General features: G+C 69.0%; 57 protein-coding genes, 1 tRNA gene and 1 riboswitch (2 of these 59 only partly in view). Of the genes, 34 read left to right on the top strand and 24 right to left on the bottom strand.

The features are described from left to right. The 8 genes in view from flgH to DDE23_RS11065 are tightly spaced (at most 12 nt apart) and all read right to left on the bottom strand, a layout consistent with a single transcriptional unit that may run on beyond the window. Positions 1 to 221, bottom strand: the beginning of a protein-coding gene (flgH, locus tag DDE23_RS11100) for a flagellar basal body L-ring protein FlgH (protein WP_420330162.1). It extends 511 nt beyond the left edge of the window; the window shows 221 of its 732 coding nt (coding positions 1-221); the start codon lies at positions 219 to 221; the stop codon falls past the left edge of the window. Beyond that, positions 218 to 631, bottom strand: a complete 414-nt coding sequence (flgA, locus tag DDE23_RS11095; RefSeq protein ID WP_107753700.1) for a flagellar basal body P-ring formation chaperone FlgA — start codon at positions 629 to 631, stop codon at positions 218 to 220. The genes flgH and flgA overlap by 4 nt, the downstream gene beginning before the upstream one ends. Continuing rightward, entirely contained in the window at positions 631 to 1,416 is a 786-nt protein-coding gene (gene flgG, locus DDE23_RS11090; RefSeq protein ID WP_107753698.1) for a flagellar basal-body rod protein FlgG, read from the bottom strand. The genes flgA and flgG overlap by 1 nt, the downstream gene beginning before the upstream one ends. Before the next feature lie 9 nt (positions 1,417 to 1,425). Next, positions 1,426 to 2,142, bottom strand: coding sequence for a flagellar hook-basal body complex protein (locus tag DDE23_RS11085; protein ID WP_107753695.1), 717 nt, complete (start codon positions 2,140 to 2,142; stop codon positions 1,426 to 1,428). 2 nt (positions 2,143 to 2,144) lie between these two features. Beyond that, positions 2,145 to 2,411: a flagellar biosynthetic protein FliQ gene (locus DDE23_RS11080; RefSeq protein WP_107753693.1), complete on the bottom strand. Its 267-nt coding sequence runs from the start codon at positions 2,409 to 2,411 to the stop codon at positions 2,145 to 2,147. A gap of 8 nt (positions 2,412 to 2,419) precedes the next feature. Next, positions 2,420 to 2,713, bottom strand: a complete 294-nt coding sequence (fliE, locus tag DDE23_RS11075) for a flagellar hook-basal body complex protein FliE (protein ID WP_107753691.1) — start codon at positions 2,711 to 2,713, stop codon at positions 2,420 to 2,422. 12 nt (positions 2,714 to 2,725) lie between these two features. After that, a complete protein-coding gene (flgC, locus tag DDE23_RS11070; protein ID WP_107753689.1) occupies positions 2,726 to 3,127 on the bottom strand; it encodes a flagellar basal body rod protein FlgC in 402 nt (133 codons plus the stop codon). A 3-nt stretch (positions 3,128 to 3,130) separates the two neighbouring features. Further along, positions 3,131 to 3,478 (bottom strand): FlgB family protein, encoded by a 348-nt coding sequence (locus tag DDE23_RS11065; RefSeq protein ID WP_107753687.1) that lies wholly within the window; start codon positions 3,476 to 3,478, stop codon positions 3,131 to 3,133. Positions 3,479 to 3,580: 102 nt separating this feature from the next. On the opposite strand from DDE23_RS11065, the gene DDE23_RS11060 reads away from it, so the two are divergent. The 3 genes from DDE23_RS11060 to DDE23_RS11050 all read left to right on the top strand — a co-directional run bounded on the left by DDE23_RS11060 (position 3,581) and on the right by DDE23_RS11050 (position 7,460). Next, complete coding sequence (locus DDE23_RS11060; RefSeq protein ID WP_107753686.1) at positions 3,581 to 4,891, top strand: FliI/YscN family ATPase; 1,311 nt, start codon at positions 3,581 to 3,583, stop codon at positions 4,889 to 4,891. Between the two features lie 204 nt (positions 4,892 to 5,095). Continuing rightward, a complete protein-coding gene (locus DDE23_RS11055) occupies positions 5,096 to 6,190 on the top strand; it encodes a carboxynorspermidine decarboxylase (RefSeq protein WP_107753812.1) in 1,095 nt (364 codons plus the stop codon). Between the two features lie 31 nt (positions 6,191 to 6,221). Further along, on the top strand, positions 6,222 to 7,460 hold the full coding sequence (locus tag DDE23_RS11050) for a saccharopine dehydrogenase family protein (RefSeq protein ID WP_107753684.1): 1,239 nt from the start codon (positions 6,222 to 6,224) through the stop codon (positions 7,458 to 7,460). A 383-nt stretch (positions 7,461 to 7,843) separates the two neighbouring features. On the opposite strand, the gene DDE23_RS11045 is transcribed toward DDE23_RS11050, so the two are convergent. Next, the gene (locus tag DDE23_RS11045; protein ID WP_107753682.1) at positions 7,844 to 8,164 is read right to left on the bottom strand and encodes an antibiotic biosynthesis monooxygenase family protein; all 321 of its coding nucleotides are present in this window, start codon (positions 8,162 to 8,164) and stop codon (positions 7,844 to 7,846) included. A 64-nt stretch (positions 8,165 to 8,228) separates the two neighbouring features. Next, a riboswitch (TPP riboswitch) is annotated at positions 8,229 to 8,336 on the top strand. A gap of 37 nt (positions 8,337 to 8,373) precedes the next feature. Here DDE23_RS11045 and thiB point away from each other — a divergent pair. From thiB to DDE23_RS11030, 3 genes are read left to right on the top strand one after another with little or no spacing between them, the layout of a single operon-like run. After that, positions 8,374 to 9,357 (top strand): thiamine ABC transporter substrate binding subunit, encoded by a 984-nt coding sequence (gene thiB / locus DDE23_RS11040; protein ID WP_107753680.1) that lies wholly within the window; start codon positions 8,374 to 8,376, stop codon positions 9,355 to 9,357. After that, positions 9,357 to 10,904 (top strand): ABC transporter permease family protein, encoded by a 1,548-nt coding sequence (locus DDE23_RS11035; RefSeq protein ID WP_107753678.1) that lies wholly within the window; start codon positions 9,357 to 9,359, stop codon positions 10,902 to 10,904. Before thiB ends, DDE23_RS11035 begins: the two co-directional genes overlap by 1 nt. Continuing rightward, positions 10,891 to 11,586: a thiamine ABC transporter ATP-binding protein gene (locus tag DDE23_RS11030; protein WP_107753677.1), complete on the top strand. Its 696-nt coding sequence runs from the start codon at positions 10,891 to 10,893 to the stop codon at positions 11,584 to 11,586. The genes DDE23_RS11035 and DDE23_RS11030 overlap by 14 nt, the downstream gene beginning before the upstream one ends. 10 nt (positions 11,587 to 11,596) lie before the next feature. On the opposite strand, the gene DDE23_RS11025 is transcribed toward DDE23_RS11030, so the two are convergent. The 6 genes from DDE23_RS11025 to DDE23_RS11000 all read right to left on the bottom strand — a co-directional run bounded on the left by DDE23_RS11025 (position 11,597) and on the right by DDE23_RS11000 (position 16,513). Next, positions 11,597 to 12,133: a hypothetical protein gene (locus tag DDE23_RS11025; protein ID WP_107753675.1), complete on the bottom strand. Its 537-nt coding sequence runs from the start codon at positions 12,131 to 12,133 to the stop codon at positions 11,597 to 11,599. A 127-nt stretch (positions 12,134 to 12,260) separates the two neighbouring features. Next, positions 12,261 to 13,049 carry a cytochrome c1 gene (locus DDE23_RS11020; protein ID WP_107753810.1) on the bottom strand — a complete coding sequence of 263 codons (789 nt, stop codon included), beginning with the start codon at positions 13,047 to 13,049 and terminating at the stop codon, positions 12,261 to 12,263. 23 nt (positions 13,050 to 13,072) lie between these two features. After that, a complete protein-coding gene (gene petB, locus DDE23_RS11015; RefSeq protein ID WP_107753673.1) occupies positions 13,073 to 14,422 on the bottom strand; it encodes a cytochrome b in 1,350 nt (449 codons plus the stop codon). Between the two features lie 14 nt (positions 14,423 to 14,436). Continuing rightward, positions 14,437 to 15,000, bottom strand: coding sequence for a ubiquinol-cytochrome c reductase iron-sulfur subunit (petA, locus tag DDE23_RS11010; RefSeq protein WP_107753808.1), 564 nt, complete (start codon positions 14,998 to 15,000; stop codon positions 14,437 to 14,439). Between the two features lie 201 nt (positions 15,001 to 15,201). After that, entirely contained in the window at positions 15,202 to 15,867 is a 666-nt protein-coding gene (locus DDE23_RS11005; RefSeq protein WP_107753672.1) for a LysE family translocator, read from the bottom strand. Positions 15,868 to 15,901: 34 nt separating this feature from the next. After that, positions 15,902 to 16,513: a glutathione S-transferase gene (locus DDE23_RS11000; protein WP_107753807.1), complete on the bottom strand. Its 612-nt coding sequence runs from the start codon at positions 16,511 to 16,513 to the stop codon at positions 15,902 to 15,904. A 140-nt stretch (positions 16,514 to 16,653) separates the two neighbouring features. Here DDE23_RS11000 and mtgA point away from each other — a divergent pair, with 140 nt between their 5' ends. The 3 genes from mtgA (at position 16,654) to queG (ending at position 19,274) form a co-directional block, all read left to right on the top strand. Next, complete coding sequence (gene mtgA / locus DDE23_RS10995; protein WP_107753670.1) at positions 16,654 to 17,391, top strand: monofunctional biosynthetic peptidoglycan transglycosylase; 738 nt, start codon at positions 16,654 to 16,656, stop codon at positions 17,389 to 17,391. Between the two features lie 50 nt (positions 17,392 to 17,441). After that, on the top strand, positions 17,442 to 18,119 hold the full coding sequence (fzlA, locus tag DDE23_RS10990) for an FtsZ-binding protein FzlA (protein WP_107753805.1): 678 nt from the start codon (positions 17,442 to 17,444) through the stop codon (positions 18,117 to 18,119). Positions 18,120 to 18,230: 111 nt separating this feature from the next. Next, positions 18,231 to 19,274 (top strand): tRNA epoxyqueuosine(34) reductase QueG, encoded by a 1,044-nt coding sequence (gene queG, locus DDE23_RS10985; protein WP_107753668.1) that lies wholly within the window; start codon positions 18,231 to 18,233, stop codon positions 19,272 to 19,274. On the opposite strand, the gene DDE23_RS10980 is transcribed toward queG, so the two are convergent. Beyond that, complete coding sequence (locus DDE23_RS10980; RefSeq protein WP_107753666.1) at positions 19,264 to 19,956, bottom strand: glutathione S-transferase; 693 nt, start codon at positions 19,954 to 19,956, stop codon at positions 19,264 to 19,266. The genes queG and DDE23_RS10980 overlap by 11 nt on opposite strands. Before the next feature lie 170 nt (positions 19,957 to 20,126). Between DDE23_RS10980 and DDE23_RS10975 the strand changes: the two genes are divergently transcribed. Both DDE23_RS10975 and DDE23_RS10970 read left to right on the top strand, forming a co-directional pair. Next, complete coding sequence (locus tag DDE23_RS10975; RefSeq protein WP_107753664.1) at positions 20,127 to 21,008, top strand: RNA polymerase factor sigma-32; 882 nt, start codon at positions 20,127 to 20,129, stop codon at positions 21,006 to 21,008. Then, entirely contained in the window at positions 21,005 to 21,808 is an 804-nt protein-coding gene (locus DDE23_RS10970) for a ChaN family lipoprotein (protein ID WP_107753662.1), read from the top strand. The genes DDE23_RS10975 and DDE23_RS10970 overlap by 4 nt, the downstream gene beginning before the upstream one ends. A gap of 161 nt (positions 21,809 to 21,969) precedes the next feature. Here the strand turns inward: DDE23_RS10970 and DDE23_RS10965 are convergent, their stop codons facing one another. Beyond that, positions 21,970 to 22,464, bottom strand: a complete 495-nt coding sequence (locus DDE23_RS10965) for a DUF3421 domain-containing protein (protein ID WP_157958009.1) — start codon at positions 22,462 to 22,464, stop codon at positions 21,970 to 21,972. A gap of 240 nt (positions 22,465 to 22,704) precedes the next feature. On the opposite strand from DDE23_RS10965, the gene DDE23_RS10960 reads away from it, so the two are divergent. From DDE23_RS10960 to DDE23_RS10925, 8 genes are all read left to right on the top strand, one after another. Beyond that, positions 22,705 to 25,137 carry a HAMP domain-containing sensor histidine kinase gene (locus tag DDE23_RS10960; RefSeq protein ID WP_107753658.1) on the top strand — a complete coding sequence of 811 codons (2,433 nt, stop codon included), beginning with the start codon at positions 22,705 to 22,707 and terminating at the stop codon, positions 25,135 to 25,137. Continuing rightward, entirely contained in the window at positions 25,127 to 25,753 is a 627-nt protein-coding gene (locus DDE23_RS10955) for a response regulator (RefSeq protein WP_170121883.1), read from the top strand. Before DDE23_RS10960 ends, DDE23_RS10955 begins: the two co-directional genes overlap by 11 nt. A 104-nt stretch (positions 25,754 to 25,857) precedes the next feature. Beyond that, a complete protein-coding gene (locus tag DDE23_RS10950) occupies positions 25,858 to 26,715 on the top strand; it encodes a TIGR00282 family metallophosphoesterase (protein WP_107753654.1) in 858 nt (285 codons plus the stop codon). A gap of 198 nt (positions 26,716 to 26,913) precedes the next feature. Further along, entirely contained in the window at positions 26,914 to 28,692 is a 1,779-nt protein-coding gene (locus DDE23_RS10945; protein ID WP_107753653.1) for an SLC13 family permease, read from the top strand. 46 nt (positions 28,693 to 28,738) lie between these two features. Further along, entirely contained in the window at positions 28,739 to 29,695 is a 957-nt protein-coding gene (locus tag DDE23_RS10940) for a DMT family transporter (protein ID WP_272947876.1), read from the top strand. Then, positions 29,692 to 30,159: a CAP domain-containing protein gene (locus tag DDE23_RS10935; RefSeq protein WP_107753649.1), complete on the top strand. Its 468-nt coding sequence runs from the start codon at positions 29,692 to 29,694 to the stop codon at positions 30,157 to 30,159. The genes DDE23_RS10940 and DDE23_RS10935 overlap by 4 nt, the downstream gene beginning before the upstream one ends. A gap of 239 nt (positions 30,160 to 30,398) precedes the next feature. Continuing rightward, complete coding sequence (locus DDE23_RS10930) at positions 30,399 to 31,370, top strand: TAXI family TRAP transporter solute-binding subunit (RefSeq protein WP_107753647.1); 972 nt, start codon at positions 30,399 to 30,401, stop codon at positions 31,368 to 31,370. A gap of 79 nt (positions 31,371 to 31,449) precedes the next feature. Continuing rightward, the gene (locus DDE23_RS10925) at positions 31,450 to 33,621 is read left to right on the top strand and encodes a TRAP transporter permease (RefSeq protein WP_107753645.1); all 2,172 of its coding nucleotides are present in this window, start codon (positions 31,450 to 31,452) and stop codon (positions 33,619 to 33,621) included. A 67-nt stretch (positions 33,622 to 33,688) separates the two neighbouring features. On the opposite strand, the gene DDE23_RS10920 is transcribed toward DDE23_RS10925, so the two are convergent. The 3 genes from DDE23_RS10920 to DDE23_RS10910 form a co-directional block, all read right to left on the bottom strand. Continuing rightward, complete coding sequence (locus DDE23_RS10920; protein WP_107753643.1) at positions 33,689 to 33,925, bottom strand: GlsB/YeaQ/YmgE family stress response membrane protein; 237 nt, start codon at positions 33,923 to 33,925, stop codon at positions 33,689 to 33,691. 4 nt (positions 33,926 to 33,929) lie between these two features. Then, positions 33,930 to 35,120 (bottom strand): dual-specificity RNA methyltransferase RlmN, encoded by a 1,191-nt coding sequence (rlmN, locus tag DDE23_RS10915; protein ID WP_107753641.1) that lies wholly within the window; start codon positions 35,118 to 35,120, stop codon positions 33,930 to 33,932. Between the two features lie 111 nt (positions 35,121 to 35,231). After that, entirely contained in the window at positions 35,232 to 35,762 is a 531-nt protein-coding gene (locus tag DDE23_RS10910; protein ID WP_420330161.1) for an invasion associated locus B family protein, read from the bottom strand. Between the two features lie 172 nt (positions 35,763 to 35,934). Here DDE23_RS10910 and DDE23_RS10905 point away from each other — a divergent pair, with 172 nt between their 5' ends. Then, a complete protein-coding gene (locus DDE23_RS10905; protein WP_107753639.1) occupies positions 35,935 to 36,927 on the top strand; it encodes an asparaginase in 993 nt (330 codons plus the stop codon). A 309-nt stretch (positions 36,928 to 37,236) separates the two neighbouring features. Here DDE23_RS10905 and DDE23_RS10900 read toward each other — a convergent pair whose 3' ends face one another. Continuing rightward, positions 37,237 to 37,731: a DUF2948 family protein gene (locus tag DDE23_RS10900; RefSeq protein ID WP_107753637.1), complete on the bottom strand. Its 495-nt coding sequence runs from the start codon at positions 37,729 to 37,731 to the stop codon at positions 37,237 to 37,239. After that, complete coding sequence (locus DDE23_RS10895) at positions 37,724 to 37,915, bottom strand: hypothetical protein (protein ID WP_107753635.1); 192 nt, start codon at positions 37,913 to 37,915, stop codon at positions 37,724 to 37,726. Before DDE23_RS10895 ends, DDE23_RS10900 begins: the two co-directional genes overlap by 8 nt. 86 nt (positions 37,916 to 38,001) lie before the next feature. Here DDE23_RS10895 and DDE23_RS10890 point away from each other — a divergent pair. Further along, a tRNA-Thr gene (locus DDE23_RS10890) sits at positions 38,002 to 38,076 on the top strand. A 104-nt stretch (positions 38,077 to 38,180) separates the two neighbouring features. Here the strand turns inward: DDE23_RS10890 and DDE23_RS10885 are convergent. Continuing rightward, a complete protein-coding gene (locus tag DDE23_RS10885; protein ID WP_192883723.1) occupies positions 38,181 to 38,747 on the bottom strand; it encodes a TetR/AcrR family transcriptional regulator in 567 nt (188 codons plus the stop codon). 45 nt (positions 38,748 to 38,792) lie between these two features. Here DDE23_RS10885 and DDE23_RS10880 point away from each other — a divergent pair, with 45 nt between their 5' ends. Further along, positions 38,793 to 39,347: a dihydrofolate reductase family protein gene (locus DDE23_RS10880; RefSeq protein WP_107753633.1), complete on the top strand. Its 555-nt coding sequence runs from the start codon at positions 38,793 to 38,795 to the stop codon at positions 39,345 to 39,347. 9 nt (positions 39,348 to 39,356) lie between these two features. Here the strand turns inward: DDE23_RS10880 and DDE23_RS10875 are convergent, their stop codons facing one another. Further along, positions 39,357 to 39,899: a helix-turn-helix domain-containing protein gene (locus tag DDE23_RS10875; RefSeq protein WP_107753632.1), complete on the bottom strand. Its 543-nt coding sequence runs from the start codon at positions 39,897 to 39,899 to the stop codon at positions 39,357 to 39,359. Positions 39,900 to 39,993: 94 nt separating this feature from the next. Between DDE23_RS10875 and DDE23_RS10870 the strand changes: the two genes are divergently transcribed. The 12 genes from DDE23_RS10870 to DDE23_RS10815 form a co-directional block, all read left to right on the top strand. After that, the gene (locus DDE23_RS10870) at positions 39,994 to 41,280 is read left to right on the top strand and encodes an acetylornithine deacetylase/succinyl-diaminopimelate desuccinylase family protein (protein ID WP_420330164.1); all 1,287 of its coding nucleotides are present in this window, start codon (positions 39,994 to 39,996) and stop codon (positions 41,278 to 41,280) included. After that, entirely contained in the window at positions 41,277 to 42,752 is a 1,476-nt protein-coding gene (locus DDE23_RS10865) for an ABC transporter substrate-binding protein (RefSeq protein ID WP_107753628.1), read from the top strand. The genes DDE23_RS10870 and DDE23_RS10865 overlap by 4 nt, the downstream gene beginning before the upstream one ends. A 71-nt stretch (positions 42,753 to 42,823) precedes the next feature. Continuing rightward, positions 42,824 to 43,771, top strand: a complete 948-nt coding sequence (locus tag DDE23_RS10860) for an ABC transporter permease (RefSeq protein ID WP_107753626.1) — start codon at positions 42,824 to 42,826, stop codon at positions 43,769 to 43,771. A gap of 2 nt (positions 43,772 to 43,773) precedes the next feature. After that, positions 43,774 to 44,589: an ABC transporter permease gene (locus DDE23_RS10855; protein ID WP_107753802.1), complete on the top strand. Its 816-nt coding sequence runs from the start codon at positions 43,774 to 43,776 to the stop codon at positions 44,587 to 44,589. Then, positions 44,586 to 46,187, top strand: coding sequence for an ABC transporter ATP-binding protein (locus DDE23_RS10850; RefSeq protein WP_107753624.1), 1,602 nt, complete (start codon positions 44,586 to 44,588; stop codon positions 46,185 to 46,187). Before DDE23_RS10855 ends, DDE23_RS10850 begins: the two co-directional genes overlap by 4 nt. Beyond that, positions 46,177 to 47,625: an aldehyde dehydrogenase family protein gene (locus DDE23_RS10845; protein ID WP_107753622.1), complete on the top strand. Its 1,449-nt coding sequence runs from the start codon at positions 46,177 to 46,179 to the stop codon at positions 47,623 to 47,625. The genes DDE23_RS10850 and DDE23_RS10845 overlap by 11 nt, the downstream gene beginning before the upstream one ends. Then, positions 47,622 to 48,791, top strand: coding sequence for a winged helix-turn-helix domain-containing protein (locus tag DDE23_RS10840; protein WP_107753620.1), 1,170 nt, complete (start codon positions 47,622 to 47,624; stop codon positions 48,789 to 48,791). The genes DDE23_RS10845 and DDE23_RS10840 overlap by 4 nt, the downstream gene beginning before the upstream one ends. Positions 48,792 to 48,805: 14 nt before the next feature. Then, entirely contained in the window at positions 48,806 to 49,534 is a 729-nt protein-coding gene (locus DDE23_RS10835; protein WP_107753618.1) for a glucose 1-dehydrogenase, read from the top strand. Then, positions 49,518 to 50,519 carry a P1 family peptidase gene (locus DDE23_RS10830; RefSeq protein WP_107753616.1) on the top strand — a complete coding sequence of 334 codons (1,002 nt, stop codon included), beginning with the start codon at positions 49,518 to 49,520 and terminating at the stop codon, positions 50,517 to 50,519. Before DDE23_RS10835 ends, DDE23_RS10830 begins: the two co-directional genes overlap by 17 nt. Next, the gene (locus tag DDE23_RS10825) at positions 50,519 to 51,322 is read left to right on the top strand and encodes an alpha/beta fold hydrolase (RefSeq protein WP_107753614.1); all 804 of its coding nucleotides are present in this window, start codon (positions 50,519 to 50,521) and stop codon (positions 51,320 to 51,322) included. Before DDE23_RS10830 ends, DDE23_RS10825 begins: the two co-directional genes overlap by 1 nt. Then, a complete protein-coding gene (locus DDE23_RS10820; RefSeq protein WP_107753611.1) occupies positions 51,319 to 52,674 on the top strand; it encodes a tetratricopeptide repeat protein in 1,356 nt (451 codons plus the stop codon). The genes DDE23_RS10825 and DDE23_RS10820 overlap by 4 nt, the downstream gene beginning before the upstream one ends. A gap of 60 nt (positions 52,675 to 52,734) precedes the next feature. Continuing rightward, positions 52,735 to 54,111 carry the 5' portion of a methyl-accepting chemotaxis protein gene (locus DDE23_RS10815; protein WP_107753609.1) on the top strand. It continues 693 nt past the right edge of the window, so the window shows 1,377 of its 2,070 coding nt (coding positions 1-1,377); it begins with the start codon at positions 52,735 to 52,737; the stop codon falls past the right edge of the window.

Genomic DNA, 54,111 nt, shown 5'->3' with positions numbered 1-54,111 from the left:
CGGTCGCCGAAGAGCGAGCGCTGGCTCGACGACCAGAGCGAGGCGGTATCGACCGCGCGCCGCCGTTCCGTCACCTCGGGCAGGGGCACGTTGTAGAGCGCGTGATGCTCCAGCGTCGGCCCGGTGTCGTTGAAATCGGGCGGGCGGCCGACCTGGGCCAGGTCCGAACAGGCGGCAAGGGGCAGGATCAGCAGCAGGTGGCGCATGGTGCGTCCTTTCATGGCACGCTCACCAGCCCCGGCCCGGCGATGGTGCCGGAAACCGTGCTGCGCGACGCCAGGTTCATGATGCGGACGGTCTCGCCCTCGGCCCCGCGGCCCAAAGCGCGCCCGTCGGCGCGGATTTCGAGCCCGCCGGCCTGGAAGATCAGGGTGACAAGCTGGTTGCGTTCCACCAGCGCCGGGGGCCCGAGGCTGGCCACGGGGATCGGCCGGCGGGCATAGAGCGTGACGCGGGCTTCAAGGCCCACGGCCTCGTCCGGGGATTGGGCGGCCCCCAGCGGCGCGGGGTCGCTGAGCAGGATGACATCGCCCGCCTCGACCAGGGTGCCCGCGCGCAGGGTGCGGGCGGCGACCAGCACATCGGCCGGGGCCGGGGTCGCAACCAGAAGGGCAAGGATCAGCGCCCGCATCACCGCACCTGCGTGGTGGCCGCCAGCATCTGGTCGGCGGCGGTGATGACCTTCGCGTTCAGTTCATAGCCGCGCTGGGCCTTTATCATCTCGGTCAGTTCGCGGACCGGATCGACCGAGCTTTCCTCCAGATAGCCTTGCCGCACCGTCCCCAGCCCGTCCGAGCCCGGCACCGATTGCACCGGCGGGCCCGAGGCCTCGGTCTCGACGAACAGGTTCGAGCCCAGCGCCTCCAGCCCGCGCTCGTTGGTGAAACCGGCCAGCACCAGCTGCCCCAGCCGCTGCGGCTGCACCTGATCGGTGAAATAGGCATAGACCTCGCCCTCGGCATTGATCGAGATCTGGCGGGCATCGGCCGGAATGGTGAGGCCGGGCGCGACCTCGTAGCCGTCCGAGGTGACGATCAGCCCCTCGCCGGTGCGCTTCAGCCCCCCGTCGCGGGTATAGGCCGAGCGCCCGTCGGGCAGCGTCACCTCGAACCAGCCGCGCCCCTCGATGGCAAGGTCGAGGTCGCCGCCGGTGGCGGTCGAAACCCCCTGCTGCACCATCATCGACACCGCCGCGGGCCGCGCGCCGAGGCCCAGCTGCACGCCGGTCGGCACGATGGTCCCGTCCGAGGCGCTGATCGTGCCCGCGCGGGTGTGCTGCTGGTAATGCAGATCGGCGAATTCGGCGCGGCGGGTGTTGTAGCCGGTGGTCGACATATTCGCCAGGTTGTTGGCCACGGTATCGACCCGCATCTGCTGGGCGCTCATGCCGGTGGCGGCGATCTGTAGGGCTCGCATGGCTGTCTCCTATCGGCCCAGGGTCTGGACCACGTTGCGGATGCGTTCGTCCTCGCGGTCGAGGAATTTCTGGCCGTTCTCATAGGCGCGCTGCACCGCGATCAGCCGGGCCATCTCGGAGATCGCGTTGACGTTCGATTCCTCGAGGAACCCCTGCAGGATCTGCGGCATCTCGACCGGCCGGACCTCGCCGTCGATGGAATGCAGCACGCCCGTTTCGCGCCTGAGATCCGCGGGATCGTCCGGCATCACCAGCGCGATCTGCGCCAGCGGCTGGCCGTCGGCCGAAACGGTGCCGTCGCGGGCGATGGCGATCTGGCCGGCGTCGGGCGGGATGAAGATGGCCGAGCCGCCGTCATCCAGCACCCGGTGGCCATCGGGCGTGACCAGCTCGCCGTCCTGATTGGGGGTGAAATGGCCGGCGCGGGTATAGCGCTCGCCCTCGGGCGTCTGGATGGTGAAGAAGCCCTCGCCCTCGACGGCCAGATCCAGCGGGCCGCCGGTCATCGTCAGCGTGCCCTGCGTCAGATAGGTCTGATGGGCCCGGCCGGTGGCCATCGACAGCGACGGTTCCTCGCCGCCCAGCCGCTCGACATATTCGCTGAACAGAAGCCCCTCGCGCCGGAAGCCGGTGGTCGAGAGATTGGCGATGTTATGCGCGATCATCTGGATCTCGCGCAGCAGGCCCGACTGGCGGGTCAACTGGGTATATCCGGCGTTGTCCATGACTAGCCCCCTGCGACGACCGGCAGCACCGATCCGTGGAAGAAATCGACGAGGAGCGCGGTCATCGCGCTCATCGAGACCCAGAAGACCACCAGCATCGCCAGGATCTTGGGCACGAAGGTCAGCGTCATCTCCTGCACCGAGGTCAGCGCCTGAAAGAGGCCGACGGTGAGGCCTGCGACCAGCGCCACGCCCAAGAGCGGCGCGGACATGACCACGGCGACCCACAGCCCCTGCCGCAGGATGTCGAAGAAGGCGATCTCGGTCATGGCTGACCTCAGACCGGCATCCGCAGGATTTCCAGATAGGCCTCGACCACCTTGTCGCGCACCGCGACCGCCGTCTCGACGGCGAGCTGCGCCTCACTGAGCGAGGCGACCAGCGCATGCGGATCGGCATCGCCGGTCATCGCCTGCTGGGCGGTGGTCTCGGCCCGTTGCAGGACCTGGGCGAAATCCCCGGCCAGGCGGGCACCGGCGGTAGCGGGACTGCCCGCGGCCTCGGCGTCGGGGGATGTGAGGGGACGCGCCGCGCCGTAGGAACGGGCGGCCAGACTGGCACTGACTTGCACTGACATGGCTCCTTATCTGCGGAGGAGTCCGATCAGGCTCTGCGACATTTGCCGGGCCTGATCGAACATTCTGAGGTTCGCCTCATAGGACCGCTGCGCTTCGCGCGCGTCGGCAATTTCGACCATCAGATCGACATTCGATCCATCGTAATGGCCGGTCTCGTCGGCCAGGATATGGCCGGGGTCGTAGATGCGGGGCAGCTCGCCGCGGTCCAGCCGCACGGGGCCGGGCATGACGCCGCTTTCCTGCCCGAAGGCATCGCCCGCGATGGCCGCCGGGCGGAAATCGATGAACTTGCGGTGGTAGCCGGGGGTATCGGCATTGGCGATATTCTCGGAGACATGGCGCAGCCGCTGGGCCTGGGCCTGCATCCCGGAAGCGGCGAGCGCCAGCGTATCGGTGAGGGTGCTCATGGCCTATTTCCCCAGCGAGGCGCGAAGCAGGTCGCGCGACATGGAATAGATGCCCAGCGCCATCTCATGCTGCTGGCGGGCCTCGACCGCGCGCATCATCTCGAATTCGACCGAGACGGTGTTGCCATCGGGCGAGACTGTGGCGGGTTCCTCATCGGGGCGCATGATATCGCCCTGGGCCAGGACCCGTTCCTCGCTGGCGCGCCAGTACTCGCCGAAGGGGATGGCATCGCGCGAGCGGTAGCCCGGCGTATTGGCATTGGCGACATTCTGCGACACCGCCTGCTGACGGCTCGCGGCATGGGCGGCGAAGGCCTGCGCCATGCGCATGATATCCAGGCTTTCGAACATGGGATTCTCCCTTTGCTGGCCTACACCAAGCATTAAGGGTGATTCGTTTAGAAAGCGTAATCGGGAGTCAGAAGGACGCCCGCCATCGCGAAGGAGCCCCCGATGAGTGTCTTCGACTCGCTTCTGGCCGAGATTTCGCATCTGCGCCCGGTGCGCCATTACGGGCAGGTTGGGACGATGCAGGCCGCGACGCTGCTGGTGCACGGGCTGTCGAAACGGGCGCGGCTGGGCGACCGGGTGCAGATCGAGGATGCGCAGGGCCGGATCATCGGCGGCGAGATCCTCGCGCTCAGCCGCGACGGGGCCGAGGTCCTGCCGGAGGAGGCGACCGAGGGCCTCGCCATCGGCGACCGGGTGGAGCATGTGGGCCGCAACACCATCGCCCCCGACGACAGCTGGATCGGCCGGGTCATCGACCCCTATGGCGAGCCGCTGGACGGCCGTCCGCTGGCCCGGGGGACCCTGCCCCGCGGCCTGCGCGCCGCCCCGCCCGCGCCCGCAAGGCGCAAGCGGCTGGGCGGGCGGCTGGGCACCGGGCTTGACGCCTTCAACACGCTGCTGCCGCTGGTCCGGGGCCAGCGGATCGGGCTCTTCGCGGGCTCGGGCGTCGGCAAGACCATGCTGCTGGGCCAGCTTGCGCGCGGGATCGAGGCCGATGTCGTGGTCCTGGCGCTGGTCGGCGAACGCGGCCGCGAACTGCGGGACTTCGTCGAGGATGTGCTGGGGCCGGAGGGGCTGGCACGCGCCGTGGTGGTCAGCGCCACCTCGGACATGTCGCCTCTGGCGCGGCGCCGCTCGGCCCTGACGGCGATGGCGGTGGCCGAGCATTTCCGCGACGCGGGCCAGCATGTGCTGCTGCTGTGCGATTCCGTGACCCGCTTTGCCGAGGCGCATCGCGAGATCGCGCTGGCGGCCGGCGAGGCGCCCTCGCTCAGGGGGTTCCCGCCCTCGACCGCGCATCAGATCATGTCGCTGGCCGAACGCGCGGGGCCGGGCGACCCCGGTCAGGGCGACATCACCGCGGTCTTCACCGTGCTGGTGGCGGGATCGGACATGGACGAGCCGGTGGCCGACATCCTGCGCGGCGTCCTGGACGGCCATGTCGTGCTGGAGCGCGCCATCGCCGAACGCGGCCGCTTCCCGGCGGTGGATCTGATGCGCTCGGTCTCGCGCTCGCTGCCCGCCGCGGCAAGCCCGGGTGAAAACGCCCTGATCGCCGAAGCGCGGCGCCTGATCGGCGCCTGGGAACGGGCCGAAATGATGGTGCAGGCGGGGCTCTACGCCCAGGGCTCGGACCCGCTGACCGACCGGGCGATCCGGCTCTTCCCCAAGCTCGACGCCTTCCTCGCCGGGCAGAACGCCCGGTCGAACGCCGAAAGCTTCGCCCGGCTGAAAAAGGCGCTGGAGGGCTGAGGTCACCCGCGCGCCGGACGGCGCGGCGACCCTTTCAGGGTGACAAGGCGCGCCGCCCCGGCCCGATCTCTGGCCGTCCGGTGCCCCGGGGTTTGCAATTTCGCCTGGAAAAACCATTTGTGTGGCAGGGGCGTTCCCTGTATCGAGCCCGCGCGCGCTGGATACCGCTCCCGTCCCCCCTGGCAGCCGTGAGGGCCCGAGATGTTGCAAACCCCCTATTACCTGATCGACAAGGCACGTCTTCTGCCCAACATGGAAAAGATCGCCTGGCTGCGCGAGCAGTCAGGGGCGAAATCCCTGCTGGCGCTGAAATGCTTCGCCACCTGGTCGGTCTTCGATTTCATGAGCCAGTACATGGACGGGACGACCAGCTCGTCGCTCTACGAGGTGCGGCTGGGGCGCGAGAAATTCGGCAAGGAAACCCACGCCTATTCCGTGGCTTACGCCGATCATGAGATTGACGAGGTCCTGTCCCATTCCGACAAGATCATCTTCAACACCATCGGTCAGCTGCACCGGTTCGAGGGGCAGAGCGCGGGACATACGCGCGGCCTCAGGGTCAACCCGGGCGTCTCGACCTCGGACTTCGACCTGGCGGACCCCGCCCGGCCGTTTTCCCGGCTGGGCGAACACGACCCCGAGCGCATCGCCGAGGTGGCCGACAAGATCACCGGCTTCATGTTCCACAACAATTGCGAGAACGCCGATTTCGAGCGCTTCGACGCGATGCTGTCGCTGATCGAACAGCGCTTCGGCTTCCTGATCCGCGGCATGGAATGGATCAGCCTCGGCGGCGGTATCCATTTCACCGGCGAGGGCTATCCGCTGGACCGCCTGGCCGACCGGCTGAAGCGCTTCGCGGATACGAACGGCGTGCAGGTCTATCTGGAACCGGGCGAGGCCGCGATCACCCAGGCGGCGACGCTGGAGGTCTCGGTGCTGGACACGCTTCACAACGGCAAGAACCTCGCCATCGTCGACAGCTCGATCGAGGCGCATATGCTGGACCTGCTGATCTACCGCCAACAGGCCAAGGTCAGCCCCGACGCGGGCCCGCATGAATGGATGGTCTGCGGCAAGTCCTGCCTCGCGGGCGACATCTTCGGCGAATTCCGCTTTGCCGAACCCCTGAAAGCCGGCGACCGCCTGTCGATCCAGGACGCGGCCGGTTACACAATGGTCAAGAAAAACTGGTTCAACGGCGTGAAAATGCCGGCCATCGCCGTGCGCGAGCTGGACGGAAGCGTCCGGCAGGTGCGCGATTTCGGATACGAGGAGTTCGCGGCAGCCCTGTCGTGAACGGGTAAGCCCCAAGGAGGTGCATGGGTAAATGAAACGCAATGTCCTGATCATCGGAGCCGGGGGCGTCGCCCAGGTCGTGGCGCATAAATGCGCGCAGAACAACGATCTGCTGGGAGAGATCCATATCGCCAGCCGGACCCTTTCGAAATGCGAGGCGATCATCGCCTCGGTCGAAGAGAAAGGCGCGATGACGGTGGACGGCGTGTTGAAAGCCCATGCCGTCGATGCCCGCGACACGGCCCAGGTGGCCGCGCTGATCCGCGAGACGGGGTGCGAGATCGTCATCAACGTGGCGCAGGCCTTCGTCAACATGCCGGTGCTCGACGCCTGTATCGAGACGGGCGTGGCCTATATGGACACGGCGATCCACGAGGAACCCGACCAGATCTGCGAGACGCCGCCCTGGTACGGCAATTACGAATGGAAGCGGAAGGCCGCCTGCGCCGAGAAGGGCGTGACGGCGATCCTGGGCGTGGGCTTCGATCCGGGCGTGGTCAACGCCTATGCCCGCTTCGCCATCGACCGCTATGTGCCCGAGCCTGCCTCGATCGACATCATCGACATCAACGCCGGCTCGCACGGGCGCTGGTTCAGCACCAATTTCGACCCCGAGATCAATTTCCGCGAATTCACCGGGACGGTGTACAGCTGGCAGAACGGCGCCTGGCAGGAAAACACCATGTTCGAGGTGGGCCGGGAATGGGACCTGCCGGTGGTCGGCACCCAGAAGACCTATCTGACCGGCCATGACGAGGTGCATTCGCTGAGCGCCAACTACCCGCAGGCCGATGTCCGCTTCTGGATGGGCTTCGGCGATCATTACATCAACGTCTTCACCGTGCTGAAGAACCTCGGCCTGCTGTCGGAAAAGCCGGTGGTGACGGCCGAAGGGCTGGAAGTGGTGCCGCTGAAGGTGGTGAAGGCGGTGCTGCCCGACCCCGCGTCGCTCGCGCCCGATTACGTCGGCAAGACCTGCATCGGCACGCTGGTGAAGGGCACGAAGGACGGCCAGCCGGCCGAGGTGCTGGTCTACAACATCGCCGACCACAAGGAGGCCTATCTGGAAGTGGGCTCGCAGGGGATCTCCTACACCGCGGGGGTGCCGCCGGTGGCGGCGGCGATGCTGATCGCGCAAGGCACCTGGGATGTGGCGAGGATGGCCAATGTCGAGGAACTCGACCCCGCGCCGTTCTTCGAGATCCTGGACCGGATCGGGCTGCCGACCCGGGTCAAGGACGCGGGCGGCGACCGGGCCTGGAACGCCTGAGGAGGGGTTTCGCCCTCGGCCGCGACGCGTGCCGCGCGCCGAGCCCTCGGGCGACCAGCGGCGCCGCGTTCCGCGGCGCCGAAGCAGGGGGGCGCTGCCCCCCTCTGCGCGTGCCGCGCATTCACCCCCCGGGATATTTGAGGCGCAAAGAAGCGCGATTCACCAAAACTTAAGGTTAACGCGCTTGTCTGGTAATGCGGTACAGGCGGGGACGCCGATGACCGCGCGCGAAGAAGGCGGCGGTTCCCGGGTGGAGCCGCCGCTGCCTTCTTTGCGCTCCAAATATCCCGGGGGGTCCGGGGGGTTGGCCCCCCGGGGCCACAACAGGCGCCTCGCACCGGGCTGACGCGCCTTCGTAGGGTGGGCGATTCGCCCACCCCGGCTCAATAGACCGCCGCGACCTCGTACATCACCGGCTCGAACCGGGCGCACATGCCGGCGATCACCCGGTTTCTTTCCCGCATCTCGGGCGTGCGCAGCATGGCCTGGAAATCGCCCCGCTTCTGCCAGCGGGAATAGGTCGAGATCCGGGTCTGCGCGTCGTTCACATGGATCGCGCCGCCCAGGAACCCGGGCTGATGGCGGATCACCTGCTCATAGGCGTCGGTCAGATGCTCCAGCACGTCCGAGCAGGTGCCGGGCGTCATCTCGAAGGTCGTGACGACGGTCTGGCCGTCGAAATCCGGGGTGATGGCGATGGGCATGGTCTTCCTCCCTTGGCTGTCCCCATGGTGCCCCCTTGCGACACGGCTGCAAAGGGTTATGTTGCCCGGTACCTCGGGGGGCCGGCAGACACCGGCTGAGATGCGGTTGGACCGCGGACCCGTTGAACCTGAACCGGTTAGGACCGGCGGAGGGAAGGTGACAGGATGATCCTCCACCCCGACCCCGCCCGTCGCAATGGAGGATCGACATGCGATATCCCACCCTTGCCGCGGGACTGTTCATGGCCAGCGCCATGGCAGCCCAGGCCCAGGCACCCGTCTTGCACGTGCTCACCTATGACAGTTTCGTCGCCGAATGGGGCCCCGGCCCGCAGATCGAGGCCGCGTTCGAGGCCGACTGCGGCTGCGACCTGCAATTCGCCGCACCCGGCGATGCCGCGGCCATGCTCAGCCGCCTGTTGCTGGAGGGCGCGCGCACCGATGTGGACGTGGTCGTCGGCCTCGACACCAATCTCATCGCCCAGGCCGGGCCGCTGATGGCGCCGCATGGGGTCGAGACCGCGCTCGACCTGCCGATCGCCTGGGACGACCCGCTGTTCCTGCCCTATGACTGGAGCTGGTTCGCCTTCGTCTATGACACGACCCGCCTCGCCACGCCGCCCGCCAGCTTCCGCGAACTGATCGACAGCGACCTCAGCGTGGTCATCCAGGACCCGCGGTCCTCGACCCCGGGCCTCGGCCTCTTGATGTGGGTCAAGGCCGCCTATGGCGATGAGGCGGCCGCGATCTGGCAGGGTCTTGCGCCCCGCATCCTGACCGTGACGCCCGGCTGGTCCGAGGCCTATGGCCTGTTCCTGGAGGGCGAGGCGGACATGGTGCTGAGCTACACCACCTCGCCCGCCTATCACATCATCGCCGAGGGCGACGCCACCAAGGCCGCCGCGCGTTTCGACGAGGGGCATTACCTTCAGGTCGAGGTCGCGAGCATCGTCGCCTCGACCGACCAGCCGGAGCTCGCCCGGCAGTTCATGGCCTTCCTGGCCTCGGACGCGGCGCAGGCGATCCTGCCGGAAACAAACTGGATGTACCCGGCCGTACTGCCCGAAAGCGGGCTGGCCGAGGGGTTCCAGGGGCTGATCCGGCCCGAGCCGTCGCTCCTGCTGTCCGCCGACGAGGCGCTGACGCTGCGTGACCCGGCGCTGGCCGAATGGCGTGAGGCGCTCGCGCAGTAATGACGCGACCGGCGCCCGCGCTTCTGAAAGGGGCCGCTGCATTGGTGGCGGCGGCCCTCGTGCTGCTGAACCTCGGCGCGCTGGGGGCCGTGGCCTGGCGGGCCGAGGGCGGCGCGGGCTGGGGCGCGGCCGATTGGGCGGCGCTGCGCTTCACCCTGTGGCAGGCGTTCCTGTCGGCCGTCTTCTCGGTCGCGCTGGCGATCCCGGTGGCCCGGGCGCTGGCGCGGCGGCGCTTCCCGGGGCGCGGCGCGCTGATCGTGCTGATGGGCGCGCCCTTCATCCTGCCGGTGCTGGTGGCGGTGATCGGCCTTCTGGCGGTGATGGGCCGCAATGGCCTGCTGAACGACCTGCTGGCGCTGGCCGGGCTGCCGCGGCTGTCGATCTACGGGCTGCAGGGCGTGGTTCTGGCGCATGTCTTCTTCAACCTGCCCCTGGCCGTGCGGCTCTTGTTGCAGGGCTGGGCGCGGGTCCCGGGCGAGCATCTGCGGCTCTCGGCCGCACTGGGTTTCGGCGCCCGGGCCCGGTTCCGGCATGTCGAGGGGCCGATGCTGGCCCGCGTGGTCCCGGGCGCGCTGGCGGTGGTGTTCCTGATCTGCCTGACCTCGTTCGCCGTGGCGCTGACCCTGGGCGGCGGGCCGCGGGCGACGACGCTGGAGCTGGCGATCTATCAGGCCTTCCGCTTTGATTTCGACCTGGGCCGGGCGGCGATGCTGGCCGCGGTGCAGGCGGGGATCGGGCTGGCGGCGCTGCTGCTGCTGGCGCGGCTGACCCTGCCCGAGGGGCGGATCGCCGGGCTCGACCGCGATGCCCCGCCGCCGCCCGGCGGGTTGTCGAAGGTCACCGATGCGCTGGCGATCGGCGCCTCGGCGCTGTTCCTGCTGGTGCCGTTGGCCATGGTCCTGATCCGCGGCCTGCCCTGGCTGAGCGATCTGTCGGCCGGGGTCTGGTGGGCGGCGCTGCGTTCCGTCGCCACCGCCGCGCTGTCGACGGCGCTGCTGGGGGTCTTCGCCGGTGTCCTGACGCTGATGGCGCTGACCCGCCGCTGGCCCGAGGCGCTGGGGATGGCGGCCCTGACCGCCTCGCCGCTGGTCATCGGCACCGGGCTTTTCCTGATCGTCAACCCTTGGGTCGATCCCGCGCATCTGGCGCTGCCGGTCACCGCGCTGGTCAATGCCGCCATGGCCCTGCCCTTCGCGCTGCGCGCGCTCCTGCCCGCGGCGCGGCGGGCCGAGGCCGATTTCGCCCGCCTGTCCGCCTCGCTGGGGCTGAGCATGGCGGCGCATGCCCGGCTGGTGCTCTGGCCGCGGCTCAGGCGCCCGGCGGGCTTCGCGCTGGGGCTGGGGGCGGCGCTGTCGATGGGCGATCTGGGCGTCATCGTGCTGTTCGCCCAGACCGGGGGCGAGACGCTGCCGATGCAGATGCACCGCCTGATGGGGGCCTATCGCAGCGGGGAATCGGCCGGGGCGGCGGTGCTGCTGCTGGCCCTGTCGCTGGGCGCCTTCGTGGCGCTGGAACGGATCGTGGGAGGACGCCATGCTGACACTTGAGGGCGCCGAGATCGCGCAGGGCGGCTTTCGCCTGACCGCCGAACTGTCGGTCCCCGAGGGCGCGCGGGTCGCGGTCATGGGACCGTCCGGCGCCGGGAAATCCACCCTCCTTGGCGCCATCGCCGGTTTCCTGCCGCTGACCCGGGGCCGGATCCTGTGGCAGGGGCAGCGGATCGACACGCTGGCGCCTGCCGCGCGGCCGCTGAGCATCCTGTTTCAGGACCATAACCTTTTCCCGCATCTGAGCCTCTTCGACAATGTGGCGCTGGGGCTGGACCCGTCCCTGAGGCTCGACCCGGCGCAGCGGCAGGCGGTGCTGACGGCGCTGGACGAGACCGGGCTCTCGGGGCTGGAAGACCGCAAGCCCGCGCAGCTCTCGGGCGGGCAGATCGGGCGGGCGGGGCTGGCGCGCGTCCTGCTCAGGGCCCGGCCGCTGATCCTGCTGGACGAACCCTTCGCGGCGCTGGGCCCGGCGCTGAAACGGCAGATGCTGGCGCTGGTCGGGCGGATCGCCGGCGAGACGGGCGCCACGCTGCTGATGATTACCCATGACCCCGAGGATGCGCGGCTGCTGTCCGACCAGATCCTGGTCGTGGCCGAGGGTCAGGCCAGCCCCCCTGCCCCGACCGGGGCGCTGCTGGAAGACCCGCCGCCCGCGCTCGCGGCCTATCTGGGCACCTGAGGCGCCCGGCTCAGATCCCGCAGGCCCGCCGCACGGCCTCCCGCGCGGCGCCGCTGCCGCTGAGACCGACGGCCGCCACGCGCACCCCCTGCTTGTTCAGGATCTCGAGCCGCGAGCCGGTGGCCAGCGCATCGAGGAACTCGGGCCCCGGGGCCTCGACCACCAGCCAGTCATGCGTGGCGGGGCGGTAATCGACCATCAGCTCGAAGGCGCGCCCGTCCAGCACCAGCGACAGCGCCTGCTGGCGCGGCTCCTGCTGCGCCAGCGCGCTTTCGTCCAGCGCGTCGCCGCGATAGCCCGACAGGCGCAGCCGCCGGACCGGGCTGCCCGCGTCGCAGCTCAGCTCGATCCGGGCCTCGTGATGATCGCCCTCGGCGCTGATCGAGACGCCGCCCGCCTGCTGTTCGACCATCCAGGTACCCGGCCGGACATAGCGGAAATTCCCCTCGCTGCCCCAGCGCCCCACGGCCAGCCATTGCGCCGGGACGGGCAGCGTCGAGAGGCCGAGCACGACAAGGGCGAGGGCGGCGGCGGCGGGGCGAACCATGGAAACTCCGGCACATCGGATCGGACGAACGGGAAAAACCTAACGGCGCCCCTTGAGGGATGCCAGTCCCGCAAAATGCAAAACGCGCCCCTCGGGGCGCGTTTCACGGGTCTGTGATCGCGGCGGATCAGCTGTGCTTGGCCGCGTCCTTGATCGGCGCCCAGAGCCGCTTGTTCGTGAGGTACAGCAGCGAGGCCAGCAGCGTCAGGAAGATGACGCCGACAAAGCCCCACATCTTGCGCTGGGTCATGTGCGGCTCGGCCGACCACATCAGGAAGGCCGCGACGTCCTGCGCCATCTGCTCGGGCGTGGCTTCGGTGCCGTCGGAATAGGTCACCAGACCTTCCTCAAGCTGCGGCGGCATCGAGACATTGCCGCCGAAAGCGGTGTTCTCGTAGAAGATCGCGCCGCCCTGTTCGGTTTCCTCACCGGTGAAGCCCAGCAGGAACGAGGCGATGTATTCGGCGCCGCCCATGCCGTGGATCAGCTGGTTGATGCCCAGGCCATAGGGGCCGTGGAACCCGGCCCGCGCCTTGGCCATCAGGCTCAGGTCCGGGGCGGTTTCCATGGCCGAGGGCGGGAAGTGGTCCGGGCCGCCGGCCGCGCGGTATTCGCCGGTGGCGGCGTCCTCGACCTGCATCGTGCTGGCATAGGCACGCATCACGTCGGGATCGAGGCCGGGGCCCGTCTCGTCGGTCAGCGCGCGGAAGGTCACCAGATTCAGGCCGTGGCAGGCCGAGCAGACCTCGGTATAGACCTGCAGGCCGCGCTGCAGCTGCGCCCGGTCGTAGGTGCCGAAGGGCCCTTCGAACGAGAAGGCGAAGTCCTCGACATGGCCGCCTTCGCCCGCGGCGAGCGCCGGAGCGCTGCCGAGGGTAAGGGCCGTCAGGGCGGAAAGGGCAAGTTTGCGGATCATGATGGTCACTTTCTTCCTTGCGCTCACTCGGCCGGGATCTTTTCCGGGGCCGGGCCCGACTTCTTGCCATGGGCTTTCACCTTGGCCTTGAAGTCCTGCTCGATGGTGGCGGGCGGGGTCGTCGGACGCTCCAGCACGCCCAGAAGCGGCAGGATGACCAGGAAATAGCCGAACCAATAGGCCGCACCGATCAGGGCGATGTTGGTGTAGATGCCTTCGGCCGGCATGGCGCCCGCCCACATCAGGACCACGAAATCGACCACCAGCAGCCAGAAGAACGACTTGAACATCGGCCGGTAGCGACCCGAACGGACCGACGAGGTGTCGAGCCAGGGGGTCAGGACCATGACCGCGATCGCGCCGAACATCGCCAGCACGCCGAAGAACTTGGCGTCGATGATGCCGAAGGACAGCCAGTTGGCGGCGATCACCACCCAGACATCCGCGGTGAAGGCGCGCAGGATCGCGTAGAACGGCAGGAAGTACCATTCGGGCACGATATGCGCGGGCGTCGCCAGCGGGTTGGCGATGATGTAGTTGTCCGGGTGGCCCAGGAAGTTCGGCATGAAGGCGACGATGGCCCAGAACACCGCCAGCACCACGACCAGCGCGAACAGGTCCTTGATGACGAAATAGGGCCAGAACGGCAGGGTGTCCTTCTCGGCCTCTTCCTTCGAGCCGCGGCGGACCTCAACACCCGAGGGGTTGTTGTTGCCGGTGTGGTGGAAGGCCCAGATATGCAGGATCACCAGGCCCGCGATGACGAAGGGCAGCAGGTAATGCAGCGAGAAGAAGCGGTTCAGCGTGTAGTTGCCGACCGCCGGTCCGCCCAGCAGCCATTCCTGGATGATCGGGCCGATCCCCGGAATCGCGCCGAAAAGGCCAGTAATCACGGTGGCGCCCCAGAACGACATCTGACCCCAGGGCAGAACGTAGCCCATGAAACCCGTGGCCATCATGGCCAGGTAGATCAGCATGCCGATGATCCAGGTCACTTCGCGGGGCGTCTTGTACGATCCGTAATAGAGGCCGCGGAAGATGTGGATATAGACGGCGAAGAAGAACAGCGAGGCGCCGTTCGCGTGCAGGTAGCGCAGCATGTAGCCGCCGTTCACGTCGCGCATGATATGCTCGACCGAGGCGAAGGCCATCGTCGCTTCCGGCGTGTAATGCATCACCAGCACGATGCCGGTGACGATCTGCAGCACCAGGCAGAAGGCCAGCACGATACCCCAGATCCACCACCAGTTCAGGTTCTTGGGGGTGGGGATCATGAGCGTGTCATAGATCAGCCCGACGATCGGCAGGCGGCGGTGCAGCCACTTTTCCACGCCGGTCTTGGGCTCGTAATGGTCGTGGGGAATCCCGGACATGCCTCGTCTCTCCCTTAGCCGAGCTGGATGGTGGTGTCGTCGACGAAGCTGACGACCGGAATATGCAGGTTCTGCGGCGCCGGGCCGCGGCGGATGCGGCCCGCCGTGTCGTAGTGCGAGCCGTGGCAGGGGCAGAACCAGCCGCCGAAGTCACCCGCGCCGTTGCCCAGCGGCACGCAGCCGAGGTGGGTGCAGACGCCGGTCATGATCAGCCATTCTTCCTTGCCGGCCATGGCGCGGTTCTCGTCCGTAGCGGGCGAACCGGCGGGCAGGTTGGCGTTTTCGGCGCTCTGGTCGATCAGGGTGCTCAGGTCCACGGCTTTCGCCGCATCGATCTCTTCCTGGGTGCGGTGACGGATGAACACCGGCTTGCCGAGGAAGTTGACAGTCAGCTGGGTACCGACGGCGACACCGCTGATATCGACGAAGATCGAGGACAGGGCCTGCACGTCAGCCGAGGGATTCATCTGGTTCACCAGCGGCCAGACCGCGGCGCCCGTGGCAACGACACCGGCACCGGCCGTCGCGTAGTAGAGAAAATCCCGGCGAGTGCCTGCGTTGTCGTCTGCGTGGGACACGAGCATTCTCCATTTTCAGGTCATGGGTCCGGCGGATAGCCGAAACGAGCCGCAGTGTCCTGCAGCCTCCAAGGCGGCTGTTTAACGGCGATTTGAACGTCCGTCCAGCCGCGAAAGTGGGGAAAAACGCCGCACCCCGACCCTTTCGGGAGAGGGGTGCGCCGCAGCACGGGACCTGCCCGCGCCACTGTCGCCGATGCCTCAGATAAGGCGGAAAAGCGTTGCTGCAAGGGTCGCGGCGAAGCCCGCGAAGAAGAGGCCGACGCCCGCATTGATCCAGGGCGCGGCCTTCAGGAAGCCGCGCGCGGCGGCCTCGGTCGAAAAGGCGATGGCATAGACCGCGTGAATCACCCCGGCCACGACGCAGGCGCCAACGCAAAAGAGCGCGATATCCCAGGCACCGGCGCGGGCCACCGGAAAGACCGCGGTCATGGTCAGCCAGGTGGTCAGCGCCTTGGGGTTCATCATCATGATCGACAGCGCCCGGACCATGCCGTCGCGGGCCCGGGCGCCGCGCCGGGCCTCGGGCGCCTCGGGCTCGCCGCGGCGGCGGGCGGCGAAGCCCGTGACCGCCCGGCGCAGGTAGCGCGAGGCGAACCAGACCAGCAGCCCCACGGCGATCAGCGTCATGCCCACCCGCGCCAGCGGGAAGGCCGCAATCAGGGCCGAGGCGCCCAGCACCATGCCCAGGCACCAGCCGGTGATGGCAAGCCCCGTGCCCAGCGCCGCCCCCAGCGCCGCCCGGCGGCCCGAGCCGATGGCCAGCGCGATCGTGTTCAGCACATTCGGCCCGGGCGTGAGGACATTCATCGCCAGAAAGCCCCAGGCGGTCAGGAAATCCGCCGCGGGCAGGGTGATCGGAGACATGGGGGTTCCTGCGAAGACGTCAGGCGGGGCCAGATCAGGCGGGAATCGTCGCCTGCATCGAGGGACGCTTGGCAAACGCCTCGTACCATGCTGCCAGCTGCGGATGGCCGTTGCGCCAGCCGCGCGCGTCGTGGCGGAAATCGAGGTAGCCCAGCGCGCAGGCCACGGCGATGCTGCCCATGGTCAGGGGCCCCTGCAGATGCGCCATCCAGCGCGATTCCAGCGCGGTCAGGCTGCGGGCGATCTTCTGCCATTGTCCGTCGACCCAGGCCTCGGACTGGCCCTCGGCCGGGCGGATCACCGTCTCGTAGCGCATGAGCAGCGCCGCATCGAGGATGCCGTCGCCGGTCGCCTCCAGCGTCAGCGTCTCCCACAGCGCCGGACCCTCGGGATAGAGCGCGGCGGCTTTCGGCGTCGTCGTGGCCAGATAGCGGCAGATTACCCGGCTGTCATAGAGCGTGCAGCCGTCGTCACGCTCCAGCGCCGGGATCTTGCCCAGCGGATTGGCGCCGAGCGGGATCGAGCCGGGATCGACCGGCGAGCCGCTGGCAAAGGACAGCCGCACGCTGTCCAGCGCCCCCGCCTCGTGCAGAAGGACCATGACCTTGCGCACATAGGGCGAGGTCGGGCTTTGGTGCAGGGTCATCATCGGGGCGGCTCCTCAAGCTCGGTGATGCGGGCGGCGATATCGGGCGGGAACTTAACACGCGCAAGGAAAAGGTCCATTCCCCACCGGCGCGGAATCGGACGCTTGATAGGACGGCCGCGGGCACGTTAACTGCGGCCATGGCACGCGCGAGCAGCAAGAAGAAGACCAGGGCAAAGAAGCCGAAACTCATGGACCGGCTGGCGGGCATGGTCCGGCGCCTGATCCGCTGGGCGCTGCTTGGCGCGCTGGGGCTGGCGGTGTTCCTTGTGGCCTGGGTCGCGCTCTATCGCTTCGTGGACCCGCCGACCGGCTGGTATCTGTGGAGCGAATCGCGCCGCCTGGGCGGCGTGCAGCAGGAATGGGTCGATTTCGTCGATATCTCGCCGCATATGCCGCTGTCGGTGGTCGCCGCCGAGGACGTGAATTTCTGCCGCCACTGGGGCTTCGACATGGGCGCGATCCGCGCCGCGCTGGAGGATGGCGGGGCACGCGGCGCCTCGACCATCACCCAGCAGGTGGTGAAGAACACCTTTCTCTGGCATGGCCGCACCTGGCTCAGGAAGGTGCTGGAGGCGCTGATTACCCCGGTGGTCGAGATCCTCTGGCCCAAGGAACGCATCCTCGAGGTCTATCTGAACATGGCCGAATTCGACGCGGGCGTCTTTGGCGTCGAGGCCGCGGCCGAGCGGTATTTCAGCACCAATGCCGCGGGGCTGAACGCCCGGCAAGCGGCGCTGCTGGCCTCGGTCCTGCCCGCGCCGCAGGATCGCAACGCCGCAAGGCCCAGCGATTTCATGCGCCGCCGGGCCGCCGCCATCCAGGATGGCGCCGCCACCATCGCCCGCGACGACCGCTCGGCCTGTTTCGGCGGTTGAAACCTGCCCCCACCCGTGCAAAGGGTGGGAAACCCTACCAGACCATGCGCATGCAACCTGCCGTCCACGTCCTCCATCACGTCCCGCTCTCGCCCTTCTGCCGCAAGGTTCGCCTGACGCTGGCCGAAAAGCGCATCCCCTTCTCGCTGAAGGACGAACGCTATTGGGAGGGGGGGACCGAGTTCCTGCGGCTGAACCCGGCCGGCAAGGTGCCGATCCTGCGCTATGAGGGGCGGCTGCTGTCGGAAAGCCAGGCGATCTGCGAATTCCTGGACGAGGTTCACCCGACCCCGCCCCTGATGCCCGACGACCCGGCCGGCCGCTACGAGGTGCGCCGGATGTGCGCCTGGTTCGACGACAAGTTCCACCGCGAGGTGACGGCGAACCTGCTCTACGAGCGGGTGAACAAGAAGATCATGGGCCAGGGATATCCGGACAGCGAGAAGATCAAGACCGGCTCGGCGCGGATCAAGTATCACCTCGATTACATGGGCTGGCTGCTGGAGCACCGCCGCTGGATCGCCGGGAACGCGCTGTCGCTTGCCGATTTCACCGCCGCCGCGCATCTGAGTTGCCTCGATTACATCTCGGATGTGGATTGGGAGCGCGCGCCCTCGGTCAAGGCCTGGTACCAGACGATCAAGTCGCGCCCGGCGTTCCGGCCGCTTCTGACCGATCAGGTCCCCGGCTTCCCGCCGCCCCGGCGCTATGCCGACCTCGATTTCTGAGCCCCGCAAGGGCGCGGCTCGGGGGCATCGAGCCCCCTCGCCGCGCCGGGGGGCCTTCTGCCCCCCGCCGGCCCTGGCGGGCCGCCCCCCGAGGATATTTGGGGCGCAAAGATGGGGCTGAAAGCGGCGCTGGCCGCGCGGGCCCGGGCCGAGGGTTTCGCGGCGATGGGGGTGACGCGGCCCGATGCGGTGCCGGAGCTGGCCGGGCGGCTGGCGGCCTTTGTCGAGGCCGGGCGACACGGGCAGATGGGCTGGATGGCCGAGCGGATGCCTTGGCGGGGCGATCCCGCCGCGCTCTGGGCCGAGGCGCGCTCGGTCATCATGCTGGCCGAACTCTATACACCGGACGAGGATCCGATGGCGGCGGTCGCGCGGCGCGAGGCGGGGGCGATCAGCGTCTATGCAAGGGGGCGCGATTACCATGATGTGGTGAAGGCCCGGCTGAAGCGGCTGGGGCGATGGCTGATCGAGGAGGCAAGGCAGCGGGGCGAGACGCCGGAGATCAAGGTCTTCGTCGACACCGCTCCGGTGATGGAGAAGCCGCTGGCCGCGGCGGCGGGGCTGGGCTGGCAGGGCAAGCATACCAACCTGCTGGGCCGCGATCTGGGCAACTGGTTCTTCCTCGGCGCGATCTTCACCACGCTGGAGCTGGAACCGGACGCCCCCGCGCGGGAAAACTGCGGCAGTTGCACGGCCTGTCTGCAGGCCTGCCCGACCGCGGCCTTTCCGGCGCCCTTCCAGCTCGATGCGCGGCGCTGCATCTCGTATCTCACGATCGAGCATCACGGGCCGGTGGACCCGGAACTGCGGGCGCTGATCGGCAACCGGATCTATGGCTGCGACGATTGTCTGGCGGCCTGTCCCTGGAACAAATTCGCCGCCGCCGCCACGGAGGTGAAATACGCCGCCCGCGACGACCTCAGGGCGCCGCCGCTGGCGGAACTGGCGGCGCTGGACGATGCCGGGTTCAGGGCGCGCTTTTCCGGCTCGCCGATCAAGCGGATCGGGCGGGACCGCTTCGTGCGCAACGTGCTCTATGCCATCGGCAATTCCGGGGCGCCGGGGCTGGCCCCCGTGGCCGAGGCGCTGGTCGCGGACCCCGACGAGACGGTGGCCGAGGCGGCGCGCTGGGCGCTGACGCGGCTCAGACCATAGGCCAGGGGCGTTGCGGCCAGGGGCGGTCGTAGAAAGGCTGGTCGGGGCCGTCCGAGAGTCCGGCCTCGCGCCATTCGACGAAGGCGGGATGCGCCAGATGGGCGGCGACATAGGCCTGCGCCGCGGGGCCGACCGGCAGGTTGTAGCCGGCGATCCGGGCGGCGACCGGAGCGAAGAACACATCGGCCACGGAATAGGCGCCGCAGAGCCAGGGGCCGGTCGCGCCGGTCACTTCCCGCGCCCAGGCCCAGAGGGTTTCGAGCCGCGCCAGATCGGCCAGAACCTCGGGCGGCGGGGCGCAATCCTGATAGCTGACCCGCAGGTTCATCGGGCAATGGCCGCGCAATGCGGTGAAGCCTGCGTGCATCTCGGCGGTCAGATGCCGGGCCACGGCGCGGGCCTTCGGATCGCGGGGCCAATGCCCGGCCTCGGGGTGGCGGGAGGCCAGTTCCTCGGCAATGGCCAGCGAGTCGGCGATGACCACGCCCTCGGGCAGGCGCAGGGCGGGGACGGTGCGGGCCGGGGCATAGCGCGCGAGCGTCCGGGCAAAGCCGGGCTCGTAGAGCCGGGCCATGGTCACCCCGGTCTCGATCCCGAAGGCGCGGAACAGGAGCCAGCCGCGCAGGGACCAGCTGGAATAGGCGCGGTCGGCGAGGCAGAGGTCATAGGCGGCTTCGGTCATCGGGCGGGCTCCTTGGGGTTCGGGGCATCCTGCCCGGCGCCCCTTTCCCTTGCAAATCAGCAATTGTGCGCCAAGTGATGACCTTCGCCGATGAATCGCGATTTTTTCCGACGGGTCGGTGAACCAAAACGTCCGTCGCGCGTATTCCCTGTCAGACACGGGAGACGACGATGGCGCTGGACACCACCACCGGAACCGACCGCATGGCGCGCAAGGCGATGCGCGCCGAATTCCTCGATGCCGAAACCGAACAGGCCCTGGCCCGCGCCTGGCGCGACCGCCGCGACGAACAGGCGCTGCACCGGCTGGTCACCGCCTATATGCGGCTCGCCATCTCGATGGCGTCGCGCTATCGCCGCTATGGCGCGCCGATGAGCGACCTGATCCAGGAGGCGGGGCTGGGCCTGATGAAGGCCGCCGACCGCTTCGATCCCGACCGTGGCGTGCGCTTTTCCACCTATGCCGTCTGGTGGATCAAGGCCTCGGTCCAGGATTTCGTGATGCGCAACTGGTCGATGGTGCGCACCGGGTCGACCACCAGCCAGAAGGCCCTGTTCTTCAACCTGCGCCGCGTGCAGGCGGAACTGATGCGCGAGGCGCAGCAGGCGGGCGAGGTGCTGGAGCCGAACGTGCTGCTCGAACGCGCGGCCGAGCGGATCGGCGTGCCGTTGGCCGATGTGCTGATGATGGAGGGGCGGCTTTCGGGCGGCGATCTGTCGCTGAACGCCAAACCCTCGGGCGAGGATGACGGGATGGAGTGGATCGACCTGATCGAGGACGATGGCCCGGCCCCGGCCGAAGGGGTGGCGGCGCGTCAGGACGGATTGGTGCTGCGCGGCTGGCTCCTGGAGGCGATGGCGGCGCTGACGCCGCGCGAACGGGCGATCATCGCCGCGCGCAAGCTCGATGACGAACCGCGGACGCTGGAGGCCCTGGGCGTGGAACTGGGCCTGTCCAAGGAGCGGGTGCGCCAGATCGAGGCCAGCGCGCTGGGCAAGATGAAGCGCGATCTTGCCAGCCGCGCGCCGGGGGTCTATGCCCTTCTCGCATGAGAAGCGCGATCCTGTTGACGTTCCTCGCCGCCATGCCCGCCGGGGCAGAGCCGATTTCCGAAACCGACCTCGACCGACTGCCCGCCGCTCAGGTGGTGGTGCTGGGCGAGGTCCATGACAATCCGCTGCACCATCTGAACCAGGCCCGGGCGGTCGGGGCGATGCGTCCCGCGGCGGTGGTCTGGGAGATGCTGACGCCCGATCAGGCGGCGCGGATGCCCGAGGATCGGGCGGACCCGGCGCTGGTCGAGGCCGCGCTGGGCTGGGCGGGCACCGGCTGGCCCGATTTCGCCCTGTATTTCCCCATCGTTCAGGCCGCCGGTCCTGCCCGCCACTATGGCGCCGCCGTCCCCCGCCCGGAGGCGCAGCGCGCCTTTGCCGAGGGCGCGGCGGCGGTCTTCGGCGCGGATGCCGCGCGGTTCGGCCTCGACCGGGCCCTGGAGGCCGGCGATCAGGCAGCGCGCGAGGCCGAGCAGTTCGAGGCCCATTGCGAAGCGATGCCGATGGCGATGATGGGCGGCATGGTCGAGGCCCAGCGCCTGCGCGATGCGGCGCTGGCGCGGGCGGCCCTGCAGGCGCTGGAGGAAACCGGCGGCCCGGTGGCGGTGATCGCCGGGGCGGGTCATGCGAGGCGCGATCAGGGGATGCCGGACCTGATGACCGAGGCCGCGCCCGACGTCACGGTGCTGGCGCTGGGCCAGACCGAGGCAGACCCGGGCCCCGAGGCGCCCTGGGATCTCTGGCTGGTCACGGCGCCGGCCGAGCGTCCCGATCCCTGCGCCGCCTTCCGTCAGGAATGACGCGGCGGGGACCGGCGCGGCCGGGCCCTGACGCCGTCCGGTCCGGTCGGTAAAACGCGCGGGAGGGGGATCTGGCCCCCTGCCCGCGCAGCGATCGATAAGAACTTTCCCGGCCAGACTGGGCCGCTCGGGACAGAGCGGTATCCGGTCCGGCCGGGAAGTCACCATACCATGACTTCATACTCGTTAACGGTCACTTCGTTACCGCCGTAGCCGATGTTGCAGCCCCTGAACCCCGGGCGCACCTTGCCCGGATGGGTTCCGCCCGCATACCAGGCCCGACAGAAATACAGCGCCTCGCCCGAGGCTTCGGCCGCGGCGCTCAGGGCGTTGACGGGAACCATCCCGCCCCGCGCCCGAACCCAGTTGGCCTGCCCCATGGCGACATCATACTCGGCTACGGCAATCTCGCGGCCGCCGTAGCCAATGTTGCACCCGTTAAACCCGGGGCGCACCTTGCCCGGATGATACCCGCCCGCATAAGCCGCAACGCATACATAAAGCGCGGCCCCGTTGCTTTCGGCGCCTGCCACCATCGCCCCCCGCGGGACCGACCCGCCCGCGGCATGACGCCAGGCGATATCGGTCTGCGCCTGCACCGGCTGCGCCAGGACCAGAACGGCCGCGGCAACCACACCGGAAAGAACGGTCTGCATCGAGACACACCATCGGACGTGAACCTGCATTCAAGATGGCAGATTCGACCGGCTTGAGGAACTGGACAGGTGTACAGTCCCGCCCGGCCTGCGCGGCTGGTCAGCTGTCCAGTGTTCCCGGCCCGCCGAATGCGCTAGGACAGGGATCGAGGGGTCCGCAGACCCGCCCGCGGGCGGGGCCTCGCCCCTTTTCCGTGCCGCCGATACCGCCCCCGGCGGTTCTCTCGTGGGGTGAGAGCGATGCCGAGCCTGTACTGGGGTCCCCTGGCGATCAACGCCCTGCTCTTTTCGCTGCTGGGGACGGTGATCGCCGCCTATTTCGGGGTCCGGGTGATCGTCGCCCGGCGGCAGGGAACCCCGACCGACGGGCTGATGCCGCCGCTCTGGATCTTCGCCATGGCCGCCCTCTGCGCGGTGCTGGTGACGCTCAGCCATGTGCTGGACCGCGATGTCGCCGCCTGGATCCTGCCCTGGGCCGCCCCCTCGGGCAGCGCTGCCATGGCTGCCTCGATCCTCTTTGCCGAGCGGCTCTTCGGCGAGGGCATCCTGTCGCGCCGCGGCCGCAAGGTCCTGGCGCTGGCGCTGGCGCTCTTTGTCGCGGGCGAGGTCGCCATCGCCGTGGCGCGCACCATCTATCTGTCGCAGGGCACGGTCTATTTCCGTGACGCCTGGCTGCGGACCGCCTTCGTCACCGGCTTCGTCGTCGCGCCCGCCTTCTGCCTTGTGAACCTGCGGCGCGCGCTCGGCCCCGACGGCTGGCGGCGCGTCGGGCCGGTTCTGCTGAACCCGTTCCGCCCGCTGACCGATTGCCCCGGGGCCTCGGCCGCGCGCGGCATCTTCTATTTCTCGCTGATGCCGGTGGCGCTCGCGCTGGTGCTTTTGGCCCGCAGCACCGGCATCCTCGGCTGGAGCGTCGCCGAAACCATCCTCAGCTGGCTGGTGCTGCTGGTCTTCTCGGGCTTCGTCTGGACCTTCCTGAGCTATCTGCCCGAACGCTCCGGCACCACGACCAAGATCGCGGCGATGGTCCTTGTCGCCTTTCTGATGATCGTCTCGGCCCTGTCCTGGCTGGTGGCGCCCGCCATCCTCGACGGGTTCCGCGACCGCGGCGCCCCCTACGCCGGGCAGGCCTATCGCCTGGCCCCCGCCGCGGACGGCGGCTATGACATCACCACGATCGAGGCGCAGCGCGTGGTTCCCCTGCTGCACCGCCCGGGCCCCGAGACCGAGCCCGTCGCCCTGCCCTTCGAGCTGCCCTTCCTCGGCCAGCGCCACCGCAGCCTCTATGTCCGCGATACCGGGCTGGTCGGGCTGGGCGCCTTTCCCCGGCTCGAGGATATCCAGTACCGCTATGGCCCCGAAGCCGCGATCTTCGTGCTGGCCGCGCGCCTTACCCCGCCCCGGGCCCCCTCGGCCGACAGCGGCGTCTTCGTCGACGCCCTGCCCGGCCGCGTGGTGATAAGCTGGGCGCACATGACCATCGAGGGCGCCCCCGACCAGCGCTACGACGCGCAGCTGACGCTCTATCCCGACGGCACGCTCGACATCGCCTTCTTCGAGATCCCGCTGCATCCAAGGGCCAATCTCTATCGCCCCGACGATGTGGCGATGCTGGTCGGGCTGACCCCGGGCTCGCGCCATGGCACGGTCCTGGAGGGCGCGCTGGCCGGCCGCCACCTGCCGCCGGGCACCGGCGCGGTCGATGACCGGCGGCCCGCCTTCTACAAGGCGATGAACGCGGCGTTCGGGCCGATGGCCGCCTTCCTGCTGCTGGCGGTGCCGGGGCTTCTGGTGCTGTTCTCGCTTCTGGTGCAGCTGAGCGTCCAGCGCCCGCTGGCGGCGCTGGCCATGGGGGTCGAACGGTTCCGCAAGGGGCATCTGGGCACGCCGATCCCGGTCTATGCCCAGGACGAGATCGGCGCGCTGGCGCGGGCCTTCAACGAGGTCGCGGCCGAGCGCGAGCGCCTGTTGCAATCGCTGGAAGCCGAAGTCGAGCGGCGCTCGGCCGAGGCGGTCGAATTGTCGGCGCGCAACGCCCGGCTCGAGGAACGTGCCGACCTCGGGCGCGAATTGCACGACGCGGTGAGCCAGAGCCTCTTCGCCGCCTCGCTGATCGCCGACAGCCTGCCGCGGCTGCAGCAGAACGATCCCGCCAAGGCCGCGGAGGCCGGTCGCCAGGTGGCCGCGCTGAACCGCGCCGCGCTGGCCGAGACGCGCAACCTGCTGATGCATCTGCGCTCGCAGGAGATGCTGAGCCAGCCCTTCGGCACGCTCCTGCGCGGCGTGGCCGAGGAGATGGCGCGCAGCTACGGGCTGGAGGTCACGGTCAGCGTCGACAGCGACGCGCAATTGCCGGGCGAGGTGCAATACGCCTTCTTCCGAGTGGCCCATGCCGCCCTGACCAATGCCGCCCGCCACGCTGGCACCGACCGCGCCGAGGCCAGTTTCGACGCCGTCGACGGGCAGGCGATGCTGACCGTCACCGACGCCGGGGCCGGTTTCGACCCCGATGCGGTGCCGCCGGGTCATTTCGGCCTCGCGATCATGCGTGAAAGGCTGGACAAACTGGGCGGAATGCTGGAGGTCGAGACGGCACCCGGCAGAGGGTGCAGGATCACGGCGATCTGGTTTTCGGATGACAACGGCGACGGCGATTCGGGTGATGCTGGTTGACGACCATCTGGTCGTGCGCCGCGGCATCGAACACGTGCTGGCCGATGACCCGGGTTTCGAGATCGTGGCCGAACTGGGCGAGGGACAGGCCGCGGTCGCCGCCTATCGGGCCAGCCGGCCGGATGTGGTGCTGCTGGATGTGCGGATGCCGGGCATGAGCGGGATCGACACCGCCCGCGCCCTGCTGGCCGAGGATCCCGACGCGCGGATCGTGGCGCTGAGCTCCTTCACCACCGACGATCTGATCGACGCCATGATGGGTGCCGGGGTCCGCGGCTATCTGCCCAAGGAAGTTTCGGAACTGGCGCTGAAAGAGGCGCTGCGCCGCGTCGCCCGGGGCGAAGGCCTGGCCCGCCCCGCAGGCAGCGAGGCCGCGGCGCGCGGGGCGGATACCGGCGATCTGGCGCAGGTGCTGGGGGCGCAGCAGCTCAAGGTTCTGGCGCTGATGGTCAAGGGCCTGACCAACCCCGAGATCGCCGCGCTGCTCAGCATCACCCGGCCAACCGCGCGCTACCATGTCAGCGCGATCCTGAAGAAGCTCGATGTCTCGAACCGGGCCGAGGCCGTGGCGCTGGCGGTGCGCAGCGGGCTGGTGCGGGACGAAGACGGCTTCTGACCCCGCCGCCCCTGCCCCCCTGTCCGCGTGATACAGGCGCCGCCCAGCAGGGGCCTCACAGGATTTCGCTTTCCTCACGCCGACTTGGGGCGTAGGAAACGGGAATGCGGATTCTGTTTCTTGGCGATGTGATGGGCCGGGCCGGTCGCACCGCGGTAGCCGAGCGGCTGCCGGGGATGCGTCGGGACTGGGCCTTGGATTTCGTGGTGGTCAACGGCGAGAACGCGACCTCGGGCATGGGGCTGTCGCCCGATCATGCCGCGGGGCTGTTCGCTGCGGGCGCCGATGTGGTGACGCTGGGCGACCATGCCTTTGACCAGAAGGCGATGACCGGCCATATCGACGGCGAGCCGCGGCTGATCCGGGCGATCAACTTCTCCAAGGTGGCACCCGGGGTCGGCGCAAGGGTCTTCAACGCGCCCGACGGTCGGCAAGTGCTGGTGGCGCAGGTCATGGGGCAGGTCTTCATGAAACGCCCCTTCGACGACCCGTTCAGCGCCATCGAGCCGGTGCTGCGCGCCCATCCGCTGGGCGGGCGGGTGCAGGCGACCATCGTCGATGTCCATGCCGAGGCCACTTCCGAGAAGATGGCCATGGGCCATTGGTGCGACGGCCGGGCCTCGCTGGTCGTCGGCACGCATACCCATGTGCCGACCGGCGATGCGCAGATCCTGAACGGCGGCACCGCCTATCTGACGGATGCGGGCATGTGCGGCGATTACGACAGCGTCATCGGCATGCAGAAGGAAGAGCCGCTGCGGCGCTTCATCACCGGCATGCCGCGCGCCCGGTTCGAGCCGGCGCTGGGGCAGGCCACCGTCTCGGGCATCTTTGTCGAGACCGACGACCGCACCGGCAAGGCGCTGTCGGTGGCCATGGTCCGCCAAGGCGGGCGGCTGCAACCCAGCGGCCCCGCCCCCGTCACGCCCTCGGTTGCCGCGCCCGAGAAAGCCGCACCGTGACACGACCCCTGCCCGCGGGAGGCGCGCCCGCCCTCTGCGCGCGGGCGGCGCGCCGCCCCGCCGGTGTTGCCGCTTTGCAGACAGCGGCCCGCCCCGGCGACCGGGGCTGCGTTTTCGGGCTTGCCGGGCGCCCCGCGATGGCCGCCTATGCCGGAGATCCGTGGCGGGCCCCGCCCCCCCGGACAGGAGACAATACCGATGTTCGGACTTGAGCTGCCGCCCGAGTACCTGCCCGTTGCCGCGCTGGTGATCGTCGCCGGCATGCTGGCGACCTTCATCTCCGAGAAATACCCGGTCGAGGTGGTGGCGCTGACCGGGGCGGCGCTGATGCTGGTCCTCGGCATCGTGCCCGAGGGCCAGGCCCTCGCCGTCTTTGCCAACCCCGCCCCCTGGACCATCGCCGCGCTGTTCCTGATCGTCGGCGGGCTGGTGCGCACCGGGGCGCTCGATTTCCTGTCGCAGCGCGCGATCTCGCAGGTGACGGAACGGCCGCGGACCACGTTGATCGTCGTCACCATGACGGTGCTGGCCATGTCGGCCTTCGTCAACAACACGCCCATCGTCGTGGTGATGATGCCGATCTTCGTGCAGCTGGCCCGGGCGATGCAGCTTGCGCCATCGAAACTGCTGATCCCGCTCAGCTATTTCTCGATCCTCGGCGGCACGATCACCCTGGTCGGCACCTCGACCAACCTGCTGGTCGACGGCGTGGCCCAGGCGGCCGGCCTCGCCCCTTTCGGCGTTTTCGAGATCACGCTGCTAGGCCTGCCCCTGGCGCTGGTCGGCGTCACCTATCTGGCCTTCGCCGGGCGCTGGCTGCTGCCGGTGCGCGAATCGATGACCGCGCTGATGGGCGACCGGGCGCCGATGAAATTCTTCACCGAAGTGGCGCTGCCCGAGGGGTCCTCGCTGATCGGCAAGCGGCTCGAGGAGGTCGACCTTTTCCGCCGCGGCGGCGCCCGGGTGATCGACGTGCTCCGCGGCGATGCCTCGCTGCGCCGGGCGATGGGGGATGTGGTGCTGGAACAGGGCGACCGCGTGGTGCTGCGCACCCAGATGTCCGAGGTTCTGGGCCTGCAGGCCAATCCCGAGGTGCGGCTGGTCGACCAGCTGAGCTCGGTGCGAACCTCGACCGTCGAGGTGCTGATCACCCCGGGCTGCCGCATGGTCGGCCGCTCGCTGGGCCAGATGCGCCTGCGCCGCCGCTATGGGGTCTACCCGCTGGCGGTCCATCGCCGGAACCAGAACATCGGCCGCCAGCTGGACGATCTGGTGGTGCAGGTCGGCGACACGCTGTTGATCGAGGGCGCGCTGGAGGACATCCGGCGGCTGGCCAGCGACATGGACCTGATCCAGATCAGCCAGCCCTCGGAACGCGCCTTCCGCCGGGGCCACGCGCCCATCGTCATCGGCGTGCTGGCGGCGGTGGTCGGCCTGTCGGCGCTGAATGTCGCCTCGATCCAGGTGCTGGCGCTGATCGGCGTGGTCATCATCCTGCTGACCCGCTGCATCGACAGCGAAGAGGCCTTCGGCTTCATCGAGGGCCAGTTGCTGGCCATGATCTTCGGCATGCTGATCGTGGGCGCGGGCCTCGAGGCCTCGGGCGCGGCGCAATTGCTGGTCGATCTGGTCGAGCCCTATCTGCGCGACCTGCCCGGCTGGGCGCTGATCGCCGCGGTCTATCTGGTGTCGATGACCCTGACCGAGGTCGTCTCGAACAACGCCGTGGCGGTGATCGTGACGCCCGTCGCCATCGGCCTTGGCCAGACGCTGGGCGTGGATCCCCGGCCGCTGGTCGTGGCGGTGATGTTCGCGGCCTCGGCCTCGTTCGCGACGCCGATCGGCTACCAGACCAACACGCTGGTCTACGGGCCGGGCGGCTATCGCTTCACCGACTTCCTGCGCGTGGGCCTGCCGCTGAACGCGCTGGCGGCGCTGACCTCGACCCTGCTGATCCCGCTGATCTGGCCCTTGTGACCGGAGCGGCGGGGAATTGCCCTTGCGCTCGCGCCCGGGGCACGGCATGCCAGAGATCATGAACGCGTTAAATACCGAGCCGACTGTCCCGACCCCGCCCCCCGCCACACCGGAGGCCCAGGACCACAGGCCGCTGGCGGGCATCCTGTGGATGCTGGGATCGGGCCTGTGCTTCGTCGCCATGACCGCCGGGGTGAAATACCTCGGCCCCTCGATCCCCGCCGCGCAATCGGCCTTCCTGCGCTACGCGCTGGGGCTGGTCTTCGTGCTGCCGGTGCTGGGCGTGCTCAGGCGCACCCGGCTGGAACCGGCGACCTGGCGGGCCTTCGGCTGGCGGGGCGTGGCGCATACGCTGGCGGTGATGCTGTGGTTCTACGCCATGACCCGCATCCCCTTGGCCGAGGTTTCGGCCATGAGCTACCTCAACCCGATCTGGATCTCGATCGGGGCCGCACTGTTTCTGGGCGAGCGGCTGCGCCTGCGCCGGATCGTCGCCATCGTCGTGGCGATCCTCGGCGCGCTGGTGATCCTGCGGCCCGGCCTGCGCGAGCTGAACACCGGCCACGTCGCCATGCTGGGCACCTCGGTCCTGTTCGCGATTTCGTATCTGATGGCCAAGCAGCTCAGCGGCCGCGTCCCGGCCAGCGTCATCGTCGGCATGATGTCGCTGACCGTGACGGTCGGCCTCGCCCCCTTCGCCCTCGCCGTCTGGGAGCCGGTCACGCTGTGGCAGCTGTGGGTGCTGTTCCTGATCGCCACCGCCGCCACCGCCGCGCATTACATGATGACCTATGCCTTCGTCGCCGCGCCGATCACCGTGACGCAGCCGGTCACCGCGCTGCAACTGGTCTGGTCGGTGACGCTTGGCGCGGTGTTCTTTGCCGAGCCGGTGGACCTGTGGGTCGTGGCGGGCGGGGTGATGGTTGTCTCGGCGGTGATCTTCATCGCGCTGCGCGAGCACCAGTTGCGTCGTGGCGCGAAAGGTGGAACCGTGGCGCCATGATGCTGCGCCTCGCCCTGCTGCTTGCCCTCCTGACCGGCGCCCCGGCGCTGGCCTGCGAGGTGCCGCCGGGCCTGGCCGGTCTGCGGGTGGAGCTGCTGAATCTTACCAATGCCGAGCGCGCGGCGCAGGGCGTCGGCACGCTGCTGCCCGACCCGCGGCTGGACGAGGCGGCGCAGGTTCAGGCCTGCCGCATGGCCGACCGCGAGCGGCTCAGCCATCGCGGCAGCTGGTTCGCGGGCCTCGGCCGGCGGCTGCGGCGGGTCGATTATCCCTATGCCATGGCGGTCGAGAACATCGGCGAGGGCCAGACCAGCGCGCCCGAGATCATCCAGGGCTGGATGGACTCGCCCGACCACCGCCTGAACATGCTGGCCCGCGACGCGCGCGAGGCGGGCTTCGGCGTCGCAAGGGCCGCGAACGGCCGCCTGCACTGGTCGATGCTCGCCGCCGCCCCCCGGTTCTGACCGCCCCGCGACTCTGGCCCCGGTTCAGCCGCTAACGGGGGGAAATCCACCCACACGCCGCCGTGATGGGTGGATTTCCACCCAAAACCGGTGCTGCCCTCCGCAGAATCTGCATCCCCTCTCCTCAGCATCCTTGATTCGCGGGGGCCCCGGCCGCCCTATGCCCCAGCGTCCCGCGCCGCCCGAGGAGCGGCCGGGGTTTGCCAACAATACGCGCAAACGTCCAAGGGAGGACCCCAATGCGTCTGAATATCGCTGCGCTGGCTGCTGCCGCGCTGATCTCCACCACGCCCGCTTTCGCCCAGGACCGCGCCGGCTGGCCGGATTCCATCACCATCGGCACCGCCAGCCAGGGCGGCACCTATTTCGTCTATGGCAACGGCCTGGCCGGGTTCATCGGCGAAGAGCTGGGCGTCAACGCCTCGGGCGAAGTAACCGGCGGCCCGGTGCAGAACGCCACGCTGGTGCAGCTGGGCGACCACGCCATCGGCCTGGTGACCATGGGCCCGGCCTACGAGGCCTGGACCGGCCAGAGCGAACTCGCCCCCGGGCTTGAGCATCGCGATCTGCGCGCCCTGTTCCCGATGTACCAGACGCCGTTCCAGGTCATCACCCTGACCTCCTCGGGCCTGACCTCGGTCACCGACCTCTCGGGTCGCCGTGTCTCGGTCGGTCCGGCGGGCGGTACGCCCGGCACCTACTGGCCGCGCTTCCTCAACACGCTGGGCGTCAACGCCACCGTGTCGAACGCCGGAGCCTCGGATGCCGCGGGCCAGCTGACCGACGGGCTGATCGACGCCTTCGCCTTTGCCGCGGGCGTGCCGATCTCGGCCTTCTCGCAGCTCTCGGCCGAGGCCGATGTCCGCATGTTCGGCTTCAACGAGGCCGAACTGGCGCAGATCCTCGCCGCCCATCCCGAAGTCTCGCCGCTGACCATCCCCGCGGGCACCTATGCCGGGCATGACTACGACCAGACCACGGTCGCCATGTGGAACTTCGCGGTGTCCAACGCCTCGATGCCCGACAGCCTGGCCTACGAGATCGTCAAGCTGGTGATGGAAAACCCTGACCGCATGATGCAGATCCACGCCTCGGCGTCGGAAACCATCATGGACAACGTCCTCAACAACACCTTCCTGCCGTTCCACCCGGGCGCAGTCCGCTACTACGAAGAGCACGGGATCACCATTCCCGAAGAACTGCGCGGCTGAACCGCCGACGGGTGACGACTGACCGGGGTGCACGAAACCGCGCGCCCCGGTTTTTTCATAGAAAGGGGCAGAGGAAATCATGTCTTCAACCGATCTCGCGGCGACGCAGGCCGATTCCGAGACCATCGCCGAGGGCGTCGACGACGAGGTGATCGCCTCGAACCAGCGGGTGTTCGGCGGCAATCTGGGCCTGTTCGTGGCGGTGCTCTGCGTGCTCTACACGAGCTTCCACATCTTCGTCATGAACGTCTATCCGCTGGAGCCCTGGGTCTACCGGCTGATCCATGTCGGCGGCGGTCTGGCGCTGGGCTTCGTGCTCTATTCCGCGCGCCCGCTGCCCGACGCGAGCCAGGCCACGGCCCTGACCCCGTACGAGCGGGTGCTGGTCCCGGTCGCGGCGGTGCTGCTGGCAGTGGCTGGCGGGCAATTGGCGACCATGTGGGTGACGGGCGACCTGATCGCCACCGGCGCCCCCGCCACGAAATACGTCTATACCTTCGGCTATCCGCTCTTTGCCGGGACGCTGGCGGCGCTCTCCGCCTCGTGGCTGGCGCCGAAACGCGACCGCGCCTCGTTGTCCTGGGCCGATACGCTGCTGGCGGTCGCGGCGGTGATCGTGGCGCTCTATATCATCGCCCACGCCGATTTCCTGCGCATCCGCGCTCAGGTCTTCCCGCATCCCAATGACATGTGGGCCTCGATCTCGGGGATCGTGCTGATCCTTGAACTCACGCGGCGGCTGGCGGGTCTGGCGCTGGTCATCATCGTCGCCGTCTTCATCGCCTATGGCTTCGCCGGTCCCTGGCTGCCGGGGGTCCTGCACCACAACGGCTATGCCGCGGCGCGGTTCTTCGCCTTCATCTATACCGATAACGGCATCCTCGGCCCGACCACGGCCATCTCGTCGACCTATATCATCCTGTTCATCGCCTTCGCCGCCTTCCTGCAGGCGTCGCGTGTCGGCGAATACTTCGTCAACTTCGCCTTCGCCGTCGCTGGGTCGGCCCGCGGCGGCCCGGCCAAGGTCGCGGTCTTCGCCTCGGGGCTGATGGGGATGATAAACGGCACCTCGGCGGGCAATGTGGTGGCGACCGGCTCGCTCACCATCCCCCTGATGAAGCGCGTGGGCTACAAGCCGCAGACCGCGGCCTCGGTCGAGGCCGCAGCCTCGACCGGCGGGCAGCTGATGCCGCCGATCATGGGCGCCGGTGCCTTCATCATGTCGGAAATCACCGCCATCCCCTACCGCGACATTGCCATCGCGGCGATCATCCCGGCGGTCCTGTACTTCGTGTCGGTCTATTTCATGGTCGACAAGGAAGCGCTGAAGAACCACATGAAGGGCCTGCCCCGGCACGAACTGCCCTCGCTGCCGCTGATGATGCGCCGGGTCTTCCTGTTCATCCCGATCATCATCCTGATCGGCGCCCTCTTCATGGGCTATTCGGTGATCCGCGCGGGCACGCTGTCGATGGGCGCGGCGGCGGTGGTCAGCTGGCTGACCCCCACCAAGATGGGCATCAAGGAGATCTTCTGGGGCCTGGAGATCGCCGCCCGCATGGCGCTGCAGATGGTCGCCGTCTGCGCCGCCGCCGGGGTCATCGTCGGTGTCATCGCCCTGACCGGCATCGGCACGCGCTTTTCCTCGCTGCTCTTGGAAATCGCCGGGCAGAACCAGTTCGTCGGCATGATCTTCGCCATGTTCGTGGCGATCATCCTGGGCATGGGGATGCCGACCACCGCCGCCTATGCCGTGGCCGCGGCGGTCATCGCGCCCGGTCTGGTGCGGATGGGGATCGAGCCGCTGACGGCCCACTTCTTCATCTTCTACTACGCCGTCATCTCGGCCATCACCCCGCCCGTCGCGCTGGCCGCCTATGCGGGCGCCGCCATCGCCCAGTCGGACCCGATGAAGACCTCGGTCGAGAGCTTCAAGTTCGGCCTCGCCGCCTTCATCGTGCCCTTCATGTTCTTCTACGCGCCCGAGATGCTGATGCAGGGCGAATGGATCGACATCGCCCATGTGATGGTCACCGCCCTCTTCGGCATCTTCATGATGGCCTCGGCGGTGCAGGGATGGCTGTTCGGCAAGCTGAACCCGGTGCTGAGGATCGTCACGCTGGTCGCGGCGCTGATGATGATCAAAAGCGGCTGGATCACCGACCTTGCGGGCTTCGGCATCGCGCTCTTGGTGATCGCGCTGCAACGCGGGCTGATAAACCCGAGGAACGCGAGCCGCGGGATGGACTGAACGCCCCACCGCGACACGACAAAGGCGCCGGGAAACCGGCGCCTTTCTTCATTCCCTCAGGGCGTTGTCAGCGTTTCAGCCGCTGCCAGACCCAGATCAGCGCCATCGAGCCCAGCACCGCCAGCACGAAGGTGATGGCCCAGCCGCCCACCGTCACGATCAGCCGCAGGGCGAAACCGCCAACCAGCGCACCGATCACGCCCAGCCCCATGGCCGAGGGCACGTCCATCCTGACCCGCATCAGCCGCGTGGCGAGCAAGCCCGCCGCCGCGCCGATCACCGCCAGGAACAGGATCTGCGGCACAGGCTCAGCCTCCCGCCGCCTCGGCCGCGATCTGGGCCTTCGACTTGCGGCCCCGCTCGGTCGCCGATTTCAGCTGCCCGCAGGCGGCCATGATATCTTCGCCCCGGGGGGTGCGGATCGGGCTGGCGTAGCCCGCCTTGAAGATGACATCGGCGAAAGCCTCGATCCGCTCCCAATCCGAGCGCTCGTAGGGCGCGCCGGGCCATTCGTTGAAGGGGATCAGGTTGATCTTGGCCGGAATGCCGCGGATCAGCCGCACCAGCCGCTTCGCGTCCTCGTCCGAATCGTTCACGCCCTTCAGCATGACGTATTCGAAGGTGATCCGCTCGCTGTTCGACAGCCGCGGATAGTCGCGCAGCGCCTTCAGCAGCGTCTCGATGTTCCACTTCTTGTTGACCGGGACCAGACGGTCGCGGACCTCATCGGTAGTCGCATGGAAGCTGATCGCCAAGAGGCAGCCGATCTCCTCGGCCGTCCGCGCGATCTCGGGCACGATGCCCGAGGTCGACAGCGTGATGCGGCGGCGCGACAGGGAAATCCCCTCGCCATCCATGACGATCTTCATCGCGTCGCGCACATTGTCGAAGTTGTAAAGCGGCTCGCCCATGCCCATCAGCACGACGTTCGAGACCAGCCGCTCCTCGCGTTTGGCCTCGCCGGGCGTGTCCCAGTCGCCCAGATCATCGCGCGCGATCATCACCTGGCCGACGATTTCCGCCGCCGTCAGGTTGCGCACCAGCTTCTGCGTGCCGGTGTGGCAGAAGGAACAGGTCAGCGTGCAGCCGACCTGCGAGCTGATGCAGAGCGTGCCGCGCCCCTCCTCGGGGATATAGACCGTCTCGACCTCATGCCCGCCGTCGATGCGCAGCAGATATTTGCGCGTGCCATCGGCCGAGACCTGCTTGGTGACGATCTCGGGCAGCTTGATCTGGAAGGTCCGGTCGAGGAAGGCGCGGTAATCCTTCGACAGGTTGGTCATCAGGGTGAATTCGCGCACCCCCCAGTGATAGAGCCATTGCCAGATCTGCCCCTCGCGCATCTTCGCCTGTTTCTCGGGCGTGCCATGCTCGATCAGCGCCGCGCGCAGCTGCTCGCGGGTCATGCCGATCAGGTTCGGCGTCTCGCCCTCGGGGGCCTTGCGCGGGATCGTCAGCACGTCCTGCGTGATGGGGGCCTGGGGAACAGGAATCGTCATGCGCGTCTCCGTCTGGGCTGCACGAAGTGCAAGCGCAGCATATAGGAAAAAGCCGCCGGGCAGAACAGCCCGGCGGCCTTCAATTCTGTCGAACGCCGCGTTTTGCGACGCTTACGAGGCGCAGCGGCGCTGGGCTTCCTCGGTCGCGGCGGTGATGCCGAACAGCGAGAACGTGTCCTGCGTCTGCGTGCCCCGCGCCGAACGGGCGGTCAGCACCGCGTTCTGGCCGCGCCGCATCGAGGCGAGGATGCGTCCGTCTTCCTCGGGCGAGGCCGCCCAGGCCCATTCGCCATCGGTGATCAGCTGGAACGTATCCGTGCCGATCGTCACCTCGACGGTCGAATCGGGCGCGAAGGGATAGCCGCCGGTGAAGGACACCTCGGCCGCCGCGCCCTGCCCCTGACGGAAGGTCGCGAACAAGAGGATGTCGCCGCGGCGCACCGAGACCGCGCGCCCGTCGCGGGTGTTCACCGTCTCGGAGGGCGCCGAGACCGCCCAGCATTCGCGCGGCGTGCCGTCGACGAAAACGCTCCAGGCGGTTTCCACCGCCACCCGGTTGGTCGAATCCTGCGCCTGAGCGGGGAGAGCGGCCATCAGGGCCAACATCGCGCCCATCGCGCCGAATTTGAACGAAGATGCCATATGTCTTCCGTGCCTCCAGCGTAAGTCGTGTCCCCCGCCGCCGGCCTTTTCGCACAAGGCTTTGAACTGGCGCAACAGGGGTTTGCCCGGTAGACTGCCTCATACCGCGAAAACGCGGGTCTGAGAAACCCCCGTTGGCGGAATATTGCGCAACCGTGAAGGAGTTCAGGGCATGACCGACGTTGCTGCGGGCGCTGTGCCGCTTGTCGATGTCTGGCGCGGGGACCTGCTGGAGAGCCGCCACCTGGGTCACGCGGTGATCTGCGACGCCAGGGGCGTGGTCGAGGCTTGGGGCAATCCGGGCGCGGTGATCTACCCGCGCTCGTCGTGCAAGATGATCCAGGCGCTGCCCCTGCTGGAATCGGGCGCGGGCGCCGCGCTGCCCGCCAGACGCCTGGCCCTGGCCTGCGCCTCGCACAACGGGGCGGCGATCCATGTCGATGCGGTGCGGGACTGGCTGGCCGACATGGGCCTGGGCGAGGAGGACCTGCGCTGCGGCACGCAGGTGCCCGACGACCCCGAGGAACACAAGCGCCTCCTCTGCACCGGCGACGCGGCCTGCCAGGTCCACAACAATTGCTCGGGCAAGCATTCGGGCTTCCTCATGCTGAACAAGCACCTCGGCGGGGGGCCGGAATACACCGAACCCGGCCACCCGGTGCAGAAGGCGGTGAAGGCGGCCTTCGAGGAGGTGACCGGCGAGGACAGCCCCGGCTACGGGATCGACGGCTGCTCGGCCCCGAATTTCGCCACCTCGGTGGGCGGGCTGGCCCGCGCCATGGCCCGCTTCGCCACCGCCAATGGCTCGGACGCCCGCAGCCGCGCCATGGTGGCCCTGCGCGAGGGGATGGTGGCCCATCCCGAGATGGTGGCCGGCGAGGGCCGCGCCTGCACGGAACTGATGCGGGTAATGGACGGCGTCGCGGTGAAGACCGGCGCCGAGGCGGTCTTCGTGGCGATCCTGCCGAAACAGGGGCTTGGCGTGGCGCTGAAGGTCCTGGACGGCGGCACGCGGGCGTCTGAGGCGGCGATCACCGCGCTGCTGTCGCGGCTGGGCGCGCTGGACCCGGCGCATCCGATGGCGATGAAGCGGCTGGGCGACCCGCTGCGCAGCCGCCGCGGGATCCTCGCCGGCGCGGTGAAACTGGCCCCCGGCTTCTGCTGAAGGAAACGGCGGAGGGGTTTCGCCCTCGTTGCCCGCTGCCGCGGGCGCCTCGGGCGACCAGCGGCGCGGCGTGCCGCCGCGCCGCAGAAGGGGGGCTTTCCGCCCCCCTCTGCCCTGCGGGCATTCACCCCCCGAGGATATTTGAAGAACGAAGATGTGAGTTAAAATGGCGTTAATCTGCTATCTTCGTTCCGCAAATATCCTCGGGGGTCCGGGGGCAGAAGGCCCCCGGGGCCGCCACAAGCACCGACCTCTCCGCGGCGGGAGGCGCGCGGGAGCGTGCCTCCCGCCGCTGTGCGGTTTCCGGCGTCAGGCCGAGTGATCGGGCGCCTGATGCGAGGGGGCGAGATAGGGGCGGGTCACGTCGCTGAGCTCGACCTCGAGGCATTCGACGCTGAGCGCCAGCGCGCCATCCCCGGCGAAGGTCAGCACCACCCGGCCCGGCCCCGCGGGCGCGCCCGGCTCGCTCTCGGCCGTGGCGGTATAGTCGATGGAAAGAAGCGAGAGCACGGTTTCCGCGTCCCGGGCCAGGCCCTGATGCGAAACGGCCGTCACATCCGAGAAATCGAGCACCGCGCGCACCCGTTCGAAGCGCCGCCCCGAGGCCCGGGCCCGGCCTTCGTCCTCCCAGCGGAACCGGTTCAGGAGCAGCGAGAATCGCCGCCGGGCGCGGTTGTAGCGCAGGTCGGCGCCGGTGAGCACCGCGTCCTGCACCAGCGCCGATATCACTTTCAGATCCTCGGCATCGCGGGCCAGAAGCCGCAGCGGCGCTTCGGCGCCGTCTTCGAATCGCGCATCACTCATCCATATCCTCGCTTTCGCCGCGCGCCCTGGCCTGAGCCTTGCGCCGGGCGATATTGGCCTTGAGCGCCGCCTTGACGCGGGCCTCCCTGGCTTCGTCGCCCTTGGTGCCACGCACGGCCTTGACGCGCCGGGCGCCGTCGGGCCCGGCCGGTGCTGCGTTCTTGCTGACCCTGTCGCCGCTCATGGGCCTGTCTTAACGCTCGATGAAATAATGTCCAGTCGGGGCTTGCACCGGCCGCGCTTTGCGTCTAATCAGCCGCCCGTGGCGACGCTGCAGTAGCTCAGTGGTAGAGCACTCCCTTGGTAAGGGAGAGGTCGAGAGTTCAATCCTCTCTTGCAGCACCATCCCCCCCTTCCCTTGCCGTTGAATGCGATGCCCCGGCTCACCGGCGGTTGCGGGTGCATGGCGGCGAACGGGCGTGGCTCGGTGTCGCGCGCGGGCCGGAACCTCACCGGGGCAAATCGCCGTTCCGCTTGCACCAGCCGTCCAGCGTGCCGGCCACGACCTCGGCCAGCGGCGCGTTGCGGCGGAAGGACCACCAGATGATGGCGCCCTGCCAGAGGCTGATCGCCTCCCATCCCAGGCGGGCAGCCTCCTCCGTCCCCGGCAACCGGCGCGCGATGGCTTGCGCCAGCGCTTCGCCCCAGGCGGCGCCGCGGGCGCGGAGCACGGGATTGCGGATATCCTCGCGCAGCAGCAGCAGGCCGTCGCCGCTGGCATGCTCGGCCTCGCCCCCGAGCGTCAGCTGAAGCAGCAGATCCACCGCCCCCTGCGCCCCCGGCCCGCAGGCGGCATCTGCCTCGGCGGTGCGGGCGTCGAGCAGGTCCCAGGCCCTGAGCAGCACCGCCTCGACCATCGCCTCGCGGTTGCCGAAGCGCTGCACCAGCGTCGGGGCAGAGAGGCCCGCGAAACGCGCGGCCAGGGCAAAGGACAGGTCGGCGGGGCCGGTCTGCTGCATGCCAACCAGCAGGCGGTCCAGCAGGGTATCGTCGGAAATGGACTTGCGGCGGCTCATGGCCTGAATATAAATAAACGTTCATTTATATTCAAGGAGAATCGCATGGCCGCCATCCTCGGCTATATCGCCGCCAGCCTCGACGGATTCATCGCCGCCGAGGACGACGGTCTCGACTGGCTTTTCCGTCACGACCAGCCGGGACCGGAGGAGAAGGATTACGACCGTTTTCTGCGCCGCATCCGCACCGTGGTCATGGGGCGCAGCACCTATGATTTCCTCGCCAACGACCCCTCGCCCTGGGCCTATGGCGCGCAGCGGGTGATCGTCGTGACCTCGCGCCCGATCGAGGATCCGAAGGGCCCGCTGGAGACCCGCAGCGATATCGACGCGCTGATCGCCGAATTGCGGGCGCTTCAGGACGGCGATGTCTGGATGCTGGGTGGCGGGCGCCTGCAGATGGCCTTCATGGAGCGCGGCGCGCTGGACGAGATCCAGGTCTTCGTGATCCCCGAGATCATCGGCGGCGGGCGGCCCCTGTTCCCGCCGACCGGGCTTGAGGCGGGGCTGACCCTGCTGGCGGCGGAAAAGACACCCGAGGGATTCGCCCGCCTGCATTATGCCTTCAACCGCGTGCCGCAGGCCGATACCACGGCATGACCCGCGGGTTCAGCCGCGCCCGCCCAGCATCGGCAGGATATCGGCCGAGCGCCTGACGCCGAAACGCTTGATCAGCCGCCCCCGCACATCATCGACCGTGCGCGGGCTCAGATGCAGGCGGGCGGCGATTTCCTTGCTGGTCAGGCGCCGGTTCATCAGCTCCAGCACCTGCCGCTCGCGTTTCGACAGGCTGACCGGCCCGCCCTCGTGGATCGGCGCGAAGCTCATCACCAGCCGGTCGAGCGGTGCCTCGGGCGCCAGCGTCGTCGCCCGGAACCGGCACCAGAGCGCGTGGCCAGCCCGGTGGCGCACCAGCCGCTCGTCGGTATAGCTGCCGGTCTCGCGCAGCAGCGTCAGGCCGACGTCGCGGATTTCCTCGAATTCCTCGTCCGAGCCATAGAAGAGGCGGAAGGACTGGCCCGGCAGATCCTCGGCCCGGTAGCCCAAGAGCCGGGCGAAGGTTGCGTTGCAGGCGCGGATCACCCGTTGTTCGGTCAGCACGATGGCGACCGGAGCGGCGTTGAAGGCGAGAAGGGCGAGTTGGGTTTCCATGCCGTATTTCTACGGTATTGATACCGTATTTGTCTTTCATCAATCTGCTCGCATGACCAGCCTTGCCCCGACCGACCCTCGCCACTTCCGCCTCATGGCCGCCCTGCAGGAGCGGCGCGAGGAGCTGATCGCCCTGACCCAGGATCTGATCCGCATCCCGACCCTGAACCCGCCGGGCGAGAATTACCGCGATATCTGCGAGTATCTCGACCGCCGCCTGAAGGGCGCGGGCTTCGAGACGCAGCTCATCCGCGCCCATGGCACCCCCGGCGATTGCGAGGCCTATCCGCGCTGGAACGTGGTGGCCCGGCGCGAGGGGCGGCGGGCGGGCGATTGCGTGCATTTCACCAGCCATATCGACGTGGTGGATGTGGGCGCGGGCTGGACAATGGATCCGTTCGGCGGCGAGTTGAAGGACGGCAAGATCTATGGCCGGGGCGCCTGCGACATGAAGGGCGGGCTGGCGGCGTCCATCATCGCGGTCGAGGCGTTTCTGGCCACCCATCCCGATTACGCCGGCGCCATCGAGATTTCCGGCACCGCCGACGAGGAATCGGGCGGGTATGGCGGCGTCGCCTATCTGGCCGAAAAGGGTTTCTTCTCGCCCGAGCGGGTGCAGCACGTCATCATCCCCGAGCCCCTGCAGAAGGACCGCGTCTGCCTCGGCCATCGCGGCGGCTGGTGGGCCGAGATCGAGACCTTCGGCGAGATCGCCCATGGCTCCATGCCCTTCCTCGGCGATTGCGCCGTGCGCCACATGGGCGCGGTGCTGGAGCGGTTCGAGGACCGGCTCTATCCCGCCATGGCCGCCCGCCACACCGAGATGCCGGTGGTGCCCGAGGGCGCGCGCTCCTCGACCATGAACATCAACTCGATCCACGGCGGCCAACCCGAGAAGGCGCCGGGCTCGACCGCGCTGCCCTCGCATTGCGTGCCGGACAGCTGCCGGATCGTGATAGACCGGCGCTATCTGGTCGAGGAATCGCTCGACAGCGTACGGGGGGAGATCGTGGATCTGCTGGAAGGGCTGAAACGCGACCGGCCGAAATTCGACTATGCCGTGCGCGAACTCAATCACGTGATCCCCTCGATGACCGACCGCGACGCGCCGATCGCCCGCACCGTCGCCGCCGCCATCGAGGAGGTGATGGGCCGCGAGGCCGAATTCGTCGCCTCGCCCGGCAGCTACGACCAGAAACACATCGACCGGATCGGCAAGCTGAAGAACTGTGTGGCCTATGGGCCGGGACTGCTGGAACTTGCGCACAAACCCGACGAATATGTCGGGGTCGACGACATGATGGACAGTGCGGCGGTGATGGCCCGCAGCCTCGCCGCCCTGCTGTTGCCGGACGACAAAAACAGGGAGACCCAGGAATGAAACGACTGACGACGCTGATGCTGGCCGGTTCGACGGCCCTGTTCGCGAGTGCGGCCTTTGCCCAGCACACGCATGTGAACGTGGCGATGCAGCTTGAGCCGCCGAACCTCGACCCGACGGCGGGCGCCGCGCAGGCCATCGATTCGGTGGTCTATTCCAACATCTACGAGGGGCTGACGCGCTTCATGTCGGATGGCTCGGTCGTGCCCGGGCTGGCCGAAAGCTGGGACATTTCCGAGGACGGGCTGACCTATACCTTCCACCTGCGCGACGGCGTGACCTTCCACGACGGCACCACGATGGACGCCGAGGACGTGAAATTCACCCTCGACCGCGCCCGGGCCGAGGATTCGACCAACGCCCAGAAGGCGCTCTTCGCCAATATCGCCGAGGTGACGGTGATCGACCCACTGACGGTGCAGGTCACGCTCAGCGCGCCGACCGGGGCGCTCCTCTTCAACCTCGCCTGGGGTGACGCGGTGATCGTGGCGCCCGAAAGCATCGGCGAGGCGGCGACCCATCCCATCGGCACCGGCGCCTTCATGTTCGCCGACTGGGTGCAGGGCGACCACATCAACATCAGCCGCAATCCGAACTACTGGGGCACGCCGGCGGTGCTGGAGACGGCCACCTTCCGTTTCATCGCCGATCCGACTGCCGCCTTCGCCGCGCTGATGGCCGAAGATGTGGATGTCTTCGTCGGCTACCCCGCGCCCGAGAACCTGCCGCAATTCGAGGCCGATCCGCGCTTCCAGGTTCTGGTCGGCAATACCGAGGGCGAGACGATCCTTGCCATGAACAACGCGCGCGAGCCCTTCGACAACCCGCTGGTGCGTCAGGCGGTGGCCCATGCCATCGACCGGCAGGCGGTGATCGACGGGGCGATGTACGGGCTCGGCACGCCGATCGGCACCCATTTCGCGCCGCATAACCCCGATTACGTCGATCTGACGGGGCTCTCCACCTACGACCCCGAGCGGTCGCGCGCGCTGCTGGCCGAAGCCGGGCTGCCGGACGGGTTCACCACCACGCTGAACCTGCCGCCGCCTTCTTACGCCCGCCGCGGGGGCGAGATCATCGCCGCCCAGCTGCGCGCCGTGGGGATCCAGACCGAGATCAACAACCAAGAATGGGCGCAATGGCTGGAAACCACCTTCCGCGGGCGTGATTTCGGCCTGACCATCGTCAGCCATACCGAGCCGATGGACATCAACATCTACGCCAACCCGGAGTACTACTTCCAGTACAACAACCCGGACCTTCAGGCGCTGATGACCACGCTGAACGAAACGACGGACCCGGCCCGGCGCACCGAACTGCTGCAACAGGCGCAGACCATCATCGCCGAGGATTACGTCAACGCCTATCTCTTCGAGCTGGCGGTGCCGACCGTGGCCCGCGCCGGGATCGAGGGGCTGTGGCTGAACCAGCCGACCGCCGCCATCGACCTGACCGCGGTTTCCTGGCCCTGACGCCATCGGGCGGCGCTGCGCTGGCGCCGCCCTCCCCTGCCTGACCCCACCGACCCGGGAGCCCGCCTGCGATGATCCGCTACACGGTCGGTCGCCTTCTATCGCTATGCCTCAGCCTGATCGTCGCCTCGATGGTGATCTTCACCGTGGTCGAGGTCGTGCCGGGTGACCCCGCCGCCTATATGCTGGGCGTGAACGCGCGGCCCGATACCGTGGCGGCGCTGCGGGCAGAGCTGGGGCTCGATGTGCCCAAGGTGCAGCGTTACCTCGACTGGACCGCCGGGATGTTGCAGGGCGATTTCGGCCGCTCCTATACCTACCGTACCCCGGTCTCGCAGATGATCCTCGACCGCATGGTGGTGTCTTTGCCGCTGGCGGTTCTGGCGCTGGCCCTCACCGTGGTCATCGCTTTCCCGGCCGGGATCTATGCCGCCAGCCGCCGCGGCAAGCTGGGCGACGCGGGCGTCATGGGCGCCACGCAGCTGGGCGTCGCGGTGCCGAATTTCTGGTTCGCCATGATCCTCGTGCTGGTCTTCGCCGTGAACCTGCGCTGGGTCTCGGCCGGGGGGTTCCCGGGCTGGGGCAACGGGGTCTGGCCCGGGCTGAAGGCGCTGATCCTGCCCGCCGTGGCGCTGGCCCTGCCGCAGGCGGCGATCCTCGCCCGCGTCATGCGCTCGTCGCTTCTGGACATGCTGGGCGAGGATTTCATCCGCACCGCCCGCGCCAAGGGGCTGAGCCGCCGTCAGGCGCTGTGGCGTCACGCGGTCCGCAACGCGCTCATCCCGGTGCTGACCATCATCGGCCTGCAATTCTCGTTCCTGCTGGCGGGGGGCATCGTCATCGAGCAGATCTTCTACCTGCCGGGCCTCGGCCGCCTGATCTTTCAGGCGATTTCCTCGCGCGACCTGATCGTGGTGGAAAGCGTGGTCATGCTGCTGGTCGGGCTGGTGATCGTCGTCAATTTCGCCGTCGACCTCGCCTATGCGCTGGTCGATCCGCGCCTGAGGGTCCGCGCATGAGCCTGCCCCGTACCCTGATCCTCGGCGCCCTGCTGACCGCGCTGTTCCTCGGCGGCGCGCTTCTGTCCTTCGTCTGGACCCCTTACGACATCGAGCTGCTGGACATCCCCAACCGCCTGCACGCCCCCGATGCGGTCAATTGGCTGGGGACCGACCATCTGGGCCGCGATATCCTGTCGATGATCATGATGGGCGCGCGGACTTCCATCGCCGTGGCGCTGCTGGCGGTCGGCATCGGCATGGGCATCGGCGTGCCGCTGGGCCTGACCGCCGCCGCCCGCCGGGGATCCCTGCTGGATGAGGTCATCATGCGGGGCAACGACCTGATCTTCGCCTTCCCCAGCCTGGTCATCGCCATCCTCATCACCGCCGTTTTCGGGGCCGGGGCCTCGAACGCGATCATCGCCATCGGCATCTTCAACATCCCCGTCTTCGCCCGGGTGACGCGCGGCGCGGCGCTCAGCTTCTGGTCGCGCGACTTCATCCTGGCGGCAAGGGTCGCGGGCAAGAACAAGGCCCGCATCTCGGTCGAGCATATCCTGCCGAACATCGCCAACCTGTTGATCGTGCAGGGAACCATCCAGTTCTCGCTGGGCATCCTGGCCGAGGCCGCGCTTTCCTACATCGGCCTCGGCGCCCAGCCGCCGACCGCCAGCTGGGGCCGGATGCTGGCCGATGCGCAGACGCTCGCCTCCATCGCGCCGCATGTGGCGCTGATCCCGGGGCTGGCCATCGTGCTGATGGTGCTGGGGCTCAATCTGATGGGCGACGGGCTGCGCGACCTCCTCGATCCTCGCATCCGGGTGGCCCGCACATGAGCCTTCTTTCGATCCAGAACCTCTCGCTGGCCATCGGCACCTACGACATCCTGCACGATGTCTCGCTCAATGTGGCCCCGGGCGAGATCGTCGCCATCACCGGCGAGAGCGGCTCGGGCAAGTCGATGACGGCACTCGCCACCATGGGGCTGCTGCCCGGCGCCGCCCGGACCAAGGGCCAGATCCTGCTGGATGGCGAGGATCTGCTGGCCCTGACCGAACCCCAGATGTGCAAGGTCCGCGGCGCCCGGATCGGCATGGTTTTCCAGGAGCCGATGACCGCGCTCAATCCGGTCATGACCATCGGCACCCAGGTCGCCGAGACGATCCTGCAACATGAACGCGTCACCCGGGCCGAGGCGCAGGAGCGCGCGCGCCAGGTGCTGGCCCGCGTCGGCCTGCCCGAGGATCGCTTCCCCCTGTCCCGCTATCCGCACGAGCTGTCCGGCGGGCAGCGGCAGCGCGTGGTGATCGCCATGGCCATCGCGCTGCGCCCCCGCCTGCTGATCGCCGACGAGCCGACCACGGCGCTGGATGTGACGACGCAGGCCCGCATCCTCGACCTGCTGAAGGATCTGACGCAGGATTTCGGCATGGGGCTGATGATGATTACCCATGACCTGGCGGTCGTGTCGGACATGGCCGACCGCATCGTCGTCATGCAGCACGGGCGGGTGGTGGAGAGCGGCCCCACGGCGCAACTCTTCCGCGCCATGCAGCACCCTTATACGAAGGCGCTGTTCGCGGCCTCGACCCACCGCGTCGACCTGCCTCCTGCCCCGCCGCCGGTGCCGCTGCTGAAGGTCCAGAACGTCGTCCGCAGCTATCGCCAGCCGCGCAAGGGCCTGTTCGGCCCCCGGACGGAGACCCGGGCGGTGGACGATGTGAGTTTCGTGCTGAACAAGGGCGAGCGGCTGGGGCTGGTGGGTGAATCCGGTTGCGGCAAGTCCACGCTGACCCGCGCTTTGCTGGGGCTGGAGCCGGTGCAATCCGGCGCCATCACATTGAACGGCGCCCCGGTCTGGGCCGAGAAGCACCCCAACCTCAGTGTGCGCCGCCAGATGCAGGTGGTGTTTCAGGACCCCTACGGCAGCTTCAACCCGCGCCACCGGATCCGCCGCCTGATCGCCGAGCCCTTCCACCTGCTGGAGAACCCGCCGCGGGGCGAGGCCCGCGCCGCCAAGATCGCCGAGGCGCTGAGTGCCGTCGGCCTGAAACCCGCCGACGCCGACCGCTATATCCACGAGTTCTCCGGCGGGCAGCGCCAGCGCATCGCCATCGCCCGGGCGCTCATCAACGACCCGGCGCTGATTGTCTTTGACGAGGCGGTCTCGGCCCTCGACGTGTCCGTGCGGGCGCAATGCCTTGATCTGATTGCCGATCTCTGCCGCGAACGGCCGCTCAGCTACCTGTTCATCAGCCATGACCTGAGCGTGGTGCGCGGCGTGACCGACCGGGTGATGGTCATGCAAGCGGGCAAGATCGTCGAACAGGGCCCGACCGAACAGGTCTTCACCGAGCCGCAGCATCCCTACACCCGCGCGCTGCTTGCCGCCGCGCCGAAACTCCCCGAAGTGAGCCCCGCCGATGCCCCTTGATGCCTTCAAGATCCCCGCCGCCAGCCATCTGATCGCCGGTGAATGGCGCGAAGGGGCCGAGAGCCTGCCCCTGACCGACCCCTCGACCGGCGAGGAACTGACCCGCATCGCCCGGGGCGCCGCCGCCGAGGTGGACGCCGCCGTTGCTGCCGCCCATGCCGCGCGGGCCGGTGACTGGGGCCGGATGACGGCGCTGGAACGCGGGCGCATCCTGACCCGGCTGGGCCGGCTGGTGCTGGAACGGGCCGAAGATCTGGCGGTGCTGGAAGCCCGCGACGTGGGCAAACCCCTGACGCAGGCCCGCGCCGATGCCGTGGCACTGGCGCGCTACATGGAATTCTACGGCGGCGCCGCCGACAAGATCACCGGCGAGACGATCCCCTATCTCGACGGCTACACCGTCTATACCCTGCGCGAGCCGCATGGGGTCACGGGGCATATCATCCCGTGGAATTACCCGATGCAGATCATCGGCCGCTCGGTCGGCGCCGCGCTGACCATGGGCAATGCCTGCGTCCTGAAACCGGCCGAGGAAGCCTGCCTCACCGCGCTGGCCTTCGCCGCGCTGGCGATGGAGGCGGGGCTGCCTGCGGGCGCGCTGAACGTGGTGACGGGGCTGGGGGCCGAAGCGGGCGCGGCGCTGGCGGGCCATCCCGGCATCCAGCACGTCAGCTTCACCGGCTCGGTGGGGGTGGGCGTGCTGATCCAGACGGCGGCGGCGAAGAATGTGGTGCCGGTGACTCTGGAACTGGGCGGCAAGTCGCCGCAGCTGGTGTTCAACGACGCGAACCTCGACCGCGCGCTGCCGTTTCTGGTCAACGCGGGCATCCAGAACGCCGGGCAGACCTGCTCGGCCTCGTCCCGCATTCTGGTGCAGAAGGGCGTTTATGAGGAAGTCCGCGCCCGGATGGCCGCGGAATACGGCAAGCTGACGGTCGGTCCGGCGCTGAGCGACCCACGCGTCGGCCCGCTGATCTCGGCCCGGCAGAAGGGCATCGTGCTGGGCTACATCGCCCAGGGCGCCGACTTGACGGTTGCCGCCGAGGGCGTCCTGACCGCCGAGGCCGGGAATGCCGGGCATTACGTCCGCCCGACCCTGTTCTCTGAAGTCCCCTCGGACCACGCCCTCGCCCAGCAGGAAATCTTCGGCCCGGTGCAGGTGCTGATCCCCTTCGACGACGAAGCCGACGCCCTGCGCATCGCCAATTCCACCGATTACGGCCTCGTCGCCTCGGTCTGGACGGCGGATGGCGGACGGCAGATGCGGCTGGCCAAGGCACTGCACGCGGGACAGGTGTTCCTGAACAATTACGGCGCGGGCGGGGGCGTGGAATTGCCCTTCGGCGGGGTCGGCAAATCGGGCCACGGCCGCGAAAAGGGGTTCGAGGCGCTCTACGGCTTCTCGACCCTGAAGACCGTCGCCGCCTGGCACGGATGAGCGCGCCCCTCGACATCCCCAACCGCGACGCGCGGCGGCTCTGGCTGGCGGTGAACGGGCTTTCCGGCCCCGCCACCGGCCCCGTCGACGTGCCCGGGATGATCGAGGCGCTGGGCCTGTTGCAGATCGACACGATCCGCAACGTGACCCGCGCGCATAACCACATCCTGTGGTCGCGGAACCGCCGCTACCGCGAGGGGAAGCTCTGGCCGCATCTGGCCAAACGGGCGCTTTTCGAGCATTTCACCCATGACGCGAGCCTCTTGCCCGTCTCTCTGCTGCCCCTCTGGCAGGTGCAGTTCCGACGGCTGGGCGAACGCGCCGGACGGGGCGCCTGGTATCAGTCGGGTCTGGCGCAGCACGAGATCGCGGCGATCCGCGCCCGGATCGAGGCTGAAGGCGCGCTCTCCACCCAGGCCTTTGAAACCAAGGCCGAAAGCCGCGAGATGTGGGCCCGGCCGCCGCACAAGAAGGTGCTCGATCAGCTCTGGTATGCGGGCGATCTGGCGACCTGCCACCGGGTGAATTTCGTCAAGTTCTACGACCTCGGCGCCCGGGTCTTTCCGGCGCATGACCCCCTGCCCGAAGCCGAGGCCCTGACCCGCCTGCACGACGACGCGCTGAACCGCCTGACCGTCGCGACCCAGGGCGAGGTGCAGCGCTTCTACGCCGTGGCCAGCGCCGAGGAGGCCCGCGTCTGGGCCGACAACGCCGCGACGGTGCCGGTGCGCGTCCAGTCGGCGGACGGGACATGGCGCGCGGCGCTGGCGCATCCCGAGATCGAGACGCGGCTCGCCGCGGCGCCCGAGGTGCCCGCGCGGCTGCGCATCCTCAACCCCTTCGACCCGGCGATCCGCGACCGCACACGGCTGGAACGGCTCTTCGGCTTCGATTACCGCAACGAGATGTTCGTGCCCGCCGCCCAGCGCCGCTGGGGCTATTATGTCTATCCGCTGCTGGACGGGGATACCTTCGTCGGGCGCTGCGAGATCAAGGGCAACCGCGCCAGGGGCGAGATCGAGGTGACGGGCTTCTGGCCCGAACCCGGCAGCCGCTGGGGTTCGGGGCGCATCGACCGGCTCGACGCCGAACTCGCGCGCTTTGCCCGTCTGGGCGAGGCCGATACAGTGACATGGACCGCCGCGCGCCCCGACGCCCGGCGATGAAGGAGAGGAACGCCATGAGATTGCAGGACAAGATTGCCGTGGTGACCGGCGCGGGCTCGGGCTTCGGCGCGGGCATCGCCCGCCGCTTCGCGGCCGAGGGCGCGCGGGTCATCGTCGCCGACATCAACGGCGAGGCGGCGCGGGCGGTGGCCGCGGAAATCGGCGGGCTGGGCGTGGCCTGCAACGTGGCCGACCGTGCCGCGGTCGAGGCGCTGCGCGATCAGGCGGGCGCTGTCGACATCGTGGTGAACAACGCCGGGGTGACCCATCTGCCCACCGCGACCGAAGACGTCCCGGAAGCCGATTTCGACCGGATCTTCGCCGTCAACATGAAGGCCATCTACCTGACGACGCAGGCTTTCGTCCCCGGTTTCAAGGCCCGGAAATCGGGCGTCATCCTCAACATCGCCTCGACCGCCGGGGTCTCGCCGCGCCCGCGGCTGAGCTGGTACAACGCCTCGAAGGGCTGGGTCATCACCGCGACCAAGGCGCTGGCGGTAGAGCTGGCGCCCGCCGGCATCCGCGTCAACGCGCTGAACCCGGTGGCCGGGGAAACGCCGCTGCTGAAATCCTTCATGGGCGAGGACACGCCGGAAATCCGGGCGAAATTCCTGTCCACCATCCCGCTTGGCCGCTTCTCGACCGCCGAGGACATGGGCAATGCCGCGCTGTTCCTGTGCTCGGACGAGGCCTCGATGATTACCGGGGTGGCGATGGAGGTTGACGGTGGCCGCTGCATATAGGCCCGGCCCGCGCAACCTCATCACCGATGTGGCGGGGCTGAAGGTCGGCAATGCCGCCGACCCGGGCCTGAAATCGGGGGTGACGGTGCTGACCGGGGATGCGCCGTTCCTGGCCAGCGTCGCCGTGATGGGCGGCGCGCCGGGCACCCGGGAGACGGACCTGCTGGCGCCCGACAAGTCGAACGCGGGCGTCGATGCGCTGGTTCTGTCGGGCGGCTCGGCCTACGGGCTCGACGCCTGTTCGGGCGTGACGGAGGGGCTGCGCGCCGCGGGCCGGGGCCTGCAACTGGGCGCGGCGCTGATCCCGCTGGTGCCGGGGGCGATCCTGTTCGACCTGCTGAACGGCGGCGCCAAGGACTGGGCCGAGAACCCCTACCGCGCGCTGGGCCGGCAGGCGCTGGAGGCTGCCGCGCCCGATTTCGCGCTGGGGACCGAGGGCGCGGGCACCGGGGCGCTGGCAGCGATGCAGAAGGGCGGGCTGGGATCGGCCTCGCTGGTGCTGGGGGACGGCACGACGGTGGGCGCGCTGGTCGCGGCCAATCCGGTGGGCAGCGTGACCACGCCCGCGGGCCATTTCTGGGCCGCCCCGTTCGAGATCGGGGGCGAGTTCGGCGGCCTTGGCCCCGACCCGGCCTCGGGCCTCGGAGGGCCGCTCATCTCCCTGAAGTCGAAGGCGCTTTTCGGGCAGCGGGCGAACACCACTATCGCCATTGTCGCCACCGACCGGGCGCTGAGCAAATCGCAATGCCACCGCCTGGCCATCGCCGCCCATGACGGCATCGCCCGCGCCGTTCTCCCGGCGCATACGACGCATGACGGCGATCTGGTCTTTGCCCTGACCAGTGGCGCGGGCGAACCCGCCTCGGATATCGAACTGGCCGAGATCGGCCACGCCGCCGCGCTCTGCCTGTCCCGCGCCATCGCCCGCGCGATCTACGAGGCCCGGCCGGAACCCGGCGACCTGCTGCCCTGCTGGAGGCGCTGATGCCGACCCTCGCCCTGCCCGATGTGACGCTGCATTACGAGATCGACGGTCACGGCCCGCCCCTGATGCTGATCGCCGGCACCGCCTCGGACAGCGCCAGCTGGGGGCCGCTGGTGGCGCCGCTGGCCCAGCGCTTCACCGTGATCCGCCCCGACAACCGCTCGACCGGCCGCACGAGGCCGCTCGATGCCCCTCTGTCGCTGGCGCATTGGGCCGGGGACGCGCTGGCTCTGGCCCGGCATCTGGACCTCGGCCCCGTGGCGCTGGCCGGGCATTCGCTGGGCGGGATGATCGCCCTCGCCATGGCGGCCGAGGCGCCCGAAGCCGTGTCCCGGCTCGCCCTTCTGGCCAGCGCCCCGATGGTCATGGCCCGCAATGCCGCGCTTTTCGACCTGATGCTCAGGCTGCGCGACGAGGGCCAGCCGCCCGACCTGTGGCTGCGCGCCTTCCTGCCGTGGCTGTTCCACCCCCGGTTCTTCGAGGCCCCCGGCCAATTGGACGCGGCCATCGCCCAGTCGCTGGCCTATCCCCATGCCCAGCGCCCCGCGCAGATGCGCGCGCAGGTGGCGGCGCTGGGGCGGGCCGATACCGCCCCCCTCGCCGCGACCCTGCGCTGCCCGACGCTCGCCCTGCTGGCCGCCGACGACCTGCTGATCCCCCCGGGCGCCGCGCGCGCAGCCCTCGCCGCGATCCCCGACCTGCGGGTTGAGATGATCCCTGACAGCGGCCATTCCCTGCATTGGGACGCGCCGCAGGCCGTGCTCGCCACCCTGATCCCCTTGCTGACCGGAGACGCCCCATGACCAAAGACCACCTCGGCAATCCGATCACCGACACCGACCCCGCGCTGATCGCCGCCATCGACGCCTTCATCCAGGGGTTCCTGGCGTATCAACCGCAGGCGGTGACCATCCTCGGCCTGATCGAGCAGCATCCGGGCAGCTGCCTCGGCAATGCCTATGCCGGGATGCTCTACATGTTCCTCGAATCGACGATGGCCCCGGATCTGGCCCGCCCCTATGCCGAGCGCGCCCTGCAAGCCGCGGGCAACCCTCGGGAAAAGGCCAATGCGCAGGTTCTGGCGGCTTGGGTCGCGGGCGATATCCCGCAGGTGGTCCGCCTGGCCGAGGAATCAGCGCGGCAATGGCCCGGCGACCTCGCGCTGATAAAGCTGGGGCAATACCACCTCTTCAACCTCGGCGATGCGGCGGGGATGCTGCGGATCGCCCTGCACGCGCTCACTCACGCCGAGGACACCCCCTATCTGCACGGCATGATCGCCTTCGGCTACGAGCAATGCCACCTGATGCCCGAGGCCGAAGCCGCCGCCCTCCGCGCGCTGGAGATCGAGCCGACCGACCCCTGGGCGCATCACGCGCTGGCCCATGTCATGCTGACGCAGGGGCGGGTGGACGAAGGGATCGCCTTCCTCGAATCGGTGTCCGGCGATTGGGCCGACCTCAATTCCTTCATGCACACCCATAATTGGTGGCATCTCGCGCTGTTTTACCTCAGCCGCGACCGGCAGGACGATGCGCTGGCGGTCTATGACAGCCATGTCTGGGGCCGCGAGAAGGATTACTCGCAAGACCAGATCGGCGCCGCCTCATTGCTGGCGCGGATGGAATTCGCCGGGATCGACGTGGGCGAGCGCTGGCAGGACGTGGCCGATCACGTCGCCAGACGCGGCGCTGACACCACCTCGCCCTTCCTGGCGCTGCAATATCTCTTCGCGCTGGAACGCGCCCGGCGCCCCGAGGCCGCCACGCTGCTCGGCGCCATCGAGGCCCGCGCCGCCACGCCCGCCCATGACCGCCTCGCCTGGGAGGAAGTCGCGCTGCCCGCCGCCCGCGGCATTGCCGCCCATGCGCGGGGCGAGGCGGCGCTGGCCGCCCGGCATCTCGGCCGCGCCCTGCCCCGCCTGCAGGAGATCGGCGGCTCCCACGCCCAGCGCGATTTCTTCGAGCAGATCCATCTCGATGCGCTGATCCGCGCGGGCGCGTTGTCTCCCGCGCAGCAGGTGCTGGAACTGCGCCGCGGCTATGATCCGACCGGCATTCCCCTGAACCGGCAACTGGCGCAGGTCTACGAGGGGCTGGGCCTGCCCGGCGAGGCCGCGAGGGCCCGCGCGCGCCTGCCGGGCCGAGCGCCTTAAACCAAGGATTCACGAGTCGCGGCTAGTCAGAAGGACGGTCGTACGATTCGGAGGCTTGTCATGAAGCTGCGCCATCAGGTTCTGGTCCTTGCCGCGATCCCGCTCCTTGCGCTGATCGCCGTCAGCGGTCCCCTGACCCTTGGCAAATGGCAGGCCTATGTCGATGCCAGCAACACCGAGCGGGCAGTTGCCGAGGGGATCGTGCTGGGCGATCTGGTGCACCATCTGCAGGTCGAACGCGGGCAGAGCGCCGGTTTCCTGTCGTCCGGCGGCACGAATTTCCGCGACACCCTGCCCGACGCCCGGGCCGCGACCGACCGCATCCTCGCGCGGGCCCCGGCCGTGCCCGGCGCTGCGCGCGCGGCGCTGGGCGCTCTGGCGGGCCTGCGCGCGCAGGTCGACAACCAATCCGTCGCACCGGGGGATTCCGGGGCGCAATACACCGCGACGATCCGCGCCATCCTCGAACAGACCGAGGAACGGCTGCTGCTTCAACGCGATCCTGAGATCACGCGCCTCGGTGCCGGCCTCGGTGCCCTGAGCGAAGCGAAGGAGGCCGCCGGCCTGCAACGCGCCGTCGGGGCCACCGGTCTGGGGGCCGGGACTTTTGCCCAGGCCGGGTTCCGCAGCTTCATCGAACGGGGCGCCACCGAAGGCGCCCTGCTGCGGCTGGCGATGCAGGAACTCGACGGGGCGCTGGCGGGGGTCGATTTCGCCGCGCTCCAGCGCGATGCCGGGGTGGCGGCCGCCCGCGACGCGATCCTTGCCGCCGGGCCGGGCGCCGCGGTACCCGGGCTCAGCGGACCCGAATGGTTCAGCCGAGCCACCGCCTGGATCGACGCACTGCGCCAGGTCGAAACCCGCGTCGCCGAAGGGCTGCGTGCGCGTGCCGCCGCTCGCTCGCAGGCGTCATTGACCAGTTTTATCGGTTTCCTGACGCTCTCGATCCTGGCCATAACCGGAAGCGCGGCTCTGGGGCATCTGGTCAACCGCTCGGTCAGCACCAATTTCCGCGACCTGAGCAGCGCGATGGATCAGCTGGGCCGCCGCGGGGCCGACATCCCCCCGCGACGCGCGCGCCTGCCGGCCGAATTCGCGCAGATGTTCGACGTGGTCGACCGCACCCGCGACACGCTGAACGCCGCCGACCAGCGCGTGGCCGAGGCGATCCGCGCCAACCGCGAGCAGGTGATCGACCATCTCGATGCCGCGCTGGCGCGTCTGTCGCAGGGCGATCTCGACTGCCAGATCGCCGTCGAGTTCCCGCCCGAATATGACGGGCTGCGGCTGCGCTTCAACGACGCGGTCGGGCGGCTGCGGACAGCCATCGGCGGCGTCGCCGGCGCCGTCAGCGGCTTTCGCGCCTCCAGCGCCGAGCTCGACCGCGCGACCGACGACATGTCGCGCCGCACCGGCTCGCAGGCCGCCGCGCTGGAA

Source organism: Pararhodobacter aggregans (assembly GCF_003075525.1).
GTDB lineage: Bacteria > Pseudomonadota > Alphaproteobacteria > Rhodobacterales > Rhodobacteraceae > Pararhodobacter > Pararhodobacter aggregans.
Note: the sequence above shows the minus strand (reverse complement) of the source record. Positions and strands in the feature narration are given on the sequence as shown.

What these genes read in the sequence shown, in the direction of transcription:
- DDE23_RS11060 (WP_107753686.1), top strand. Translation starts at nt 3,581, where the DNA reads ATGAGTGTCTTCGACTCGCTTCTGGCCGAGATTTCGCATCTGCGCCCG.
- DDE23_RS11025 (WP_107753675.1), bottom strand. Translation starts at nt 12,133, where the DNA reads ATGGTTCGCCCCGCCGCCGCCGCCCTCGCCCTTGTCGTGCTCGGCCTC.
- DDE23_RS10825 (WP_107753614.1), top strand. Translation starts at nt 50,519, where the DNA reads ATGCCGACCCTCGCCCTGCCCGATGTGACGCTGCATTACGAGATCGAC.
- DDE23_RS10820 (WP_107753611.1), top strand. Translation starts at nt 51,319, where the DNA reads ATGACCAAAGACCACCTCGGCAATCCGATCACCGACACCGACCCCGCG.
- DDE23_RS10870 (WP_420330164.1), top strand. Translation starts at nt 39,994, where the DNA reads ATGGCCGCCCTGCAGGAGCGGCGCGAGGAGCTGATCGCCCTGACCCAG.
- thiB (WP_107753680.1), top strand. Translation starts at nt 8,374, where the DNA reads ATGCGATATCCCACCCTTGCCGCGGGACTGTTCATGGCCAGCGCCATG.
- DDE23_RS10880 (WP_107753633.1), top strand. Translation starts at nt 38,793, where the DNA reads ATGGCCGCCATCCTCGGCTATATCGCCGCCAGCCTCGACGGATTCATC.
- DDE23_RS10965 (WP_157958009.1), bottom strand. Translation starts at nt 22,464, where the DNA reads ATGCAGACCGTTCTTTCCGGTGTGGTTGCCGCGGCCGTTCTGGTCCTG.
- DDE23_RS10850 (WP_107753624.1), top strand. Translation starts at nt 44,586, where the DNA reads ATGAGCCTTCTTTCGATCCAGAACCTCTCGCTGGCCATCGGCACCTAC.
- DDE23_RS10910 (WP_420330161.1), bottom strand. Translation starts at nt 35,762, where the DNA reads ATGGCATCTTCGTTCAAATTCGGCGCGATGGGCGCGATGTTGGCCCTG.
- DDE23_RS10845 (WP_107753622.1), top strand. Translation starts at nt 46,177, where the DNA reads ATGCCCCTTGATGCCTTCAAGATCCCCGCCGCCAGCCATCTGATCGCC.
- DDE23_RS11035 (WP_107753678.1), top strand. Translation starts at nt 9,357, where the DNA reads ATGACGCGACCGGCGCCCGCGCTTCTGAAAGGGGCCGCTGCATTGGTG.
- DDE23_RS11050 (WP_107753684.1), top strand. Translation starts at nt 6,222, where the DNA reads ATGAAACGCAATGTCCTGATCATCGGAGCCGGGGGCGTCGCCCAGGTC.
- DDE23_RS11045 (WP_107753682.1), bottom strand. Translation starts at nt 8,164, where the DNA reads ATGCCCATCGCCATCACCCCGGATTTCGACGGCCAGACCGTCGTCACG.
- flgA (WP_107753700.1), bottom strand. Translation starts at nt 631, where the DNA reads ATGCGGGCGCTGATCCTTGCCCTTCTGGTTGCGACCCCGGCCCCGGCC.
- mtgA (WP_107753670.1), top strand. Translation starts at nt 16,654, where the DNA reads ATGGCACGCGCGAGCAGCAAGAAGAAGACCAGGGCAAAGAAGCCGAAA.
- DDE23_RS10935 (WP_107753649.1), top strand. Translation starts at nt 29,692, where the DNA reads ATGATGCTGCGCCTCGCCCTGCTGCTTGCCCTCCTGACCGGCGCCCCG.
- fzlA (WP_107753805.1), top strand. Translation starts at nt 17,442, where the DNA reads ATGCAACCTGCCGTCCACGTCCTCCATCACGTCCCGCTCTCGCCCTTC.
- DDE23_RS10885 (WP_192883723.1), bottom strand. Translation starts at nt 38,747, where the DNA reads ATGAGCCGCCGCAAGTCCATTTCCGACGATACCCTGCTGGACCGCCTG.
- DDE23_RS11030 (WP_107753677.1), top strand. Translation starts at nt 10,891, where the DNA reads ATGCTGACACTTGAGGGCGCCGAGATCGCGCAGGGCGGCTTTCGCCTG.
- DDE23_RS10980 (WP_107753666.1), bottom strand. Translation starts at nt 19,956, where the DNA reads ATGACCGAAGCCGCCTATGACCTCTGCCTCGCCGACCGCGCCTATTCC.
- DDE23_RS10970 (WP_107753662.1), top strand. Translation starts at nt 21,005, where the DNA reads ATGAGAAGCGCGATCCTGTTGACGTTCCTCGCCGCCATGCCCGCCGGG.
- DDE23_RS11005 (WP_107753672.1), bottom strand. Translation starts at nt 15,867, where the DNA reads ATGTCTCCGATCACCCTGCCCGCGGCGGATTTCCTGACCGCCTGGGGC.
- DDE23_RS10975 (WP_107753664.1), top strand. Translation starts at nt 20,127, where the DNA reads ATGGCGCTGGACACCACCACCGGAACCGACCGCATGGCGCGCAAGGCG.
- rlmN (WP_107753641.1), bottom strand. Translation starts at nt 35,120, where the DNA reads ATGACGATTCCTGTTCCCCAGGCCCCCATCACGCAGGACGTGCTGACG.
- DDE23_RS10945 (WP_107753653.1), top strand. Translation starts at nt 26,914, where the DNA reads ATGTTCGGACTTGAGCTGCCGCCCGAGTACCTGCCCGTTGCCGCGCTG.
- DDE23_RS10950 (WP_107753654.1), top strand. Translation starts at nt 25,858, where the DNA reads ATGCGGATTCTGTTTCTTGGCGATGTGATGGGCCGGGCCGGTCGCACC.
- queG (WP_107753668.1), top strand. Translation starts at nt 18,231, where the DNA reads ATGGGGCTGAAAGCGGCGCTGGCCGCGCGGGCCCGGGCCGAGGGTTTC.
- DDE23_RS10930 (WP_107753647.1), top strand. Translation starts at nt 30,399, where the DNA reads ATGCGTCTGAATATCGCTGCGCTGGCTGCTGCCGCGCTGATCTCCACC.
- DDE23_RS10860 (WP_107753626.1), top strand. Translation starts at nt 42,824, where the DNA reads ATGATCCGCTACACGGTCGGTCGCCTTCTATCGCTATGCCTCAGCCTG.
- DDE23_RS10895 (WP_107753635.1), bottom strand. Translation starts at nt 37,915, where the DNA reads ATGAGCGGCGACAGGGTCAGCAAGAACGCAGCACCGGCCGGGCCCGAC.
- DDE23_RS11065 (WP_107753687.1), bottom strand. Translation starts at nt 3,478, where the DNA reads ATGTTCGAAAGCCTGGATATCATGCGCATGGCGCAGGCCTTCGCCGCC.
- DDE23_RS11000 (WP_107753807.1), bottom strand. Translation starts at nt 16,513, where the DNA reads ATGACCCTGCACCAAAGCCCGACCTCGCCCTATGTGCGCAAGGTCATG.
- DDE23_RS10940 (WP_272947876.1), top strand. Translation starts at nt 28,739, where the DNA reads ATGCCAGAGATCATGAACGCGTTAAATACCGAGCCGACTGTCCCGACC.
- flgC (WP_107753689.1), bottom strand. Translation starts at nt 3,127, where the DNA reads ATGAGCACCCTCACCGATACGCTGGCGCTCGCCGCTTCCGGGATGCAG.
- DDE23_RS10960 (WP_107753658.1), top strand. Translation starts at nt 22,705, where the DNA reads ATGCCGAGCCTGTACTGGGGTCCCCTGGCGATCAACGCCCTGCTCTTT.
- DDE23_RS11085 (WP_107753695.1), bottom strand. Translation starts at nt 2,142, where the DNA reads ATGGACAACGCCGGATATACCCAGTTGACCCGCCAGTCGGGCCTGCTG.
- DDE23_RS10925 (WP_107753645.1), top strand. Translation starts at nt 31,450, where the DNA reads ATGTCTTCAACCGATCTCGCGGCGACGCAGGCCGATTCCGAGACCATC.
- DDE23_RS10905 (WP_107753639.1), top strand. Translation starts at nt 35,935, where the DNA reads ATGACCGACGTTGCTGCGGGCGCTGTGCCGCTTGTCGATGTCTGGCGC.
- DDE23_RS10955 (WP_170121883.1), top strand. Translation starts at nt 25,127, where the DNA reads ATGCTGGTTGACGACCATCTGGTCGTGCGCCGCGGCATCGAACACGTG.
- petB (WP_107753673.1), bottom strand. Translation starts at nt 14,422, where the DNA reads ATGTCCGGGATTCCCCACGACCATTACGAGCCCAAGACCGGCGTGGAA.
- DDE23_RS10875 (WP_107753632.1), bottom strand. Translation starts at nt 39,899, where the DNA reads ATGGAAACCCAACTCGCCCTTCTCGCCTTCAACGCCGCTCCGGTCGCC.
- DDE23_RS10835 (WP_107753618.1), top strand. Translation starts at nt 48,806, where the DNA reads ATGAGATTGCAGGACAAGATTGCCGTGGTGACCGGCGCGGGCTCGGGC.
- DDE23_RS10865 (WP_107753628.1), top strand. Translation starts at nt 41,277, where the DNA reads ATGAAACGACTGACGACGCTGATGCTGGCCGGTTCGACGGCCCTGTTC.
- DDE23_RS11020 (WP_107753810.1), bottom strand. Translation starts at nt 13,049, where the DNA reads ATGATCCGCAAACTTGCCCTTTCCGCCCTGACGGCCCTTACCCTCGGC.
- DDE23_RS10900 (WP_107753637.1), bottom strand. Translation starts at nt 37,731, where the DNA reads ATGAGTGATGCGCGATTCGAAGACGGCGCCGAAGCGCCGCTGCGGCTT.
- DDE23_RS11080 (WP_107753693.1), bottom strand. Translation starts at nt 2,411, where the DNA reads ATGACCGAGATCGCCTTCTTCGACATCCTGCGGCAGGGGCTGTGGGTC.
- DDE23_RS10840 (WP_107753620.1), top strand. Translation starts at nt 47,622, where the DNA reads ATGAGCGCGCCCCTCGACATCCCCAACCGCGACGCGCGGCGGCTCTGG.
- flgG (WP_107753698.1), bottom strand. Translation starts at nt 1,416, where the DNA reads ATGCGAGCCCTACAGATCGCCGCCACCGGCATGAGCGCCCAGCAGATG.